Annotated in this window: 62 protein-coding genes (2 of these 62 cut by a window edge); 37 read left to right on the forward strand and 25 right to left on the reverse strand. The window is 63.4% G+C overall.

All coding sequences use genetic code 11. The features are described from left to right. The 4 genes from NKI69_RS20555 to NKI69_RS20570 form a co-directional block, all read left to right on the forward strand. Positions 1–79, forward strand: the 3' end of a protein-coding gene (locus NKI69_RS20555) for a hypothetical protein (protein WP_023810960.1). It extends 89 nt beyond the left edge of the window; the window shows 79 of its 168 coding nt (coding positions 90–168); the start codon falls outside the window, past its left edge; its stop codon occupies positions 77–79. A gap of 88 nt (positions 80–167) precedes the next feature. Further along, a complete protein-coding gene (locus NKI69_RS20560; RefSeq protein WP_023810959.1) occupies positions 168–758 on the forward strand; it encodes a DJ-1/PfpI family protein in 591 nt (196 codons plus the stop codon). 72 nt (positions 759–830) lie between these two features. After that, positions 831–1,238, forward strand: coding sequence for a hypothetical protein (locus tag NKI69_RS20565; RefSeq protein ID WP_352722445.1), 408 nt, complete (start codon positions 831–833; stop codon positions 1,236–1,238). A gap of 125 nt (positions 1,239–1,363) precedes the next feature. Next, entirely contained in the window at positions 1,364–2,083 is a 720-nt protein-coding gene (locus NKI69_RS20570) for a helix-turn-helix transcriptional regulator (RefSeq protein WP_013529238.1), read from the forward strand. Between the two features lie 59 nt (positions 2,084–2,142). On the opposite strand, the gene NKI69_RS20575 is transcribed toward NKI69_RS20570, so the two are convergent. The 4 genes from NKI69_RS20575 to NKI69_RS20590 form a co-directional block, all read right to left on the reverse strand. After that, a complete protein-coding gene (locus NKI69_RS20575) occupies positions 2,143–2,838 on the reverse strand; it encodes a DUF1013 domain-containing protein (protein ID WP_023810957.1) in 696 nt (231 codons plus the stop codon). Between the two features lie 307 nt (positions 2,839–3,145). Then, positions 3,146–3,793 (reverse strand): hypothetical protein, encoded by a 648-nt coding sequence (locus tag NKI69_RS20580; protein ID WP_023810956.1) that lies wholly within the window; start codon positions 3,791–3,793, stop codon positions 3,146–3,148. Between the two features lie 277 nt (positions 3,794–4,070). Beyond that, positions 4,071–4,211 (reverse strand): DUF1127 domain-containing protein, encoded by a 141-nt coding sequence (locus tag NKI69_RS20585; RefSeq protein ID WP_013529236.1) that lies wholly within the window; start codon positions 4,209–4,211, stop codon positions 4,071–4,073. Between the two features lie 193 nt (positions 4,212–4,404). Then, entirely contained in the window at positions 4,405–5,415 is a 1,011-nt protein-coding gene (locus tag NKI69_RS20590; RefSeq protein ID WP_032909131.1) for an NAD(P)H-quinone oxidoreductase, read from the reverse strand. A 123-nt stretch (positions 5,416–5,538) separates the two neighbouring features. Between NKI69_RS20590 and NKI69_RS20595 the strand changes: the two genes are divergently transcribed. From NKI69_RS20595 to NKI69_RS20605, 3 genes are read left to right on the forward strand one after another with little or no spacing between them, the layout of a single operon-like run. Continuing rightward, complete coding sequence (locus tag NKI69_RS20595) at positions 5,539–5,733, forward strand: DUF1192 domain-containing protein (protein ID WP_023810953.1); 195 nt, start codon at positions 5,539–5,541, stop codon at positions 5,731–5,733. Beyond that, complete coding sequence (locus NKI69_RS20600; protein ID WP_348629860.1) at positions 5,730–7,070, forward strand: MFS transporter; 1,341 nt, start codon at positions 5,730–5,732, stop codon at positions 7,068–7,070. Before NKI69_RS20595 ends, NKI69_RS20600 begins: the two co-directional genes overlap by 4 nt. Before the next feature lie 32 nt (positions 7,071–7,102). Then, positions 7,103–7,366, forward strand: a complete 264-nt coding sequence (locus tag NKI69_RS20605; protein WP_013529232.1) for an ArsR/SmtB family transcription factor — start codon at positions 7,103–7,105, stop codon at positions 7,364–7,366. Positions 7,367–7,450: 84 nt separating this feature from the next. On the opposite strand, the gene NKI69_RS20610 is transcribed toward NKI69_RS20605, so the two are convergent. Both NKI69_RS20610 and NKI69_RS20615 read right to left on the reverse strand, forming a co-directional pair. Beyond that, on the reverse strand, positions 7,451–8,107 hold the full coding sequence (locus NKI69_RS20610) for a glutathione S-transferase family protein (protein WP_023810951.1): 657 nt from the start codon (positions 8,105–8,107) through the stop codon (positions 7,451–7,453). 103 nt (positions 8,108–8,210) lie between these two features. Then, the gene (locus tag NKI69_RS20615) at positions 8,211–9,047 is read right to left on the reverse strand and encodes an alpha/beta fold hydrolase (protein ID WP_352722446.1); all 837 of its coding nucleotides are present in this window, start codon (positions 9,045–9,047) and stop codon (positions 8,211–8,213) included. Positions 9,048–9,146: 99 nt separating this feature from the next. Here NKI69_RS20615 and NKI69_RS20620 point away from each other — a divergent pair, with 99 nt between their 5' ends. The 3 genes from NKI69_RS20620 to NKI69_RS20630 all read left to right on the forward strand — a co-directional run bounded on the left by NKI69_RS20620 (position 9,147) and on the right by NKI69_RS20630 (position 10,572). Next, complete coding sequence (locus tag NKI69_RS20620) at positions 9,147–9,668, forward strand: winged helix-turn-helix transcriptional regulator (RefSeq protein WP_128305885.1); 522 nt, start codon at positions 9,147–9,149, stop codon at positions 9,666–9,668. A 77-nt stretch (positions 9,669–9,745) separates the two neighbouring features. Further along, positions 9,746–9,979 carry a hypothetical protein gene (locus tag NKI69_RS20625; RefSeq protein WP_127296851.1) on the forward strand — a complete coding sequence of 78 codons (234 nt, stop codon included), beginning with the start codon at positions 9,746–9,748 and terminating at the stop codon, positions 9,977–9,979. A 161-nt stretch (positions 9,980–10,140) separates the two neighbouring features. Next, complete coding sequence (locus tag NKI69_RS20630) at positions 10,141–10,572, forward strand: GlcG/HbpS family heme-binding protein (protein ID WP_023810947.1); 432 nt, start codon at positions 10,141–10,143, stop codon at positions 10,570–10,572. 108 nt (positions 10,573–10,680) lie between these two features. Here the strand turns inward: NKI69_RS20630 and NKI69_RS20635 are convergent, their stop codons facing one another. The 3 genes from NKI69_RS20635 to NKI69_RS20645 all read right to left on the reverse strand — a co-directional run bounded on the left by NKI69_RS20635 (position 10,681) and on the right by NKI69_RS20645 (position 12,406). Continuing rightward, entirely contained in the window at positions 10,681–11,082 is a 402-nt protein-coding gene (locus NKI69_RS20635; RefSeq protein ID WP_127296853.1) for a hypothetical protein, read from the reverse strand. Positions 11,083–11,321: 239 nt separating this feature from the next. After that, a complete protein-coding gene (gene rpmF / locus NKI69_RS20640) occupies positions 11,322–11,504 on the reverse strand; it encodes a 50S ribosomal protein L32 (protein ID WP_008834724.1) in 183 nt (60 codons plus the stop codon). Positions 11,505–11,644: 140 nt separating this feature from the next. Next, positions 11,645–12,406 carry a transglycosylase domain-containing protein gene (locus NKI69_RS20645; protein ID WP_031213164.1) on the reverse strand — a complete coding sequence of 254 codons (762 nt, stop codon included), beginning with the start codon at positions 12,404–12,406 and terminating at the stop codon, positions 11,645–11,647. A gap of 78 nt (positions 12,407–12,484) precedes the next feature. On the opposite strand from NKI69_RS20645, the gene NKI69_RS20650 reads away from it, so the two are divergent. The 3 genes from NKI69_RS20650 (at position 12,485) to NKI69_RS20660 (ending at position 16,821) form a co-directional block, all read left to right on the forward strand. After that, the gene (locus NKI69_RS20650) at positions 12,485–13,402 is read left to right on the forward strand and encodes a polyprenyl synthetase family protein (protein ID WP_352442020.1); all 918 of its coding nucleotides are present in this window, start codon (positions 12,485–12,487) and stop codon (positions 13,400–13,402) included. Positions 13,403–13,560: 158 nt separating this feature from the next. Beyond that, complete coding sequence (locus NKI69_RS20655) at positions 13,561–14,367, forward strand: class I SAM-dependent methyltransferase (RefSeq protein ID WP_352722447.1); 807 nt, start codon at positions 13,561–13,563, stop codon at positions 14,365–14,367. A 114-nt stretch (positions 14,368–14,481) separates the two neighbouring features. Continuing rightward, positions 14,482–16,821, forward strand: coding sequence for a response regulator (locus NKI69_RS20660; protein WP_352554511.1), 2,340 nt, complete (start codon positions 14,482–14,484; stop codon positions 16,819–16,821). Between the two features lie 20 nt (positions 16,822–16,841). On the opposite strand, the gene NKI69_RS20665 is transcribed toward NKI69_RS20660, so the two are convergent. The 4 genes from NKI69_RS20665 to NKI69_RS20680 form a co-directional block, all read right to left on the reverse strand. After that, positions 16,842–17,690 (reverse strand): Stf0 family sulfotransferase, encoded by an 849-nt coding sequence (locus NKI69_RS20665; protein ID WP_352722448.1) that lies wholly within the window; start codon positions 17,688–17,690, stop codon positions 16,842–16,844. Positions 17,691–17,745: 55 nt separating this feature from the next. Beyond that, positions 17,746–18,600, reverse strand: coding sequence for a lytic transglycosylase domain-containing protein (locus NKI69_RS20670; protein WP_128305963.1), 855 nt, complete (start codon positions 18,598–18,600; stop codon positions 17,746–17,748). A gap of 5 nt (positions 18,601–18,605) precedes the next feature. Further along, positions 18,606–19,856 carry a flavodoxin-dependent (E)-4-hydroxy-3-methylbut-2-enyl-diphosphate synthase gene (gene ispG, locus NKI69_RS20675; protein ID WP_352554517.1) on the reverse strand — a complete coding sequence of 417 codons (1,251 nt, stop codon included), beginning with the start codon at positions 19,854–19,856 and terminating at the stop codon, positions 18,606–18,608. A 334-nt stretch (positions 19,857–20,190) separates the two neighbouring features. Next, a complete protein-coding gene (locus NKI69_RS20680) occupies positions 20,191–20,370 on the reverse strand; it encodes a YdcH family protein (RefSeq protein WP_013529217.1) in 180 nt (59 codons plus the stop codon). A gap of 239 nt (positions 20,371–20,609) precedes the next feature. Between NKI69_RS20680 and NKI69_RS20685 the strand changes: the two genes are divergently transcribed. Further along, a complete protein-coding gene (locus tag NKI69_RS20685) occupies positions 20,610–20,813 on the forward strand; it encodes a YdcH family protein (RefSeq protein ID WP_013529216.1) in 204 nt (67 codons plus the stop codon). Between the two features lie 21 nt (positions 20,814–20,834). Here the strand turns inward: NKI69_RS20685 and NKI69_RS20690 are convergent, their stop codons facing one another. Further along, positions 20,835–21,623, reverse strand: coding sequence for an IclR family transcriptional regulator (locus NKI69_RS20690; protein WP_352722449.1), 789 nt, complete (start codon positions 21,621–21,623; stop codon positions 20,835–20,837). A gap of 127 nt (positions 21,624–21,750) precedes the next feature. On the opposite strand from NKI69_RS20690, the gene NKI69_RS20695 reads away from it, so the two are divergent. From NKI69_RS20695 to NKI69_RS20760, 14 genes are all read left to right on the forward strand, one after another. After that, positions 21,751–22,632 (forward strand): transporter substrate-binding protein, encoded by an 882-nt coding sequence (locus tag NKI69_RS20695; protein ID WP_127319388.1) that lies wholly within the window; start codon positions 21,751–21,753, stop codon positions 22,630–22,632. Between the two features lie 170 nt (positions 22,633–22,802). Beyond that, positions 22,803–23,468, forward strand: a complete 666-nt coding sequence (locus tag NKI69_RS20700) for an amino acid ABC transporter permease (protein ID WP_023810937.1) — start codon at positions 22,803–22,805, stop codon at positions 23,466–23,468. 1 nt (position 23,469) lies between these two features. Continuing rightward, positions 23,470–24,120: an amino acid ABC transporter permease gene (locus NKI69_RS20705; RefSeq protein ID WP_023810936.1), complete on the forward strand. Its 651-nt coding sequence runs from the start codon at positions 23,470–23,472 to the stop codon at positions 24,118–24,120. A gap of 2 nt (positions 24,121–24,122) precedes the next feature. Continuing rightward, the gene (locus NKI69_RS20710; RefSeq protein ID WP_023810935.1) at positions 24,123–24,917 is read left to right on the forward strand and encodes an amino acid ABC transporter ATP-binding protein; all 795 of its coding nucleotides are present in this window, start codon (positions 24,123–24,125) and stop codon (positions 24,915–24,917) included. A gap of 38 nt (positions 24,918–24,955) precedes the next feature. After that, on the forward strand, positions 24,956–25,417 hold the full coding sequence (locus NKI69_RS20715) for a RidA family protein (protein ID WP_128305969.1): 462 nt from the start codon (positions 24,956–24,958) through the stop codon (positions 25,415–25,417). Between the two features lie 25 nt (positions 25,418–25,442). After that, entirely contained in the window at positions 25,443–26,648 is a 1,206-nt protein-coding gene (locus NKI69_RS20720; RefSeq protein ID WP_128305970.1) for an aminotransferase class V-fold PLP-dependent enzyme, read from the forward strand. Between the two features lie 218 nt (positions 26,649–26,866). Then, a complete protein-coding gene (locus NKI69_RS20725; protein WP_352722450.1) occupies positions 26,867–27,856 on the forward strand; it encodes a TIM barrel protein in 990 nt (329 codons plus the stop codon). Positions 27,857–27,897: 41 nt separating this feature from the next. Further along, positions 27,898–28,950 (forward strand): sugar ABC transporter substrate-binding protein, encoded by a 1,053-nt coding sequence (locus tag NKI69_RS20730; protein ID WP_352677376.1) that lies wholly within the window; start codon positions 27,898–27,900, stop codon positions 28,948–28,950. 69 nt (positions 28,951–29,019) lie between these two features. Continuing rightward, on the forward strand, positions 29,020–30,519 hold the full coding sequence (locus tag NKI69_RS20735) for a sugar ABC transporter ATP-binding protein (protein ID WP_352722452.1): 1,500 nt from the start codon (positions 29,020–29,022) through the stop codon (positions 30,517–30,519). 23 nt (positions 30,520–30,542) lie between these two features. Then, on the forward strand, positions 30,543–31,511 hold the full coding sequence (locus NKI69_RS20740) for an ABC transporter permease (protein ID WP_128305974.1): 969 nt from the start codon (positions 30,543–30,545) through the stop codon (positions 31,509–31,511). Beyond that, complete coding sequence (locus NKI69_RS20745; protein WP_013529211.1) at positions 31,508–32,383, forward strand: MurR/RpiR family transcriptional regulator; 876 nt, start codon at positions 31,508–31,510, stop codon at positions 32,381–32,383. Before NKI69_RS20740 ends, NKI69_RS20745 begins: the two co-directional genes overlap by 4 nt. After that, a complete protein-coding gene (locus NKI69_RS20750; protein ID WP_352722454.1) occupies positions 32,380–33,273 on the forward strand; it encodes a ribokinase in 894 nt (297 codons plus the stop codon). The genes NKI69_RS20745 and NKI69_RS20750 overlap by 4 nt, the downstream gene beginning before the upstream one ends. 102 nt (positions 33,274–33,375) lie before the next feature. Next, positions 33,376–33,873: a 5-(carboxyamino)imidazole ribonucleotide mutase gene (purE, locus tag NKI69_RS20755; RefSeq protein ID WP_023810926.1), complete on the forward strand. Its 498-nt coding sequence runs from the start codon at positions 33,376–33,378 to the stop codon at positions 33,871–33,873. Then, a complete protein-coding gene (locus NKI69_RS20760) occupies positions 33,870–34,949 on the forward strand; it encodes a 5-(carboxyamino)imidazole ribonucleotide synthase (protein ID WP_352722455.1) in 1,080 nt (359 codons plus the stop codon). The genes purE and NKI69_RS20760 overlap by 4 nt, the downstream gene beginning before the upstream one ends. A 6-nt stretch (positions 34,950–34,955) precedes the next feature. Here the strand turns inward: NKI69_RS20760 and NKI69_RS20765 are convergent, their stop codons facing one another. Next, a complete protein-coding gene (locus NKI69_RS20765) occupies positions 34,956–35,378 on the reverse strand; it encodes a lysozyme inhibitor LprI family protein (protein ID WP_128306104.1) in 423 nt (140 codons plus the stop codon). Positions 35,379–35,618: 240 nt separating this feature from the next. On the opposite strand from NKI69_RS20765, the gene ykgO reads away from it, so the two are divergent. The 3 genes from ykgO to NKI69_RS20780 all read left to right on the forward strand — a co-directional run bounded on the left by ykgO (position 35,619) and on the right by NKI69_RS20780 (position 37,673). Continuing rightward, on the forward strand, positions 35,619–35,744 hold the full coding sequence (ykgO, locus tag NKI69_RS20770; protein ID WP_006327841.1) for a type B 50S ribosomal protein L36: 126 nt from the start codon (positions 35,619–35,621) through the stop codon (positions 35,742–35,744). Positions 35,745–35,855: 111 nt separating this feature from the next. After that, positions 35,856–36,461, forward strand: coding sequence for a tetratricopeptide repeat protein (locus NKI69_RS20775; protein ID WP_128306105.1), 606 nt, complete (start codon positions 35,856–35,858; stop codon positions 36,459–36,461). Between the two features lie 147 nt (positions 36,462–36,608). Beyond that, positions 36,609–37,673, forward strand: a complete 1,065-nt coding sequence (locus tag NKI69_RS20780; RefSeq protein WP_352722457.1) for an alpha/beta fold hydrolase — start codon at positions 36,609–36,611, stop codon at positions 37,671–37,673. Between the two features lie 44 nt (positions 37,674–37,717). Here NKI69_RS20780 and pyk read toward each other — a convergent pair whose 3' ends face one another. Beyond that, complete coding sequence (gene pyk / locus NKI69_RS20785; protein ID WP_023810921.1) at positions 37,718–39,154, reverse strand: pyruvate kinase; 1,437 nt, start codon at positions 39,152–39,154, stop codon at positions 37,718–37,720. Then, positions 39,151–39,639 (reverse strand): DUF1036 domain-containing protein, encoded by a 489-nt coding sequence (locus NKI69_RS20790; protein WP_127260459.1) that lies wholly within the window; start codon positions 39,637–39,639, stop codon positions 39,151–39,153. The genes pyk and NKI69_RS20790 overlap by 4 nt, the downstream gene beginning before the upstream one ends. Positions 39,640–39,884: 245 nt before the next feature. On the opposite strand from NKI69_RS20790, the gene NKI69_RS20795 reads away from it, so the two are divergent. From NKI69_RS20795 to NKI69_RS20805, 3 genes are all read left to right on the forward strand, one after another. Continuing rightward, positions 39,885–40,682, forward strand: coding sequence for an N-formylglutamate amidohydrolase (locus NKI69_RS20795; RefSeq protein ID WP_352440938.1), 798 nt, complete (start codon positions 39,885–39,887; stop codon positions 40,680–40,682). A gap of 11 nt (positions 40,683–40,693) precedes the next feature. Further along, positions 40,694–41,002, forward strand: a complete 309-nt coding sequence (locus tag NKI69_RS20800) for a DUF1244 domain-containing protein (protein ID WP_352722458.1) — start codon at positions 40,694–40,696, stop codon at positions 41,000–41,002. Between the two features lie 122 nt (positions 41,003–41,124). Then, the gene (locus NKI69_RS20805) at positions 41,125–42,300 is read left to right on the forward strand and encodes an MFS transporter (RefSeq protein ID WP_352678144.1); all 1,176 of its coding nucleotides are present in this window, start codon (positions 41,125–41,127) and stop codon (positions 42,298–42,300) included. On the opposite strand, the gene NKI69_RS20810 is transcribed toward NKI69_RS20805, so the two are convergent. Next, positions 42,264–43,172 carry a LysR family transcriptional regulator gene (locus tag NKI69_RS20810; protein WP_352722459.1) on the reverse strand — a complete coding sequence of 303 codons (909 nt, stop codon included), beginning with the start codon at positions 43,170–43,172 and terminating at the stop codon, positions 42,264–42,266. The two genes, NKI69_RS20805 and NKI69_RS20810, sit on opposite strands and share 37 nt — an antisense overlap. A gap of 114 nt (positions 43,173–43,286) precedes the next feature. Here NKI69_RS20810 and NKI69_RS20815 point away from each other — a divergent pair, with 114 nt between their 5' ends. Together NKI69_RS20815 and NKI69_RS20820 are read left to right on the forward strand one after the other, a co-directional pair. Then, complete coding sequence (locus NKI69_RS20815) at positions 43,287–43,496, forward strand: DUF680 domain-containing protein (protein ID WP_352722460.1); 210 nt, start codon at positions 43,287–43,289, stop codon at positions 43,494–43,496. 76 nt (positions 43,497–43,572) lie between these two features. Continuing rightward, on the forward strand, positions 43,573–44,532 hold the full coding sequence (locus NKI69_RS20820) for an SDR family oxidoreductase (RefSeq protein ID WP_352722461.1): 960 nt from the start codon (positions 43,573–43,575) through the stop codon (positions 44,530–44,532). Positions 44,533–44,595: 63 nt separating this feature from the next. On the opposite strand, the gene NKI69_RS20825 is transcribed toward NKI69_RS20820, so the two are convergent. The 6 genes from NKI69_RS20825 to NKI69_RS20850 form a co-directional block, all read right to left on the reverse strand. Continuing rightward, on the reverse strand, positions 44,596–44,754 hold the full coding sequence (locus tag NKI69_RS20825) for a DUF3309 family protein (RefSeq protein WP_023810914.1): 159 nt from the start codon (positions 44,752–44,754) through the stop codon (positions 44,596–44,598). 92 nt (positions 44,755–44,846) lie between these two features. Continuing rightward, positions 44,847–48,026: an efflux RND transporter permease subunit gene (locus NKI69_RS20830; RefSeq protein ID WP_128305531.1), complete on the reverse strand. Its 3,180-nt coding sequence runs from the start codon at positions 48,024–48,026 to the stop codon at positions 44,847–44,849. Between the two features lie 86 nt (positions 48,027–48,112). Continuing rightward, entirely contained in the window at positions 48,113–49,285 is a 1,173-nt protein-coding gene (locus NKI69_RS20835) for an efflux RND transporter periplasmic adaptor subunit (RefSeq protein ID WP_352722462.1), read from the reverse strand. 154 nt (positions 49,286–49,439) lie between these two features. Further along, complete coding sequence (locus tag NKI69_RS20840) at positions 49,440–50,048, reverse strand: hypothetical protein (RefSeq protein WP_352722463.1); 609 nt, start codon at positions 50,046–50,048, stop codon at positions 49,440–49,442. After that, the gene (locus NKI69_RS20845) at positions 50,045–52,318 is read right to left on the reverse strand and encodes a xanthine dehydrogenase family protein molybdopterin-binding subunit (RefSeq protein WP_352722464.1); all 2,274 of its coding nucleotides are present in this window, start codon (positions 52,316–52,318) and stop codon (positions 50,045–50,047) included. The genes NKI69_RS20840 and NKI69_RS20845 overlap by 4 nt, the downstream gene beginning before the upstream one ends. 2 nt (positions 52,319–52,320) lie before the next feature. Next, on the reverse strand, positions 52,321–52,782 hold the full coding sequence (locus NKI69_RS20850; protein WP_013529191.1) for a (2Fe-2S)-binding protein: 462 nt from the start codon (positions 52,780–52,782) through the stop codon (positions 52,321–52,323). A 122-nt stretch (positions 52,783–52,904) separates the two neighbouring features. Between NKI69_RS20850 and NKI69_RS20855 the strand changes: the two genes are divergently transcribed. Further along, positions 52,905–53,504, forward strand: coding sequence for a TetR/AcrR family transcriptional regulator (locus NKI69_RS20855; protein ID WP_352440943.1), 600 nt, complete (start codon positions 52,905–52,907; stop codon positions 53,502–53,504). A 23-nt stretch (positions 53,505–53,527) separates the two neighbouring features. On the opposite strand, the gene NKI69_RS20860 is transcribed toward NKI69_RS20855, so the two are convergent. Then, on the reverse strand, positions 53,528–54,572 hold the 3' portion of the coding sequence (locus NKI69_RS20860) for a patatin-like phospholipase family protein (RefSeq protein ID WP_031213140.1). 89 nt of this gene lie beyond the right edge of the window; the window shows 1,045 of its 1,134 coding nt (coding positions 90–1,134); its start codon lies off the right edge, out of view; it ends in the stop codon at positions 53,528–53,530.

The following is a 54,572-nucleotide window of genomic DNA, read 5'->3' on the forward strand; positions in this document are numbered from 1 at the left end:
GAACTCGCTGCCGGCGGACATTCGCAAGGATATCGGCTGGCCCGACATGTACGCCGACCGTGGCTCTCGCGGCAATTGAAGCCAATTTTTCGACCCGGCGATTGGATGTGGGCGCGTCAACGCCCAGATAACAAGCAGGGTAACAGGTCGACACGCGGAGCGCGCTTATGCCCGAACAAAAGACAATCGGTTTCCTTTTCATCGAAGGCTTCGCTGACTGGGAGTATGGGCTGCTGGCGGCCTCGGCGGTCGAATGGTTCGGCGCCCGTGCCGTGTCGCTGACGCCTGATGGCAAGCAGGTGACGGGCATTAGCGGCTTTCGGCTGATCCCCGATCGCGCAACAGGCGCCGGCGAGAATGCCGATCTCTATGCCATTGCCGTCATTGGTTCCGACCGGTGGACGGGCAAGGCACCGCCTGATGTAGGCGACCTGCTTGCCGCCATTGCATCGCGCGGCGGCGTGGTCGGTGGCATCTGCGCCGGCACGCTGGCGCTGGCCCGAGCCGGCCTTTTCGAGAAGGCCAGGCATACCAGCAATGGCCGCGAGTGGATCAAGGGTCATGAAGCCGGTTATGCCGGTGCCGAGAACTACGAGGATGTGCCGCATGCCGTAGCCGACGGCAACATCGTTTCCGCACCGGGCTCGGCACCAGGCACCTTCGCACTCGCCTTTCTGAAGGCGCTCTACCCCGAAAGAGGCAGCGATCTCGCACAGATGCGGACGCTGTTCGCCAAGGAGTACGCTGAAGCCTCCTGACAGTATGCTGTCAGGAGGGGCGTGCAATGGTGCCAGCTTCGGACACTGCGCATTGGCGTTAAAGGACGATCGATGAAGAGTTGGAACGACAGACTGAGCACACCAGGCATCAACGGCGTGAGGCCGACGCCGCGCACGATGGCCGATGTCGTCGAAGGCCAGCCTATGCTGGTGCCGACGGCGCGCCAGGTCGATGATTTCATCCGCTCGATTCCCGAAGGCGTCGAGATGGATATGTGTGCGCTGCGTACAGCACTTGCCATAGAGCATGGCGCCGAAGTGACATGCCCGGTCACCATAGGCTATCATCTGCGCACTGTTGCCGAAGCCGCCAACGAGGACCTCCAGCGCGGTATGACGCTGAGTGGCGTGGCACCATTCTGGCGCGTGCTCGATGCGAAAACACCGACGACGAAGAAACTGTCCTTCGGCGCGGAGTTCGTCGCCGCGCAGCGCAAGCGCGAAGGGCTGAAGCCATGATACATGCCGCCCAAAAGTGTTCTGCGGTTTTGGGATAGCGGCATGCGCGAAAACACGATGCATGCCACCCAGAGGTGGACCGGTTTCGGGCGACATGCATAGAGACAACGCCGAGGGACCATACGATGCGCCGCGCCGACAGGCTCTTCCAGATCGTGCAGCATCTGCGCGGTGGCCGACTGGTCACTGCCCAGAAGCTCGGCACGTGGCTCGAAGTTTCCGAGCGAACCATCTATCGCGACATTGCCGATTTGCAGTCGACCGGAGTGCCGATCGACGGCGAGGCCGGCGTTGGCTATATGATGAGGGAGGGTTTCGACCTTCCGCCGCTGATGTTCACGCGTGACGAGATCGTCGCGCTGGTCGCCGGCGCCCGCATGGTGCGCGCCTTTGGCGGTGCCGCCATGGCGAGGGCCGCCGACGAGGCGCTGGTCAAGATCGGCGCCGTATTGCCCGATGCCGAGAAAGACCGCATCGCCCGCACTGAGATCCACACACCGATGTGGGTGGTCAGCGACGCTGCTCGCGAGGCGATTGACCTGATCGAGCGCGCGGTCGAAAAACGGCAGGTGCTGACCATCGACTATTCCGACGAGGCCGGCCGCGGCACCGCCCGCGATATCCGCCCGCTCGGCCTGTGGTTTTGGGGCAAGGTGTGGACGCTGGTCGCCTGGTGCGAGATGCGCGACGATTTTCGCGCCTTCCGCATCGATCGCATCGCCTCCGTGGTCATCGCTGGCCGCATCTTCAAGCCCGAGCGCGGCAAGCAGCTTGCCGACTTCTACCGCGCGGTGGAGCGCAGCGAAGATTATGGCATGGCGCCGGATCGCGCGGCGCGCAGCTGAGTTGTTGACCCAATAAAAAGCCCGCTCGAAGCGGGCTTTTATTAGAATGTCAGACAACCTCACTCGTCGTCGTCATTGTCCGTGTTCTTCGACTTCAAGGCCGAAAGCTTGGCGAACACGGCGTTGGCGTCGAGTTCGGCATCCTCGTCCTTGGGCTTCTCGGGAGCCGGCACCAGCCGCTCGGTCAAGGCCGCCGGCAGCAGCGTGTCGCCGACCGGCTGCGCCTGTTCGCGGCCGCGCGAGGCGCGATTGACTTCCATGTCGAGGTCGATCTGCGAGGCGAGGCCCAACGTGACAGGATCCATCGGCTGCAGATTGGCCGAATTCCAGTGCTTGCGCTCACGGATCTGTTCGATCGTCGACTTGGTGGTGCCGACGAGGCGCGAGATCTGCGCGTCCTTGAGCTCGGGATGGTTGCGCACCAGCCACAGAATCGCGTTCGGCCGGTCCTGGCGCTTCGACAGCGGCGTGTAGCGCGGCCCCTTGCGCTTGGATTCGGGCACCCGGACCTTGGGGTCCGAAAGCTTCAGGCGCTGGTTCGGGTCCTTCTCGGCACGGGCGATCTCGTCGCGGGTCAGCTGTCCGGTCATGATCGGGTCCATGCCCTTGATGCCTTGCGCCGATTCACCGTCGGCGATTGCCTTGACCTCGAGCGGGTGCAGCCCGCAGAACTGCGCGATCTGCTCGAAGGAAAGTGCGGTATTGTCGACCAGCCAGACAGCGGTCGCCTTGGGCATCAGCAGCGTATTGGCCATTTTACAAATCCTTCTCGTTCGCCCGCGTTCCCGCGCGGGCGGTGGTTTAGAGCCACCAAAATGGGAAATTCGCGGTCTGTATAACCGCTCTCGGGTCGTTTCGCAACGTTTTTGGAGCCAAGACCGCACCGCGTGCGCTGCGCGCTCCCAAGACCGTCAGATCGCCCGGAGCGCGGCCGTCCCTTGTTCGACGGATGGCGCAAAAAATCGCGCGTCGGCTTTCCGGCCTGTCGGTATCGGCCCGACAGCTCCACCTTACCCGAGGTCGAATGCCTCGAAACGGTAGCGGCCCAGTTGTCATCCAGGTTCAGTAGAACGGCGAATATGGCTCCAGCCCCGCTCGCGTGAAGATGGAAATGGGGTGATCAATTCGCGCGACAACGCCGGCCCCCAAGTTGATGCCCGTTCCGTCGCAAACACTAAAGATTTTCGACCGCGTTCCGATCAGCACATGGACCGGTTTTCCTGCCTGGACGGGGTATGTACTGTTGTGAATGAAAAGGACCCCGCTCGCTTGTAGCGTGTCGTGCGCATTGCCGTTGCTGCTCGAAATTTCGACGTAGTCGCGACCTGCGAATGAATTGTTCGTCCAGATGCCGACAACCCCTTCCACCGAGAGCCAACCATTCGCCCAGCCGTCCGCATCGCGCGGATGGTATTGTCTGAACAGGCGATAGGTTACGCGGTCCGATAGCCAGAAAACCGTTACGTAGCCGTCCATGTCCGGCACATAGGTGAACCAGATGCCGGTCTCGCTCGTGGCGCGCAGGCCATCAGAATCGTATGGGTCCAGATTGTTGGCACTGACGAAATCCATTGAGAGCGGTACCGGATCGGTCACGGCATGATCGTAGAGTTGGGTGAGCGTCCACCGTCCATTGTAGTTGAACCACTTGTCGAAGTAGGTTTCTCGATCGACCCCGCAGAGGCGCGGCTGGCGGCCTCCCTTGCGCAAGGGCGGCCGTTGAAGGTCAACCTCAGATTGCTGTCGAGCGCATGCGGTTGATGGCCCCAAAAAGACAAAACCCGCCGGACGGGGTCCAGCGGGCTCGGAACCGGCGACGGCAAAACCGTCAGCTCCGGCTCTTGCTTCTACGGCAAGGTCCGCTCCTTAGAGCAATTCCGGGAAAAGCGTGAAACGGTTTTCCGTCCGGAGTCGCATCGGCAGGAGCTAGAGCGGTTCAGCGTTTCCGTGAAACGGTGAGCCACCCTACAGCGAACCATGCTCGAATTCAGATGGCCCTGCGGGCGATCTTTTCGATGTCGGCGCGGTTGATGCCGAGATCGCTGAGTTGACGTGCGTTGAGACGGTTCAGTTCGCGGACGGTCTCGGTGTACATACGCCAGTTACGGAAAGCGCGGATCGGGTTCATGGTAGTCCTCCAAAATGATGTTCGTTTCGATGGTGCTCAAATAGGCGTCATCGATGAGGACTTGAATGGCTGATTTTGCATAGCAATGATGCAAATGCTGCATTGCAGCATTAAGCTTCTGTTCATCTTGTAGGCAGCCACGGGCGCGGACCTCGCTCGGCCGGCCTGCAGGCCGGCCGAGTATCGATACGGCCTAGCCGACGTCGAGCACGATCTTGCCGATATGTTCGCCGTCTTCCATCCGCTCATGCGCCCGCCATGCTTCGCTGAGCGGGAAGATCATGTCCATGACAGGAGCAACCTTGCGCGTGCCGAGCAACGGCCACACCTGCGCTTCCAGCGCCGCCGCGATCGCCGCCTTGAACTCGACGGTGCGTGGCCTCAGCGTCGACCCGGTGTGGGTAAGCCGCTTGACCATGATCTTCGAAAAATCCGCGCTTGCGACAGCACCGGCCTGCACGGCGATCTGGACGATCCGGCCCTCAACCGCAGCAGCCTCGTAGTTGCGCCCCACATAGTCGCCGCCGACCATGTCGAGGATGACATTGGCGCCCTTGCCCCCCGTCGCCTCCTTGACTGCGGCGACGAAATCCTCCTCGCGATAGTTGATCGCCCGGTCTGCGCCGAGCTTCAGGCAGGCGTCGCATTTCTCCTTGCTGCCCGCGGTGGTGATGACATAGGCGCCAAAGGCCGAGGCAAGCTGGATTGCTGTCGTGCCGATGCCGGACGAGCCGCCATGGACGAGCAGCGTCTCGCCTTTCTTGAGGGCGCCACGCTCGAACACATTGTGCCAGACGGTGAAGTAATTCTCCGGCACTGCCGCGGCTTCGGTATGGGTGAAGCCGGCGGGCAACGGCAGCACGCTGCCGGCATGGACCTTGACATATTCGGCATAGCCGCCGCCGGGCGTCAGTGCACAGACGCGGTCGCCAATGCGCCAGCGTGATATGTCGTCGCCAAGGGCCGCCACTTCACCCGACGCCTCGAGGCCCGGCAGGTCGGATGCGCCGGGTGGTGGCGGATAGGCGCCTTTGCGCTGCTGGACGTCGGGCCGGTTGACGCCGGCGGCATGCACCTTGATCAGGATCTCGCCGGGCCCGGGCTGCGGCACGTCGCGTGTTTCCGGCTTCAGCACCCGAGGGCCACCCGGCTCCGAGATCGCGATGGCCGTCATCCTTGCCGGAATTTTCTGTCCGCTCGCCATGAGATTTCCCGTCTTTCCTCGCCGTTATCCGATCGGCTGTTTGCATCGACGCCCCTGCCCTATGTATGCTGATTGCCAAATCAGGCAAATGGCCAATCTGGTCTTGGCGGAGGAGGAGCGACGATGGCGATCTTCGACGACGAACCCAAGAAGAAGGCGCGCCCGCACGAGATCGGGCAGGACCTGTCACTGCTTTCCGTCAGCGACTTGACCGAGCGGATCGGCATCCTGCGCGACGAAATCGCCCGCCTGGAAGCCGAACTCAAGGCCAAGGACACCACCAAATCCGCGGCCGAAGCACTGTTCCGCCGCGGATAGCCGCGCGGGCGCAAAGCCCGCCGCCGAAAAGCCCGAATGCGACTGTCTTCAGACCCAGCGTCCCCGCCAAACCTGAGCCGGATCAAACAATGTTCGCAACCTACAGACCGATCCTCTCGCTGCTTCGCGGCACCGCTTTCCTGCTGGCGGCATCTGGATTGCATGGGCTGCTCTTGCCCCTGCGCGGTCAACTGGAAGGTTTCTCGACCGCATCGCTCGGCCTGATGGGCACGGCGTGGGCCGGCGGCTTCGTCACTGGCTGCTTCTTCGCACCGCGCATCGTGCGCCGCGCAGGCCACGTGCGCGCATTTGGCGCCTTTGCCGCATCCGGCGCCATCGTGGCGCTGCTCACCGGGTTGATCATCGACGAATATGTCTGGATCCTGCTGCGCGCCTTCACAGGCTTCACCATGGCCGGTGCCTTCATGGTCATCGAAAGCTGGCTGAACGAGAAGGCCACCAACGAGAACCGCGGGACCGTCTTCGGCCTCTACATGATGGTCACTTATGCCTCGATCATGGGCGGGCAGATGATCGTCGCCGGCGGCGACGTGAAATCGGCGTCGCTGTTCATGATCACCGGCATCCTGTTTTGCCTGTCGCTCATTCCGACCGCGGTCTCGAGCGCCTCCCACCCCAAGCCGCTGCAGGATGTCTCGCTCGACGTCAAAGGCCTTTATGCCAATTCGCCGGTTTCGGCGGTCGCCTGCGTGTTGATCGGCATCGCCAACGGGGCCTGGGGCACGCTTGGCGCGGTCTACGGCGCCCGTATCGGCATCTCCACGGCCGAGATCGCCCTGATGATGAGCCTTGTGGTCGTTGCCGGTGCCGCCATGCAGCTTCCCGCCGGGCGCATGTCCGACAAGACCGACCGGCGTTTCGTGCTGGCGGGCGCTGCTTTCGGCGCGGCCTTGTTCGCGCTCCTGATCTTCCTGTTCGAGCCACGCTCCGGCGTCTTCGTCATCGTCTTCACCGCAGCCTATGGCGCCTTCGCCTACACGCTCTATTCGATCGCCGTGGCGCATGCCAACGACCACGCGCGCTCGGAGGATTTCGTCAAGGTGTCGGGCGGCCTGCTGCTGCTCTACGGCTTCGGCACGATGATCGGACCCTTGCTGGCCGCCGCCCTGATGGGCTGGATGCGCCCGGAAGGCCTGTTCCTGGCGACCGCCTTCGCGCATCTTTGCCTGGCGGGCTATACGCTGCTGCGCATCAGCCGCCGCGCTCCGGTGCCGATCGGCGATCGTGACGCCTTCAAGACGCAGCCGGCCGACCGTTCGGTGACACCGGAAGCATTGCGGCTTGATCCCAGAAGAAAAGCAGAAGCAGACGGTTGAGATTCGAAAGGCTTTGCCGCACTAATACAGGCATGATGTTTTCCGACGCCTTCATGGCGATTGCCGATCCCAACCGGCGCCATCTTCTGGAAGAACTTCGCCGCGGCCCGAAAACCGTCACCGAACTGGCCGCCGGCTTGCCGGTGTCGCGCCCAGCCGTTTCGCAGCATCTGAAAGTGCTGCTCGATGCCGGCCTGGTCCACGCCAAGCCGGAAGGAACAAGGCGCGTCTATACGGTGAGCGGCACCGGCTTCCTCAAACTCAACATCTGGCTCGATCAGTTCTGGGAAGCCTGAGCTTCTCAGTGTCATTGCCAGCGGCTCGGTCAGTTGACCGACCGTATCGGCGAGCGTCTGGGGCGAGATCGTGCAGCATCCCGATCAGCCATTATTGTAGGGGAAGAACTTGAAGTAGGGCTGCGCCTCCTCGATCACCCGGGCGAAAGCCGGCCGGTGCACCAGCCGGTCGTGATAGCGCTTCACGGCCGGGTATTTGTCGCCGAACGGCTCGACCTTGTTGGCATAGAACAGCGCCGGGGACGCCGCGCAATCGGCCATGGTGAAGGTGTCGCCCATCGCCCAGATCTTCGACTGCATGTCTTGTTCGATGATGGCGTAGGAATTGCGCAACTGGTCGCGGGCCTGCTCGACGCCGAACGGGTCGGTCTTGTCCTGTGGCCGCAACCGGTCGCCGACGATCTTCTGCATCGGCTCCTGCACATAAAAATCATAGAAGCGATCGGCCTGGCGGACGGCCAGCGCCAAGTCGATGTCGGCGGGAACGAGGTCGATCGGCCCCGGATAATGCGCGGCCAGATATTCGACAACGATGGTCGATTCCAGCACCGTGCGGTCGCGCGCATCGTCGCGCAGCGCCGGCATCTTGCCGGCCGGCGAAATCTTCAGGAAGGCCCCGCGCGATTCAGCATCGCCAAGATCGACGATGACTGGCGTGAACGGCGTCACGTTCTCATACAGCGCGATCAACGGCTTCCAGCAGAAAGAGGCCAACGGATGGAAATGAAGCGTCAGGGACATTTTTTGCTTATCTGTTTCGTGGTTCATCGATGGCCGGTGCCGTGCTGCTCATCAAGGGTCAGACACTGCGGCAAGCATGGCCCGTCAAGGCCCGCTTGCCGCTTCAAGCGACATGGGCCTGGGCGACGATGCCTGCGACAATCACCTCCCAGTCGTCCGGGTGCAGCTCGTGGCCGCCGCCTCCGAACCGGAGAATTTTCGCGCCGGTGACCGCCTCGGCCAGCGCCTCGCCATGTTCGACCGGAAAGATCGGATCAGCCGTGCCATGGATGACCAGCAGCGGCGCCGCGATCTCGTGCAGGCGGCCCTTCCAGGCGTCGCCGCCCTTGAGCATGAAATGGTTGGTCGCGCTCAGGAAGCCGCCGGAGCGGTCGTGATCCTGCTCGACAAAGGCACGCATCCGGGCCTCGTCGAATGGATGTGCGATGCTGGCGATCGCCCGCGCATCCCTGACGATGAAATCGATCACCTGGCCACGGTCCGACCAATCGACTTTGGCGCCCTCGGCCGAATGCTCGATATAGGCATCGCTCGTCTGCGGAAGGTGCGAAATGTCGGTTCCCACGGGCGAGCTGCTGATGACGGTCAGCGATGCGACACGAGACGGGTGTTTCAACGCCACAAGCTGCGCGATCATGCCGCCCATCGACATGCCGACGACATTCGCCTTGCCGATGCCGTGGTCATCGAGAACGCGCATTGCATCGTCGGCCATATCATCGAACGTGTAGGGCGGCTCTCCCGACTTGTATTTGGTCGAACGGCCGGTGTCGCGATTGTCATAGCGGATCACGAACAGGTCGGCACCGGCCAGTTTCCGGCAGAACGCCTCCGGCCACCACAGCATCGAGGCCATCGCTCCCATGATCAGCAACAGCGGCGGGTTCGCCGGATCGCCAAAGGTTTCGGATATGATTTCGGGGCGTTCGGTCGTCGTCACGGTGCGACCTCCTCTCCTGCAATACCGATTGCATTTTGCAATCGGTTGCACGATAATAAAACCGATACGATAATGCAACCGGTTTTGGAGAAAAATCTCATGAGCATGGATCGCCGGTCCGGGTGTCCGATCAACCTGTCGCTGGAAGTCTTCGGCGATCGCTGGAGCTTGATCATCCTTCGCGACATGATCTTCGGCGGCAGGCGTCATTTTCGCGAGCTGCTCAACGGATCGATGGAAGGCATCGCCTCCAACATCCTCGCCGACCGGCTGAAGCGGCTGATGGAGCTGGGCATGCTGACCAAAGCCGACGACCCCTCGCACAAGCAGAAGGCGATCTACAGCCTGACCGAAATGGCGATCACGCTGGTGCCGATCCTGGCCCATCTCGGCGCCTGGGGCCGCATCTGGCTGCCGGTCAGCGAAGAACTGTCGATCCGCGCCGAACTTCTGGAAAAGGGCGGACAGCCGATGTGGGACAAATTCATGGACGAGTTGCGCCATGAACATCTCGGCATGCCGCTCGATACTGCAGCGGGTCCTTCTGTCCGCGCGACCTTGCAGGCCGCCTATGAGGCCGTGGTTGCCAGCAAGGCCCCCGCCGCCAGCACAGCCGCGTAATTAACTTATTTTCCCGTTTTGGGGCCGACTCTGCTAGAAGAGGCGGAAAATCACAATTTACGGGATTGGATAAGGTCTTGGTTGAAAACTCTCGGGATGCTGCCCGCGCGCGCGCCGACCTGCGTTTCAAGAAGCAGGAAGAGGCGGCAACCGTCCGCCAGAAGGCGATGGCCGAATACGTCGCCGAGAGCGACGCCCGCCAGGCCAAGACCAACAAGCTGCGGGCGCTGCGTCTCGCCAAGGAAGCCGAAGACCTAGCCAATGCGCCGGCGGCACCCGCCAAGAAGCCGACCCGCGCCAAGAAAAAATAGCAGCCACCCCTTGAGCCATAAGCGCTAATGCCTGTCCTGATGGTATCGGTGAAAGCTGCTTCCATCCCGCCCCTTCACGCGAAGCAATTTCAACCGAAACGGGGATGTTATCTCGCCCGTCGACGGTCGATGATCGACGCGTTTTCAAACAGGAGATTGCCATGACCGCACTGCCGCTCGAAAAAGCCAGGCAAATCATCGATGCCGCCTTTGCCAAGGGCGCCGATCTCAAGCTCAAGCCGCTCGGCGTTTCGGTGCTTGATGCCGGCGGGCATCTGGTCGCCTTCCAGCGCCAGGACGGCGCCTCGTTCCTGCGCCCGCAAATGTCGGCCGGCAAGGCCTACGGTGCGCTCGCCATCGGCATGGGCTCACGCAAAGTCGAGGCCTTCGCCAAGGAGCGCCCGCACCTGGTGGCCGGCATCTCGGACGTCTCGGGCGGACGCGTGCTGCCGGTGGTCGGCGGCGTGCTGATCCGCGACAAGGCCGGAGCCATCATCGGCGCCGTCGGCATCTCAGGCGACACGTCGGACAATGACGAAGCCGCGGCCATCGCCGGCATCGAGGCCGCCGGCTTCACCGCCGATCCGGGCTGAATCCTCTCCACTTTGGTCATCGCTGGGCGAAGCAGGAGCGAAGCTCCGTCGCGGAGGCCCTGGGATGACGAAGCGATGCGCGTTTCCGCCAATCGCTTCGCTGAGGAACTAATTCAGATTGATGTCCCGGCTGGCCGATCGCATCGACACCGCGAATCCGGCCAGCACATCGAACAGCGCGATGACCATCAGCGTGAAGAAGACGGAATGGGCCGCGCCCTTCACCAACAGGAACTCGACCAGGAAGGCCACGAACACCAGCGTCGACAGAAGATGGTCCATGATCGAGGCGTTGGTCGTGCGCACCGACTTCGCCATTTCGAGGAACAGGAAGATCAGCCCGATCAGTATCATCAGGTCGCCCAGCGTCATCGAGAACACGCCGCCCGACATCATGCTGAAGGAGAAGACCTCGCTCGCCCACGGATCGTCACCGCTGCCGAATATTCCCAGCAGTCCGAGATTGTAAAGCACGAAAGGCACGATCAGCAGCGGAATGGCACCGAACATCTGGCGTCTCCATGTGGGGGCGATCCTTTGTAGAATGCGCCATAGCCACGTCGTCAAGATGTTTCGCCATCAGCGCTGAACACGGTCGAAGACCGCACGCAACAACCATGTCAGCCGGTTGCCGGCCGAAGGATTTGCAACGCCGGCGGTGCACGCCTGCGCTGCCGGCCCGCCCAAACGCAAAAGGACCAGCCACCGGCCGGTCCTTTTGGAAATTCAAACCTTTGAAAAAGCTGGTCTCAGCTTTCCTTGGGGGTCAACACCTGGCGACCGCGATACATGCCGGTCTTCAGGTCGATATGGTGCGGACGGCGCATTTCGCCGGAATTCTTGTCCTCGACATAGGTCGGGGCCTTGAGGGCGTCGGCCGAGCGGCGCATGCCGCGCTTGGACGGAGAGGTTTTTCGTTTCGGAACGGCCATGGATATGCTCCACTACATGGTCAAAAGCCCCGCCCGCCCTCGTGAAAGGGCCATGTCGGGGCCTAAATCTGAGAAAGTCGGGTGCCTATACACGCCCTGTGCCGTTTTGGCCAGCACTGGCGCGAATTTTTTTGGATCGGCTAGCGGAGACAACCGACATAGGCGCCGGAGCGGCCGGCGCGCCGCTCGATCAGATTGGCGAGCCGCCTCAAGCCAGGCCCGGGTTTGGCCGGATTGCGGGCAATCGGATTTGGCAAGGAGACCGCAAGCAAGGCGGCCTGCCGTCGCGACAGCTGTTTTGCCGAAACGCCGAAATGGTGCTGTGCCGCAGCCTCGATGCCGTAGATGCCCGGCCCCCACTCGGCGATGTTGAGGTAGATTTCCATAATGCGCCGTTTCGACATCACCGCATCGAAATAGACGGCCAGCGGCAATTCGACCACCTTGCGCACCGAGCCCAGCGGCCGCGACCAGAGAAACAGGTTCTTGACCGTCTGCATGGTGATGGTCGAGGCGCCGCGCGTCGCTTCGCCGGCCAGCGCGTCGTCGACGACGCCCCTCAGCTCGCCGAGATCGACGCCACGATGAAAGCAGAACTGCCCGTCCTCCGACATGATGACGGAATTGGCCAGCACCGGCGACACGTCGTCGATCGACACCCAGCGGCGATCGTAACCGGAGAACGTCGCCAGGTCCTTCAGCATCAGCGTCGAGACAGGATGCACGAAGAATGGCAGATACAGAAACGTCAGCACGACCGGAATCAAAGCCAGCACCGCGGCCACGACGATGCCGCGCCGGACCCAGCGCTTGAGACCACGGCGGTTTACGCCCCGCGATCTCGTCGCCATGTCCAGTCTTTCGGTTTCATGATCGACGATCGGTTCCGCCAAGCCGCCCAACCCGTGCTTCTCCCTGCCCCGGCATAATGGCGCTTGGCTTCTTGCGCAACGTCTGAGTGTCGGCTACCGGTCCGGGCCATGACGAATGACGACCAAATGGCGTTCGAAATGGCGCTGATCAGACGGGCAGCTGCCGTCGAGGTGCTGCTACGGCGGCTGCTCGACGACCGTGCGCTTTCGGGCGAGATCGCGCGGCCTGAGCGTTTGATGGCGGCGATGCGGCACGGCGTGCTGAACGGCGGCAAGCGCCTGCGCCCTTTCCTGGTCATGGAAAGTGCCGCCCTTTTTTCCGCCGATGGCGAGGCAGCACTGCGCGTCGCCGCAGCCCTTGAATGCGTGCATTGCTATTCGCTGATACACGACGATCTGCCAGCCATGGACGACGACGATCTGCGCCGTGGCCAGCCGACCGTGCACAGAGCCTTCGACGAGGCGACCGCTATCCTGGCCGGCGACGCCTTGCTGACGCTGGCCTTCGACATCATTGCTGGCGAGGCGACCGCTCTGCCGGCGGAACGGCGGGTAGCCCTGGTGCTGGCGCTTGCCCGTGCGGCCGGAGCCGGTGGCATGGTCGGCGGCCAGAAGCTCGACCTCGAAGCCGAACAGGCGCCGCCGGACGAGACCGGCATCATCCGGCTGCAGGCGATGAAGACCGGCGCGCTGATCCGTTTCGCTTGCGAGGCAGGCGCACTCATTGCCGGTGCACCAGCCGATGACCGCGAGCGGCTGGCCGAATTCGGCTCGGCGATCGGTCTTGCCTTCCAGCTTGCCGACGACCTGCTCGATTTGACCGCCGATGCCAGCCAGATGGGCAAGGCGACCGGCAAGGACGCCGCCGCCGGCAAGGCGACGCTGGTGGCCTTGCATGGTGCGAATTGGGCACGCGGCCAGCTTCACGGCCTCGTCGAACAGGCCCATGCACTGCTTGAGCCCTATGGCGACGATGCCCAATTGCTGAAGGAAGCGGCGACGTTCGTGGCGGCGCGTAACAGCTGAGCTTGTGCCAGCCGGAACATCGAGCTGATCGACGCACGCACGTCCCCGCCGGCCGGTTCTGAAATAGAGCTTGAGCGGAAGCCTGCCGAGGCAGAGGATCGACATCGCTTTGCCACCGCACGGCAAGCACGCGGTGCGGATAGAGTTGGAGGGATGCCATGTCGACCACCGACAAGCTGTTCACCGGTTCCATTCCCGAAGTCTACGACCGGGCGATGGTGCCGCTGATCTTCGAGCCCTATGCGCAGGATCTGGCGGAGAGAGTGTCGAAGCTCGGGCCGCAATCGGTGCTCGAAGTGGCGGCGGGCACCGGTGTGGTGACGCGTGCGCTGGCAGCAAGATTGCCGGCGCAAACACGCATCGTGGCCACCGACCTTAACCAGCCGATGCTCGACCACGCGCGCACGCGGATGTCGGACGATCCTCGTATCATCTGGCAGCAGGCCGACGCCCAGGCACTGCCCTTCGAGGACGCCCGGTTCGACGCCGTGGTCTGCCAATTTGGCGCGATGTTCTTCCCCGATCGGGTGGGCGCCTACGGGCAAGCGCGGCGGATGATGCGGCCGGGCGGGCATTTCCTGTTCAACGTCTGGGGCGCCATCGAAGACAACGAGTTCGCCGAGGAAGTGACGCGGGCACTCGGCCATTTCTTTCCGACCGATCCGCCTCGCTTCATGGCGAGGACGCCGCATGGCTATCACGATGCGGACGCCATCCGCGCCGACCTGCATGCCGCCGGCTTCCGTGACATCACCATAGAGCCGCTGGATGCCGTCAGCGCCGCTTCCTCGCCATATGAGGCGGCCGCGGCCTATTGCCAGGGCACGCCCCTGCGGGCTGAGATCGAGGCGCGCGGCGGCTCGCTGGAGGAGACGACGCGATACGTGGCAAATGCCCTTGGGAAACGGTTCGGGGAAGGCTCGGTGAGTGGCCGCATCCGCGCCCTCGTCGTGGAAGCGGCCTAGGCGTGGTGTCCATCCGGCGGCTCGCATGGCCTGCCAACCCGCACGAACGAAATTTTAATGTAAATGAAGCGTAATCCCGGCCATTAAAATGGTGCGTATGTGTTGGGGTTGCGCATGCCTGAATATTCGTCCTTCATCCGGTCGGTCCGGATCCGCTATATTTCAGGTTTGCTGATCTTCGCGCTGGCTTCCGCCGGCATCGTGATTGCGCTTGACCGCGTCAATTCCTTTCGCCGCGACATCGATGCGCTGAGCAGCAATCTCGTCATCTTCACCCGCGACCTGCGCAACGCGACCAGCTTTGCCGAGACGACCGGGACAGCCTGGCGGGCGGAGACACGCGATGCCCTGACCACATCGGCGCGCGGCCATTCGGAGCGTCTGACCGGCGAGATCGAGACGCTGACCGCCCAGCTTGCGGCGATCAAGCCGCGGCTGTCGATCAAGACCGTCAACGAACTCCAGTCCGCTTCCGTCAACGGCGATCTGTTCTGGTCGCCGCGCGACATGGTGCGCAATTTTAACCTGATGTCGGTGGCGCAGAAGGTCGACGAGTGGAGCTATCGCGAAATCCGCAACCAGAACGACCTGTTTGCCCAGCCTATGCTGGTTCGCGTCCGCACCGCCATGGATGATGAGCGCCACCTGGCCGATGCCTCAAGCGACAGACTGCTGCTGTGGGCGAGCGGCATCCTGTTCGCGGCACTTGCCATCGTCGCCTTCTGGATCTTCCGCCCGATGGAAGTGGCAATCCGCCGCGCCTTTGCCGAATCCGCCGAATCCCTGTTCAAGGCCGAGGCCGCCGACCGCGCCAAATCGGAATTCCTGGCCAATATGAGCCACGAAATCCGCACGCCGATGAACGGCGTGCTCGGCATGGCCGAACTGCTGGCCAAGACCGATCTGACCCCGCGCCAGAAGACCTTCACGGACGTCATCGTCAAATCCGGCAACGCGTTGCTCACCATCATCAACGACATCCTCGATTTCTCCAAGATCAATGCCGGCCAGCTCACCCTCGACCCTGCTCCCTTTCGCCTTTCCGAGGCGGTCGAGGATGTGGCGACGCTGGTCTCGGCGCGCGTCGCCGAAAAGAACCTCGAACTGATCGTGCGTGTCGACCCGCGCCTGCCGGCCCATGTCGTCGGTGACGCCGGCCGGTTCCGGCAGATCATCACCAACCTGCTCGGCAATGCCGTGAAATTCACCGAGAAGGGTCATGTGCTGATCGATGTCGGCGGCGAAATCGTCAACGACGTGGTCCAGCTCAAGGTCCGCGTCGAAGACACCGGCATCGGCATACCGGCCGAGAAACTGCAGAATGTATTCGAGAAATTCGCGCAGGTGGACGGCTCGTCCACCCGCCGTCATGAGGGCACGGGGCTGGGCCTCGCCATCGCCGCCCGCCTCGTCGACCTGATGGCAGGCAAGATCGGTGTCGAGAGCGAGATCGGCCGCGGCTCGGTGTTCTGGTTCGCGGTGCCGCTGCCCGCGCACCAGGCGGCGGCGCGCGACGAGATCGTGCCGGTCGACGTCACCGGCGCGCGCGTGCTGGTCATCGACGACAATCCGGTCAACCGCGAAATCCTGCTCGAGCAGCTCAGAAGCTGGAGCTTCGATTGTGCCGCCGCCGAAAGCGGCGCGGTGGGGCTTGCCTTCCTCGACCGCGCCTTTCAATTGGGCGCCGCCGTCGACTGCATCATCCTCGACTACCAAATGCCGGGCATGAACGGCGCCGATGTCGCCAGAGCCATTGCGTCCGACAGCCGGCTGTCCTCCATCCCGGTGGTGTTGCTGACCTCGGTCGACCAGGTCGATTTCGGCAAGATGATCATCGACTTCGGCATATCAGCACACCTGACCAAGCCGGCGCGCTCCGCGGTGCTGCTCGGCACCGTCATCTCGGTGATCCAGAAGGCCCGCTCGCAGGTCGGCAAGGCGCGATTCGTCCGCGAACCGATCGTGCAGGCTCCCCCGGCGGCGCCGCCCGCCTTCACCGTCATCCGCGGCCCGGCAATGCCGGTCGCGGCAGCGCCGGAATCGACAACCGCGCCGAACGGACCGATCGACATCCTCATTGCCGAGGACAATGACGTGAACCAACTGGTGTTCGGCCAGATCCTCAACGGGTTGGGCTTGAGCTACCGCATCGCCGGCAATGGCCGCACGGCGGTCGAGATGTACCGGGCGCTGCGCCCCAAGCTGATCCTGATGGATGTCTCGATGCCCGAAATGAACGGCTATGAGGCGACCCGCGCCATCCGGGCGATGGAGGTCTCGACGGGCGCCCACATCCCGATCATCGGCGTCACCGCGCACGCGCTGAAGGGTGATCGCGACAAGTGCATCGAATCAGGCATGGACGACTATCTGCCGAAGCCCGTTTCGCCCGACCGCCTCGGCACCAAGATCGGCACCTGGCTCAGCGAAACGGTCGTGGCCAAGACCGCCTAGACTGCATCCATGAGGATGCGTCAGACGGCTGCTGCCTCCAGACGATAGCGGCGCATCCAGTCGAGGCTTGTCGCGTCAGCAAGCTTTGCAACGCCGGGGCTTATATCCTCCTCGTCCGGCGCTCGGACCCTCAGGGCTTCGCAGATGCCTAGCAATGTCGCGGCCGGATTGCCTGAAAGGCGCTCATAGCCGACGCGCAGCGGGGATATGCCTTGCTCTGCGAACCAAATGTTCCAGGCCGCGTCATAGGTCTCGAGTTCCGCGACCTCTCGTTTGATCCGCTCGAAATCATATTGAGGCTCTTTCGGCGGCGCGACCCTTTCGATCTCGGTGCCGTCGGGAGCGATATGCCAAAGACCGGTCTGCTCTGCCTTGATCAGGGAGACAGCCTGCGCGAGCTTGTCCTCCCGCAAGAGGTGTATGTAGAGAACATTGCCGAATGCTCTTCCGAACCGCGCTCTGTCCGACTGCAGTTTCGGGAAAATCCGGTCGAGGATCGTCGAAAGCTCATCCAGATTTTCGCGCATCAAGCGAAGGCCGAAGAGGCCGGTCCCACCCTTGCCCGCAGCGATCGCCGCGTTGAGATAGGCGACATTGAAGTCGAGCTCACTCATCGTGCCGCGATCCGGCAGCTTCCACTCTTCAGCCCACTCCAGCACATCCTGCCGCCGATAGAATGAGTGCGGATCGCCAGTCGTCTTCGTGGATGCCAGAAGCTTGCACAGCAGCGTGCTTCCGGTCCTCGGCGTGCCGCAGATTATGTACCCATCGAACATGTTGTGTCCATGCTGCTCGTCAAAGGCAGGGGCTGTCGCCTTGGAGAAGATGGCCGCCGCTATAGCTGAAATCTTTGCTGGATGCGACGTCACGGCTGTCGCTCTTAAATGCCTCTCTCAGACAAACACCATGCCGGCAGCGGCCAAATTACCGGTTGCGCACCACCACGCACGCCCCACCGACGCTTTGCAATTTCTGGCAAATAACGTTGGCATCGGCGCGGCGGTCGACACCGATCCTGACCGCGTAGATGCCGCGCCGGCCGATCGGCGTGCGCACCCGGCTGACCACCGGATCATGCCCGTTGAGCAGGGCCGGGAACCGGCTCCTTATCCTGAGCCACTGGTTGATCGCGGCGCTGCGGCGAAAATTGCCGGCCACCTGGATGCCCCATGGCTTTATGTTGATCGAAGCCATGGCCACCGTCCGCGACATGATCACCGGCAGTTTTCGGCAAGCGACGGCAAAATCCGTCTTTGCGTCGAGCGGCTCGACTTTTCCGGCATAGGCCCGGTCCGTGAACTTGTCGGCTGGTTCGCCCATGATGTCTAAGACATAGCTTTCGGTCTCCATCGGCAGGAACCCCCCGGAGCTGAGCCAGCGCGACACCCGGCTCTCGCCGGCATTGTAGGCGGCGGCGGCCAGGCCGAGATTGCCGTAGCCGGTTTTCATTTCGGCGAGATATCTAGCCGAAGCCGGAATCGCCTGGTTGATGTCGAAGGAATTGGCAAGCCCGCGCATCTTGGCGGTGCCCGGCATGAACTGGGCAATGCCTTCGGCACCGACCGGACTGACGGCGTTGGGATCGAAACGGCTTTCCTTCCAGATCAGCCGGGCGAAGAAATCCCTGGACAGGCCGTTCTGGTCGGCATGCGCCTGGATCAGATTGCAGACTTTGTCGATCAGCCGCTGCTTGGCGGATTGCGGCGGATCGGCCAGCACAAGGGTCGACCAGGTCAGCCCGTACAGCAGGATCAGCGCTGCCCAAAGGAAACGCTGCATCGGTTCTACTCGGCCGCGGCCTTGCCGCGACCGAACCGTTGCTCGATATAGTCGGCGACCATTTTCTCGAAATCCGCGGCGATCGACGGCCCGCGCAGCGTCGCCGCCTTTTTGCCGTCGACGAAGACAGGCGCCGTCGGCATTTCGCCCGTGCCGGGCAGCGAAATGCCGATATCGGCATGCTTGGACTCGCCAGGGCCGTTGACGATGCAACCCATCACCGCGACCTTGAGGTTCTCGACGCCGGGGTATTTGTCGCGCCACACGGGCATGTTCTTCCTGAGATCGGCCTGGATGTTCTGGGCGAGTTCCTGGAACACGGTGGAGGTGGTGCGGCCGCAACCGGGGCAAGCGGCAACAATCGGCACGAACTGCCTGAACCCCATGGTCTGCAGCAATTCCTGCGACACCTGCACCTCGCGCGTGCGGTCGCCGTTCGGCTCCGGTGTCAGCGAGATGCGGATGGTGTCGCCGATGCCTTGCTGGAGCAGGATGCCCATGGCGGCCGACGAAGCGACGATGCCCTTCGAGCCCATGCCGGCTTCGGTCAGGCCGAGATGCAGCGCATGATTGGAGCGGGTGGCGAGTTCGGTATAGACGGCGATCAGGTCCTGCACGCCGCTGACCTTGGCCGACAGGATGATTTTTTCGCGGCCAAGGCCGATCTCTTCCGCCATCTCGGCCGACAGGATCGCCGACTGCACGATCGCCTCGCGCATCACCTCCTGCGCCGTCAGCGGAAAACCCTTGTCCTGGTTGTCGTCCATCAGCCGGGTCAAAAGCTCCTGGTCGAGCGAGCCCCAGTTGACACCGATGCGCACCGGCTTGTCGTGCCTGATCGCCATCTCGACGATATCGGCGAACTGCCGGTCCTTCTTGTCCTTGAAGCCGACATTGCCGGGGTTGATGCGATATTTGGCCAGCGCGTCGGCGCAGGCCGGGTGATCGGCCAAAAGCTTGTGGCCGATATAGTGGAAATCGCCGACCAGCGGCACGTTGATGCCGAGCCGCTGAAGCCGCTCATGAATGCGCGGCACGGCGGCGGCGCTCTCGTCGCGATCGACGGTGATGCGCACGATCTCGGAGCCGGCCCGGTGGAGGGCTGCGACCTGCGCAACCGTCTGGTCGATATCGGCCGTGTCGGTGTTGGTCATCGATTGGACGACGACAGGCGCGCCGCCGCCGACGACCACGCCGCCGACATCGACGCCGACCGACGTGCGGCGGGGGAAAGGAGAGGAAAAATATCCGGTCATGCCGGCAGCCTTTTGTCTCTGGGGCATCTTGTGTCCTGCATGGACGCACAACGACGCCCCGGGCCGATGCGCTGAGGTCCGGGCATGAGGTGGAGGAGCAAAGATGGCTTGTCAATGGCGACAGGTCGCCACTGGCCGGAATCGCCCGCCGCCGGCGACCAGAAACAATCGATGATCTGGCGAAACGGGCGACGGCCGAAGCGGAGATTGAGCCGGGTGCAAGTCCAGCTTCGGCTGACAGACCGGTGCTGGAAAATCAAAACCCTCCACGCCGGCGGCGGGGTGCCGCCGGGAAAAGAGGCCGCGGATATGGGGCGGCTATGTCAGGAGGGCATCAATGCGTGGTCGGTTTGCCTCTTAGTTTTTCAATCTCGTCCTTGAGTGCCAGCTTGCGTCGCTTGAGATTCACGATTTCGAGGTCGTCTACCGATGGATGATTCATCGCGTCATCGATTTCACGTTCGATGTCGCCGTGTTTCCGCTGCAACTCATCAAGATGGGATGCAAGAGACATGATTGGTTCTCCCTTTCATGGTTTTCCTCGATTGCAACCGTCACGGCGCGTCCACCGCAGGTTCGCTTCTGTGACGGCACAATGACACTGTGCCACCATCCGGCCGCGATGTCGAATGATCCGTGGTAGCATTCCACGACACCTTGAAATGTGATATGGGCTGCACGCCGGTGACAAAACACCCGGTCCCGCCCAATCAGGCCCAGTTTTGGGCGCCGCAGACGTGCAGACGGTAGAGAATGTCCGATCAGGAACAGGCCGATATTCGCCTAGAATTTTCCCGCCTGAAGCAGGAACACGCCGATTTCGATGCGGCCATCAACGCGATGATCGCCATGGCCTGCGATCCGCTGCAGATTCAGCGCATGAAGAAGAAGAAGCTGTTCCTGAAGGACCGGCTGATGGCGCTGGAAGACAAGATCATTCCCGACATCATTGCGTGAGTTGGCGTTCGCTCGCTCGCGCTACACGGCGATCGAAAGCTTCGCGGCACGATCACGCAGCAGGCCGATAAGTTCGCCGGTCCGCCCCTCGGATGTATCGATGGGGACCACCAGGCACATCGTCGCCTCGACCTTGCCCGGCGCTGAAAACACCGGCGCGGCAAGGCACTTGGTATAGGCATCGACAAGGCCTGAAGTGACGCAATGGCCGGTGATCCGCGCTTTTGCGATGTCGGCGACGAAATCGTCGAGCCGCAGTTTGCGCCCGTCGGGCAGCACGAGATCGTCGTTTGACACCATGTCTTCGATCTCAGCCTTCTCCAGCCCCGCCAGAAGCAGCCGCCCCGAGGCTGTCCAGGGCAGCGGTATCTGCAAGCCGGTGGCGGAACTGATGCGGAACGGCCTGGTGCCGGGACTCGCATGGACGATCGTATAGCGGCCGCTCTGCAGCATGCACAGTTCGGAAGTCTCGCCGGTCTCGCGCGACAGATTGTCGACCTCCTGGCGCCCCCGCCTCAACAGGTCGTTGCCCCGCACATAGTCCATTCCGTAGAGATAAAGCTTCTTGCCGAAATAGACGCGATTGTCGTCGCCTTGCATTTCCAGCAGTCCCGCATCGACCAGCGACCGCACAAGCGTATAGGTCGTCGAGCGGGGCGCGTTCACGCCCTTGGCAAGGTCGCCAATGCCGATCGCGCGCTGGGTCGTGTGAAGAAACTCCAGAATCTCGAGCACCCGGTTGAGCCCCTTTTCTCGGGAGCCCGAAATCTTCTCGCCGGCTGAAAGTGCCGAGGCATTGCCATCTTGCATTGTTGATTCCCGGTGTTAGTATCTGTCCTGTACAGGATACACGCGTCTCTTGTAAGAGACAATCGCTTCGACGTCACTGACGCGTGTATTGCCTGTGCAAGGGGAACACAAACGAAAGGAGGTCGCCGTGAACGACACATCCGGAAGACGTGATTTTCTGAAATTGGGAATGGCGGGACTGGCCACGGCCGGCGTCGTGGGTGCGGCGGTAACCGTCGATGCCCAAAAGGCCGCTGCCCAGGCAGCACCCGACAGCCTGCTGCGCACCGTGCTCGATCGCGGCAAGCTGATCGTCGGCACCGGCAGCACCAATGCGCCGTGGCACTTCGAGAACGATGCCGGCGAACTCGTCGGCATGGACATCACCATGGGGCGCATCCTTGCCAAGGGCCTTTTCGACGATCCGACCAAGGTCGAGTTCGTGATGCAGGATCCGGCACAGCGCATCCCCAACGTCACCACCAACAAGGTCGACATCACCATCCAGTTCATGACGATGAGCGCCCAGCGCTCGCAGCTGGTCAATTTTTCCCGGCCTTACTACGTCGAGGGCGTCGCCCTGCTGAGCCTTCCGACCGCCGAGAACAAGACCTTCGACAAGCTGCTTGCCGGCGGCTCGGCGACACGCGTCTCCATCCTGCAGAATGTCGATGCCGAGGCGCAGGTGCATTCGGTGCTGCCCGAGTGCCAGGTCATGCAGATCGATACCCAGGCCAACGTGCTGCAGGCACTGGAATCGAAACGCGTCGACGCCGCTGCCGTCGATCTGTCCACGGTGCGCTGGCTCGCCTCGCGCAATCCGGACAGATATTTCGACGCCGGCAAGAGCTGGCTGAGCATGCTTTATGGCGCGGCACTCCGGCAAGGCGACCTTGACTGGCTGACCTTCGTCAACGCGACCTTCACCATCGCCATGTTCGGCCACGAAAACGCACTCTACGATGCCGCCTTCAAGGACTATTTCGGACAGGAGCCGCCGGCGCGCCATCCCGGCTTCCCAGCCATCTGACCTGCCGGGCGGAAGGGCGTATCCAGCGCCCTTCCACCTCCCTAGAGCAATTCCAGGAAAAGTGTGAAACGGTTTTCCGTCCGGAATTGCGTCAAAACAAGGAGTTAGAGCGGGTCGCCGTTTCCGTGAAACGGTGAACTGCTCTAAGCCTGCGGCACTGAGGCGGACGCATGGGCTATGCCCTTAATTTCAACCTGATCTGGCGGCACTTCGACAAGCTGTGGGGCGGACTGCTGCTCAGTCTCGAGCTCGCCGTCATATCGATCGCCATCGGCACCGTCATCGGCCTGGTTTTGGCGGTCTGGTACGTGTCTGCCGGACGCATCGTACGCACCATCATCGCCGCCTACGTCGAATTCATCCGCAACGTGCCACTGATCCTGCTCGTCTACCTCGTCTTCTACGGCTTGCCGACAGTGGTCGACATCGCCTACAGCGCGCCGACCTCGTTCGTCGTCACGCTGTCGCTCTATAGCGGCGCCTATCTGGTCGAGGTGTTTCGCTCCGGGCTCGAAGCCGTTCCGCGCGGACAGCTGGACGCCGGCAAGGCAATCGGCCTGACGCCCTGGCAAAGGCTGCTCAACGTGCGCCTGCCGACCATGCTGCGCATCACCTTGCCGGCATTGTCCAACACCTTCATATCGCTGTTCAAGGACACCTCCGTCGCCTCGGTCATTTCGGTGCCGGAACTGACCTATGGCGCCCAGTGGATCAACTTCAACACCTTCCGCATCGTCGAGGTCTATCTCGTGGTCACGGCGATGTATCTGGTGACCGGCTACATCTTGCTTTTTGCGCTTCGGCTTGTCGAGCGCCGGTTCAGGGCGGCGCGCTGACATGCTCACCCAGATCGCCTATGCCTTGCCTTTCCTCGCCCAGGGCTTTGCGCTGACACTGTGGGTATCCCTGCTGGTCGTGGTGTTTTCGCTGATTGCCGGCGTGATCATGGGCGTCGGTCTGGTCTATGGCCCGGTGCCGTTGCAATGGGCCGTGCGCATCTTCAGCGACACCATCCGCGGCATCCCGATCCTGGTGCTCATCTTCTTTGTCTATTACGGACTGCCGGCCGTCGGGCTTCATCTGCCGTCGTTCTGGGCCGCCGTGCTGGCGCTGACCCTGTTCAAGACAGCCCAGGTCGTCGAATATTTCAGAGGTGCTGTCGGCTCCATTCCGAAAGGGCAGTCCGAGGCGGCGATGGCGATCGGACTCACCTTTCGCCAGCGGCTCGCCTACGTCATTTTCCCACAGGCGTTCAGGCGCTTCCTGCCGCCCTGGATCAACGGCGTCACCGATGCGGTCAAGGGCAGCGCGCTGGTATCGCTGCTCGGCATCACCGACCTGATGCAGGCCATCAACCAGGTCATCGGCCGCACCTACGAGGCCATGCCGCTCTATATTCTCGGCGCGCTCATCTACTTCGCGGTCAACTATGCCCTTTCGCTCGCCAGCCGGCGGCTCGAGCGGCGTTTCTCCTTCATCCGGGAATAGCAATGTCCACAAGTCCGAAAAACACCCCGGCCCTTCTCGACGTCCTGGACGTTTCCAAAGCCTTTGGGACCGTCCAGGTCCTGCGTTCGGTCAGCCTGCAGGTGGCGAAGGGGGAGGTGGTGACGGTCATCGGCCCCTCCGGCAGCGGCAAAACCACGCTGCTGCGTTGCGTCAACTTTCTCGAAAGCTATGACAGTGGTTCGATTCGCATCGACGGCAAGGAGGTCGGCTTTCGCGAAGCCGGAACCCGCCAGCGTCGCAGCGAACGCGATCTCGCCGCGATGCGCGCCGAGACCGGCATGGTGTTCCAGAGCTTCAACCTCTTTCCGCACCTGACAGCCGCCGGCAACATCATGCTTGGCCTCACCAAGGTGCGCGGCAAGAGCAACGCCGAAGCGCGCACCATCGCCGAACACTGGCTCGGCCGGGTCGGTCTAGCCCACAAGGCCGACAGCCTGCCCGCCGAACTGTCCGGCGGCCAGCAGCAGCGCGTCGGCATTGCCCGCGCAGTGGCCATGGGGCCGAAGATCCTGCTTCTCGACGAGATAACCTCAGCGCTCGACCCGGAACTGGTCGGCGAGGTGCTTGAGGTCGTGCGCAGCCTGGCCGAGGACGGCATGACGATGGTGATGGTCACGCACGAAATGGCCTTTGCCCGAGATGCCTCGAGCCGCATCATCTTCATGGCCGATGGCGGCGTCAGCGCGGCGGGTCCACCCGCCGAAATCCTGGCAGCCGACACCGACAATGAGCGCCTGCGCACCTTCCTGGCACGCTTCCGCGCCTCGCATTTCTAGAACGGGACAGCGAACGCTGTCCTAAGGAGCCTTCTTTCATGACGCCTTATATCCGGCTCGCCGCGTTGGGCCTGACGCTGCCCGAGCCGCCGACCCCGATCGCCAACTTCGTCACCCATGCCGAAAGCGGCCGGCTGATCTTCCTGTCCGGCCAGGGACCGCTGCGCACCGATGGCAAACTGTTCACCGGCAAGGTAGGAGACGATGTCACCGTCGAGCAGGCTTATGGCCATGCCCGCCTCACCGGCCTCAATCTGCTTGCCGTCATGCACGCAGCCACCGGCGACCTTGGCCGGATCGTGCGCGTCGTCAAGCTGCTCGGCTTCGTCAACGCCATACCGACCTTCAGCGACCACCCGAAAGTGGTCAATGGCTGTTCCGACCTGTTTGCCGATGTGTTCGACAATATCGGCGGCCATGCCCGCTCGGCGATCGGCGTCGGCTCCTTGCCTGGAAACATCACCGTTGAAATCGAGGCGGTTGTCGAGATCGCCGCCTGACCTTTAGAAGAATGGAATCCGAGAGATGAAAACCACTTCCACAGACGGCTCCAACACCACCATCCGCGAACGGCTCGGCCTTCGCCCGATCATCAATGTCTCCGGCACGATGACCGCGCTCGGCGCGTCGATCATTGTCCCCGAAGCGATCAGCGCCATGGCGGAAATGGCCTCGCAATGGGTGGAAATGGATGACCTGCAACGCGCCGCAAGCACGATCGTCGCGCGCCTGACCGGCGGCGAAACCGGTTTCATCACTGCCTGCTGCGCCAGCGGCATCACCATGGCGATCGCCGGTGCGATGACGGGGACCAATCTGCTCGCCATCGAGCGGCTGCCTGATAACACGGAAGGTCTCAAGTCGGAGGTCATCGTCCAGCTCGGCCACATCGTCAACTATGGTGCGCCGATCGACCAGTCGGTCCGGCTGGCGGGCGCCAGGGTCGTGCCGGCCGGCACGGTCAGCGTGACGCAGGACTATCATGTGCGCGACGCGATCAACGACCGCACGGCGGCGGGCCTCTATGTCGTTGCGCACCACACCGTGCAGTATGGCATGCTGTCGCTGGAGGAATTCTGCGAGATCTGCCACGCCAGGGGTGTCCCGGTGATCGTGGATGCGGCTTCAGAGTATGATCTGCGCGACTTCCTCGCGCGCGGCGCCGACATTGTCATCTACAGCGGCCACAAATTCCTGAGCGGGCCGACCAGCGGCATCGTCACCGGCCGCAAGGATCTGGTTCGCGCCGCTTATCTGCAGAACCGCGGCGTCGCCCGCGCCATGAAGGTCGGCAAGGAAAGCATCGCCGGCACCATGGCCGCACTGGAAGCCTGGGAAAAGCGCGACCATGCCGGCATCCGCCGCCGCGAAGACGCCGCGCTCAACCTGTGGAAGGACACGTTGCACGGGCTGCCGGGCGTCATCGCGCAGATCATCCCGGATCCGACCGCCAACCCTCTGGATCGGCTTCAGATTTTTGTACTGCCCGAAAGCCGGTTCACGGCGGCCGGTCTCACCTCGGCATTGGCGACGGGCTCGCCGCCGATTATCGTGCGCAACCACGAGGTGGAGCGCGGCCATTTCTTCCTCGACCCCTGCAATCTTCATCCCGGCGAGGCCGAGATCGTCGCCGAACGGCTGCGCGCCATATTGACCGCCAAGGACCGCCCGGCCGATGCGATGAAAGTCGCCCGCAAGGATTCGTCCGGCGTCTTACGCTGGCCAGATTGAACACCCGGCGAATCGCTACCTGAAATGCGTCGGCCGTAACCGGCACGCGCCATCATGCGCCTCCTGCCCTGACGGGCTCTCCAGGGCACCGGCCAGGAAACTGCCGGCTCCCTCTGCGCGCCTTGGCGGTTCCAGCTTGGCGGCTGCTTCACAACTTTTCAACAATAACTTTACAAATATCTATATTTATGTGAAGTTATGACGATGAAGGATCGCTCATGACAGCCAACCGTTTCGCCACGCGCCTGAATTCCTTTGCCTCGCGACCGCAGGCCGAGTGGCCCGATCTTACCGGCAAGCCGTCGCTGCTGCAGATGGCGGCGCGCGCCGCCAAGGTCGAGGGGCTTACCGATCTCGACCTCAACTTTCCTGACCACGTCGGTGAAAAGCCCACGGAAATCACCCTGAAACTGGGCGATCTCGGGCTTTCCATCAATGGCTTTGCCATGCGCTACTACTCCAACCCCGCCTTCAAGCTCGGCGCCTTCACCAATCCGGATCCGGCGGTGCGCCGCGAGGCCATCGACCTGACCAAGGCCGGCATCGATGCCGTGCGTGAGGCCGGCGCCAGCCTGATGACGCTGTGGCTCGGCCAAGATGGCTTCGACTACGCCTTCCAGGCCGACTATTCAACGCTTTGGCAACACGAAATTGATGGGATTCTTGAAGTTGCGACACATGATCCCGACTGTCAGATCAGCCTTGAATACAAACCGAACGAACCACGCTCTTACAGCCTGATGCCGGATGCGGCGACGACCTTGCTGGCGATCCGCGATGTGGGCCTGCCCAATCTCGGCGTCACGCTCGATTTCGCTCATGTGCTCTACGCCGACGAACAGCCGGCCTTTGCCGCGGCCCTGGTGGCGCGTCACAGCAAGCTGCTCGGCGTGCACCTGAACGACGGCTACGCCAAGCGCGACGACGGCCTGATGGTCGGCGCGGTGCACACGCTGCAGACCATCGAGCTGCTCAGGCAGATTCGCCGCGACGGTTACGCCGGCGCCATCTATTTCGACACGTTCCCCGATATGACCGGGCTCGATCCGGTGCGCGAGTGCGAAGTCAACATCGCCACCGTCAAGCGCATGCTGCGCGTCGTCGACCGGCTGGAGCAGGACAATCGCCTGTCCGCCGCCATGGACAGCCAGGACGCAGTGACGTCGCAGGCCATCATCCAGGAAATCATGCTCGGGCCGGATAGCTGAGGCATCCGCGCCATCACCGTTTTCAACCAGGGAGGAATACAATGAAACTTCTGCTTGCCACCGCTACCGCCGCACTGATGGCGCTCTCGATCGGCTCTGCCTTTGCCGCCGACCTCGCGCCGCTCAATTCCGACACGGAAAAGGACCGCATCGACTGGTCGCAGGTCGAGGCTAAATTCGGCGCGTTCCCCAAGCTGCCCGAAGGCACCAAGGCAGGCGCGGTCTCCAAGACGCTGACCAATGAATACTGGCGCTCGCTGGGCGAGGGCTACACGGCATTCGGCGCCAAGGTCGGCGTTCCCGTCGTCTATCAGGCAGCGCAGAGCGAGGGCGACCAGCTCGGCCAGCTCACCATCGCCGAAGGCCTGGTGACGCAGGGCTACAACGTGCTGCTCGTCTCGCCGCAGACGGATGCCAATCTGCAGCCGATCATGGAGCAGGCCAAGGCCGCCAACGTGCCGGTGGTCAACGTCAATGACGCCGTCATCCCGCAGGCCGAGCATTATGTCGGCAATGTCCAACGCGACAATGGCGTGCGCGTCGCCAAATGGTTCATCAAGAATCGTCCGAATGGCGGCAAGGTCGCCATCGTCGAAGGTCAGGCTGGCGTCTATGCCGCCGTGCAGCGCACCGACGGCTTCAAGTCGACCATCACCGAGGGGGGCAATTTCGAGGTTGTCGCCAGCGTTCCCGGCAACTGGGACCGCCAAGCCTCCTATGACGCGGCCACCAACATCCTACAGCAGCACCCCGACCTGATCGGCTTCTATGCCAACAATGACGGCATGGCGCTGGGCATCGTCGAGGCTGTCAAGGCCGCCGGCCTGCAGGACAAGGTTGCGGTCTTCGGCACCGACGGCATTTCCGACGCCTATGCCTCGATCCGCGCCGGCGAACTGACCGGCACGGTCGACAGTTTCCCGGTGCTGACTGGCGAAGTGGCGTTGGAAACAGCTCTGCGTCTCGTCGCGGGACAGAAGCTGCCGCGCGTTGTCGCCACGCCGCAGGCGCTGATCACCAAGGACAATGCCGACCGCTATTCCGGCACCGGCGCGCGCAAGGCCCTGCTCGAGGACGCGGCAGCGGGCCAATAAGGCTAATCGGCGGGTGCCGGCCAGAGCAATTCGCTGCCGGCCGGCACTCTTGCCCGGAGATAGAACCCGATGTCACCCCGGCTGCAATTCAAGGGCATTTCCAAGCTGTTTCCGGCCGTACGGGCGCTCCACGAGGTGTCACTCTCGGTCGGGGCCGGTGAAATCCACGGCCTGCTCGGCGAAAACGGCGCCGGCAAGTCGACGCTGCTGCGCGTCCTGTCTGGCGTCTACAGGCCGACAGCGGGAAGCATCCTCATCGACGGCAAGCCGGTTACACTCGCCAACCCGGTCGCCGCACGCGCTGCGGGCGTCGCCATGATCCATCAGGAATTGCAGCAGGTACCGCGCCTCAGCGTCGCCCAGAACATGTTCCTCGGCCATCCGCTGACGCGCGGCGGTATCTTCGTCGCCCGGCGCGAGCAAGAGCGCCGTGCTGCGGATGCTCTTGCGGCCATTGATCCCTCCATCGATCCGGCGGCACCCCTTGGTACCCTGAAGGTGGCGCAGCGGCAGATCGTCGAGATCGCTCGCGCGCTGCTCGATCGCGCCCGCATCGTCGCCATGGACGAGCCGACATCGAGCCTGACGCCGAGCGAATTCGAACGGCTCGCCGAAGTCATTACAGGTTTGGCGCGCGATGGCGTCGCCGTCGTCTATGTCTCGCACAAGCTGGATGAGGTGTTCGGCATCTGCCGGCGCGCCACCATCATGCGCGATGGCGTCGTCGTCGATTCCGTCGATCTGAAAGACCTGTCGGAGAAAGCGGTCGTGGCGATGATGGTCGGCCGCGAACTGGCGCGGGAACACCATAATTCCCATGCCACGAACAAGGTCATGCTGAGCGCGCGTGGCCTCTCTTCGGCGACGAAGGTGCGCAACGTGTCGTTCAATCTGCATTGCGGCGAGGTGCTGGGCATTGCCGGCCTGGTCGGTTCCGGCCGCACTGAACTTTTGCGGCTCTTGGCCGGCGCCGATCGCGCCACGGCCGGGACGATTGCAATCGACGGCAAGGCGGCGCGCTTCGCCAGCCCGCGCGATGCGATTGCCGCCGGCGTCGGACTGGTGCCGGAGGAGCGCAAACGCGAAGGCATCGTGCCGCTGCGCTCGATCACCTGCAATATGGCGCTCGCCTCGATGGCCGTGTTCGCGCCGCGCGGTCTCATCGATCACGCCAGGTTGAAACACGTGGCCGTCGAGAAGATGAGCCGTGTCAACCTGCGGCCGTTTCTGCTCGACCGGCCGATTCGCCTGTTCAGCGGCGGCAACCAGCAGAAGGCGATCATCAGCCGCTGGCTGGCGGCGGGAACCCGCATCCTCTTGTTCGACGAACCGACGCGCGGCATCGATGTCGGCGCCAAGGCGGAGATCTATCATCTGATCGAGGAACTCGCCGCCGAGGGCCATGCCGTGATCGTCGTCTCCTCCGAGCTCCCCGAAGTGATCCGGCTTGCCGACCGCGTGCTGGTCATGCGCGACGGCACGATCGCGGCCGAACTCCACAGAGACGATATCAGCGAACAGGCGATCGCGGCGCACGCCATCCCGCAAACGCAAACGCCGGCCGCGTAACAGGCAAGGCAGAGGTGACGGATATGTCGGATACCACTCTGGTGCGGCCACGCGCCGAATTCCTGCGCGGCGTTTCCATGCGCGACGCCGGCACGCTGATCGGCCTTGTCGTGATCCTGGCAGTATTCGGCGCGCTGGTGCCTGGCTTCTTCGCCGAGCGCAACCTGATCAACATCCTGCAGCAGTCGAGCATCAATGCCTGTCTGGCGCTGGGCATGACGCTGGTCATCATCTCCGGTGGCATCGACCTGTCGGTCGGGCCGACGGCGGCACTCTCGGCCGTCATCTCGGCCTCTATGATGGTCGCCGGCGTGCCGTTTCCGCTGGCCATCGCCGCCGGCTTCGCCATTGGCCTTGCCTGCGGCCTCGTCAACGGCGTGCTCGTCGCGTATGTCGGGCTGCAGCCCTTCATCGTCACATTGGGGACGCTCAGCACCTACCGGGCGCTGGCACTGATCTACACCGGCGGCAATCCGGTTCTGGGCCTGCCCGCGGGGTTCCGCGCCATCTTCAACGGATCGCTGTTTGGACTGCCTCTGGCGGTCGTCATCGTCGCCTGCGTGGCTGTCGTCGCCTGGGTCGTTTTGAAGAAGACGCCCTTCGGCGAATATCTGCTTGCCGTCGGCGGCAACGAGGAGGCGGCCTACATCGCCGGCGTGCCGATTGCCCGCACCAAGATCGCCGCCTACATGATCTCGGGCCTGCTGGCGGCGCTTGCCGCGCAGATCCTGATCGGCCGGCTCGGCGCCGCCGAGCCCATCCTCGGCAATCTCTGGGAACTCGACGCCATCGCGGCTGCCGCCATCGGCGGCGCCTCGCTGATGGGCGGCAAGGGCAGCATCGTCGGAACCATCCTGGGCGCTATCATCCTCGGCGCCATGCGCAACGGTTTGACGCTGATGAACGTCCAGTCCTTCTATCAGCTTCTGGCAACTGGTCTTATAATCCTCGCCGCGATGCTTATCGATCGCGTGACGAGGGGGCGTGGATGACCTTGAGCGGGCTGGACCTGAAAGCGGTAGGACCGCGCATCCGCATGATGATGCCGCATCTCACCCCGTTGGAGGCGAAGGTGGTGGAAACCGTCTTCGGCCGGCGCGGCTTCGATGAGAGCATTCCGCTGAAGCAGATCGCCGAAGAGTCCGGCGTGTCCGAGGCGATGGTGGTCAAGATCGCCAAGAAGCTCGGCTTTTCCGGCTATCGCGACTTCCGCACCGCCGTCTATGAATACAGTCGCCTGCCGACCGCCGAGATGCACCAGGAACTGTCGTCCGACGACAGTTCGGCCGAGATCGTGCAGAAGGTGTTCCGCACCTCCATCCAGGCGCTGGAGGAAACGCTGGCAATCCTCGACATCGAGGATTTCGACCGCGCCGCCGAGCTGCTCTTCCGTGCCAAGAACCGGGATTTCTATGGCGTCGGCGGCTCGGCGCAGATCGCCCGCGATGTCTCGCACAAGTTTCTGCGCATCGGCATCCGCGCATCGGTCTATGACGATTCGCATATGATGCTGATGTCGGCCTCGCTGCTCGGCGGCGACGACATCGCCGTCGGCTTCTCGCATTCGGGCAACACGTCGGCCGTCATCGACGCCATCCAGCTGGCCCGCAAGAACGGTGCCCGCACGCTGGCCATCACCAATTACGACAACTCGCCGCTGGCTGCGGTCGCCGACATCGTGCTTTGCTCGACCGCGCAGGGTTCGCCGCTGATGGGCGAAAATGCGGCGGCCCGCATTGCCCAGCTCAACATCCTCGACGCGCTGTTCGTGGCGGTGGCGCAGCGCGATTATCAGGCGGCGGAGCGCAACCTCGGCCGCACCATGTCGGCGGTGACATCGAAACGAAAAGACCGGGGCTCATGACGACAACGCCGCTGGTCACCGTGTTCGGCAGCTTGCACTACGACATCATGGTCGACGCGCCCGACCGCCCACGCAAGGGCGAGACGGTGACCGGCCATGCCTGGCACCCGAAATGCGGCGGCAAGGGCGGCAACCAGGCTGTTTCGGCGGCGCGGGCCGGCGTGCGCGCGGCGATGATCGGCGCCGTCGGCGACGATGATTTCGGGTGGGCGTTGCTGGCCAATCTCGATCGCGCGGTGGTCGACCACCGCTTCGTGCGGGTGGCCGCTGGCGCCAGCTCCGGCATGAGCGTGGCGATCTTCGACGCGGGCGGCGACTATGGCGCGGTGATCGTCTCAGGCAGCAATCTGACACTGGGCCATGCCGACATTGCCTCTGCTTCCGATGTGATGGCCCAAACGGCAGTGCTTTTGTTACAGAACGAAGTGCCGGAAGCCGGCAACATTGCCGCCGCACGCGCCGTCAAAGCACGGGGCGGCCGCGTCGTGCTCAACGCGGCCCCCGCGCGCAAACTCTCCGACGAGTTGATCGCCCTGGTCGACATATTGGTGGTCAACGCAATCGAGGCGGAATTCCTGGCTGGCACAGCAGTGGTCGAGACGCTGGACGGGGCCGCGCAAGCCGCACGGCTGCTGGCCGATCTTTATCCGGTGGCAATTGTCACGGCGGGCGGCGAGGGCGTCGCCTGTTGCGATCGGAGCGGCGAGGCCTTTGCTCTGTCCGCCATCCCGGTCAAGGTCGCCAGCACGCATGGCGCCGGCGATGAATTCGTTGGCGCGCTGGCCGCGGGGCTTGCCCGAGGAGAGACCATGCACGCGGCGGTCACCGCTGCCAACGCGGCTTCGGCGTTGCTGGTCTCGACACCAGAGGCCGAGCGCGACGGCATCTGACCGGCTGGTTTCCGTCTTGCCGGACCGAAGCGGCGGCCGCCTATCCTTGCGGCTTGGCTCGAATTCCGCTAAGGCGCGCCTTTGTCTCCGGGGAACACGGACTTGGACGATCAACGCGCCGACGTCGCCATCATCATGGGCAGCCAGTCCGACTGGGCGACGATGCGCCACGCCGCAGAAACGCTGGAGGCACTGGGCATCCCGCACAAGCGGCTGATCATCTCCGCGCATCGCACACCGGACCGGCTCTATGATTTCGCCAAAGGCGCCAAGGCGGCCGGTTACAAGGTGATCATCGCCGGCGCCGGCGGTGCGGCGCACCTGCCCGGCATGACGGCGGCGATGACGCCGCTGCCGGTGTTCGGCGTGCCGGTGGAATCGAAGGCGCTGTCCGGGCAGGATTCGCTGCTGTCCATTGTCCAGATGCCGGCCGGCATTCCGGTGGGAACGCTAGCCATCGGCAAGGCCGGCGCCGCCAACGCAGCCCTTCTGGCCGCTGCCGTGCTGGCGCTGAACGATGACAGCCTTGCCGTCCGTCTCGATGCCTGGCGCGCCGCGCAGACCGCCAAGGTCGCTGCCGAACCGACGGATACGCCGTGAGCCTGCCCGCCGGATCGACGATCGGCATCATTGGCGGCGGCCAGCTCGGCCGCATGCTGGCGATATCAGCCGCCCGCCTCGGCTACCGCACCGTGGTGCTGGAGCCGCAAGCGGACTGCCCCGCCGCGCAGGTCGCCAACCGTCAGATAACAGCCGCCTATGACGACAAGGCTGCCCTTGCCGAACTGGCAGCGTCGAGTTCCGTCGTCACCTACGAGTTCGAGAACGTTCCGGTCGGGGCGGCCAGCGCGCTGGCCGCCAAGGTTCCGGTCTATCCGCCGGCGCGCGCGCTGGAAGTGGCGCAGGACCGGGTGAGCGAAAAGACATTCCTCAACGGCATCGGCATCGCCACCGCGAATTTCCACGCCGTCGACAATGATGACCAACTGACGACGGCGCTGAAGGCGTTCGACGGCAGCGGCATCCTGAAGACGCGCCGCATGGGCTATGACGGCAAGGGCCAGCGCGTCTTCCGCAACATGGAAACCGGCGGGTTTGCCGGCACCTGCGAGGCGATGGGCAATGTGCCGCTGATTCTGGAGTCCTTCGTGCCGTTCGAGCGCGAGATCTCGGTGATCGCGGCGCGCGGGCTGGACGGCGCGGTCGTCGCCTACGATCCGGCCGAGAATATCCACCGCAACGGCATTCTCCATACGTCAACCTTACCGGCCCGCGTAAGGCTCGAAACGGCGCAAGCCGCACGAACGGCGGCATCGAAGGTCCTGTCGGCGCTGGACTATGTCGGCGTCATCGGTGTCGAGTTCTTCGTACTGGCGGACGGCTCGCTGCTGGCCAACGAGATCGCGCCGCGCGTGCACAATTCCGGCCATTGGACGGAAGCCGCCTGTATCGTTTCGCAGTTCGAGCAGCATATCCGCGCCATCGCCGGCCTGCCGCTCGGCAGCCCGGACCGCCACTCCGACTGCGTGATGGAGAACCTGATCGGCGACGATGTGCTGCGCATCCCTGAGCTTCTCGCCGAGCCCGATCTGATGCTGCATCTCTACGGCAAGGCCGAAGCGCGGCCCGGCCGCAAGATGGGCCATTTCACTCGGATCAGCCGTCGCGCCTCATAAGGTTGCCTACTGCACGTCGTCGCTCTCGTCCTCGCCTGGATTGGCGCAACTCACATCGGCTTCCTCGCAATTGGCCGCGGCAGCGAGCTGCTTGACGCGATCATTGGTCAATCTGGTCAGGCATTGCGAGACTTCCATCGCATGGATCGATCCGCCGTCGCTGGCGGCAGTGGAATGCGCGCACTCGGCATCGCGAAAAGCGATCCAGGCGCGTTGCGCCACCTGCAGCAATCTCTTGCCGCCGGCATCATCCGAGCTGGTGAGGTTTTGATAGGCCTTGTTGAGCCTAGCGTCGGCGGCCTGATAGTCTTCGCCGGCACAGATCTTCATCATCTGCTGGCTATCGTCGCTGCGGTCGCATTCCTGCGCGCGCGCAACCGAAGCTGCCGCCAGCAGGACAAGGCAGGCGGACAGGAACATTCGGCGCATGGTTCTCTCCAAATCACTTCACGGCGACCGCATCATCCCAGCCGGCCCGGGGCCGCGCAATGCGCCAGGCCGATATGGCGGATAATTGATGACAGGGATGATTCACAGCCGCAATGGAGCACGCTTGCGGTTGACAGGGACAAGGCTCCTCGTTTATGAGCCACCCACAGTTCAAAGGCGCGTCTTCTGGCGCGCCTTAAAATTTCGACCCGGACCGGGTCCACACCGACAGGCAAGACCATGAAGATCAAGAATTCGCTCAAGGCGCTGAAGGCGCGTCACCGCGACAACCAGCTGGTTCGCCGCAAGGGCCGCGTCTACATCATCAATAAGACCGCCCCGCGCTACAAGGCACGCCAGGGCTGAGCTTTCGGGCAGGAGGCTGTTGCCTCCGCCCATTTGATGCTTGTTGCCGCCTGCCGGCCTTTCACACCAAATTCAGTTTGACGTTCCGCCGCCCGGGACTAGAGTCCGGTGATGCGGATTCTTTTTGCATTTTTGACATCTCTGCTTGTTTCCGGCGCCATTTATGGCCCGGCATGGGCGGATGATGCTATCGCGCCGCCGGCCACTCAGGACGCCCCGCCCGCCGCAACGACGAAACAAGCCCGCCTCGACCAGCTGTTCAGCGATCTGAAACGCGAGCGCAACGAAAAGGCGGCCGAGCGCATCGCCGGCAACATCTGGAGCGAGTGGTCGCAATCCGGCAGCGCCTCGATCGACCTGATGATGCAATGGTCGCAAAAAGCCGTCGAAAGCCAGAAATTCGACGTCGCGCTCGATTTCCTCGACCAAGTGGTGACTTTGCAGCCGACCTATGCCGAAGGCTGGAACCGGCGTGCCACCGTGCATTTCATGATGAAGAACTACGGCAAGTCGATGTCCGACATCGACCATACGCTGCAGCTCGAGCCGCGCCATTTCGGTGCGCTGTCCGGCCTGGCGCAGATCATGGCGTTGACCGGCCACAAGCAATCGGCGCTCGAGGCCTGGCAAAAGGTGCTGGCCATCTATCCGATGATGCGCAGCGCCCAGGACCAGGTCGGCACGATTTCGGAGGAACTTGCCGGTGAAGGCATTTGATTGCTCTAGGGGAGTGGGGAGAATAAGGCAGTAGGGGCAGATTGTACCTGCGGAACACACACCCTACTCCCCTACTCCCCTACTCCCCTACTCCCCTACTCCCCTACTCCCCTACAACTCATCCCCCTCCACCTCCGTATCTCCCCCATGAGCCTGATCTACGCCGCCCTTGCCTTCCTGATGGCGCTTGTGTTCGGCTTCGTCGGCGTCACCCGCGTCGGCTCATGGCTGATCGAGCGCCGCAATCCGCCGATCGGCGAGTTCGCCGACATTGACGGCGCCCGCATCCACTATGTCCATGTTCCGGCACCCGCCAATGCCGAGCTGCCGCCGATCGTCTTCATCCACGGCGCCAGCGCCAATCTCAGGGACCAGATGCTGCCGCTGCGTCCCTTGCTCGAAGGCCGCGCCGAAATGCTGTTCTTCGACCGGCCAGGCCACGGCTGGTCGGGTCGCGGCACCAACAACGAGAACCCGTCGGCGCAGGCCGACACCATTGCCGGACTGATGGACCATCTCGGCATCAAGAAGGCTGTCATCGTCGGCCATTCCTTCGGCGGCGTGGTGACATCGGCCTTTGGCCGGGAGCATCCCGACAAGACGCTCGGGCTGGTCTTCCTCGCACCGGCGACCCACCCATGGCCGGGCGGCGCAACCGCCTGGTACTACGATCTGACTACCATGCCGGTGCTCGGCTGGCTGTTTTCCGAGACGCTGACCTATCCGGCCGGTACACTGCAGATGGCCGACGCTACCACCTGCGTTTTCTCGCCCAACAAGGTGCCCGACAATTATCTCAGAATGGCCTCTATCCCGCTGGTGCTGCGACCAACAGCCTTTCGTGCCAACGCCACCGATGTCGCCGGGCTCTATCGCTATGCCCTCGGCGCCGCACCGCGCTACAACGAGATCAAGGCGCCAACCGTGGTCATTTCAGGCGATCGCGACAAGGTGGTCTATGCACATATCCATTCGGTCGGCCTGGCGCGCGACATTGCCGGTGCCGAACTCGTCTGGGTGCACAATCTCGGCCACAAGCCAGACTGGATCGCGCCCGACCTGACCGTCGGCGCCATCGAGAAGGTCGCCGGGAAGAGTATAGACCTGCAGGCGATGGCAACGGCAGTGGAGGCGCGCATCGCCGGCGACGCCTACGGCGCCGGCAGATGCGCCGATATCAAGGTACCGCAGGCCGAACTCGCGCCGACCTAAAGCGGATCACCTGAATCCGTTCAGAGGCGACACGCTTTAGGAATCTAGCGGCTGACTTGTGTGTCCGATCCGATATAGGCGATGCGCAGCATGTTGGTCGAACCCGGTGTCCGCAACGGTACGCCCGCGGTGATGATGACGCGGTCGCCCGGCTTGCCGAAGCCTTCGTCGAAGGCGATGCGGCAGGCGCGATTGACCATGTCGTCGAGGTCGACGGCGTCGGGTGAGACGACGCAATGCGTGCCCCACAAAAGCGACAGCCGCCGCGCCGTGTTGAGGATCGGCGACAGCGCGATAACAGGCACTTGCGGCCGCTCGCGGGCGGCGCGCAGGCCTGTGGTGCCTGATGCGGTGTAGGTGATGATCGCCGCCAGCTTCAGCGTTTCGGCGATCTCGCGCGCGGCCAGCGAAATGGCATCGGCGCCAGTCGCCTCCGGCTCGGAGCGCTGGGCGTTGATGATGCCGGCATAGGTCGGATCGGTTTCGACCTTGGTGGCGATACGGTTCATCATTGCCACGGCCTCGACGGGATAGGCACCCGCCGCCGATTCCGCCGACAGCATGATGGCATCGGCGCCTTCGAAGACGGCGATCGAAACATCGGACACCTCGGCGCGGGTCGGCACCGGTGCCGTGATCATCGATTCCAGCATCTGCGTTGCAACCACCACCGGCTTGCCGGCTCGGCGTGCGGCGCGCGTGATCTGCTTCTGGATGCCGGGCACCGCCTCGAGCGGCATCTCGACGCCGAGATCGCCGCGGGCGACCATCAGCGCGTCGGACAATTCGATGATCTCGGCCAGCCGGGCGACGGCCTGCGGCTTTTCGATCTTGGCCATGATCAGCGCCCGGCCGCGTGCGATCTTGCGCGCTTCGGCCAGATCCTCCGGCCGCTGCACGAAGGACAGCGCCACCCAGTCGACGCCCGTGGCCAGCACGGCATCGAGGTCCTTGCGATCCTTCTCGGTCAGCGCGCCGACCGGGAGGTCGGTGTCGGGCAGGCTGACGCCCTTCTTGTCGGAAATGGTGGTGCCGGCGACGACGGTGCAGACGATCGACTTGCCGTCGCTCTTCACCGCCTTCAGCTCGAGCTTGCCATCGTCGATCAGCAGGCGATGGCCGGCTTCGACCGAGCTCAGGATTTCCGGATGCGGCAGATAGACCCTGGTCGAGGTGCCAGGCTCTGGATTGTCGTCGAGGGTGAAGGTCTGGCCTTGCGTCAGCACTTCCTTGCCGTTGGCGAACTTGCCGACGCGCAACTTTGGCCCTTGCAGATCGGCCAGGATGCCGATCGGCCGGCCAACCGCTTCCTCGACAGCGCGGATGCGTCCGACCAGCGTGCGCATCAGTTCATGGTCGGTATGGCTCATATTGATGCGGAACACATCGGCGCCCGCTTCGAACAGTTTCTTCAGCATCTCCTCCGACGAGGAGGCCGGACCGATGGTGGCTAGGATCTTGACCTTGCGGCTACGTCTCATTGACTGTTTGTTCCCGGGGCGGCTGGAGCGCCTCCCGTTGTGGACTCATCGGTCAGCTGGACCATCCAGCTTGCCTGTTCGCCCGTGTCATATTCCTGGAATCCGGCGCGCTGGAAGCCCCGGGCGACGCAGTCGGTTACGCCGGCGATCTTGAACTCTTTTTCAGCCACGCACATGTTGATCGGGCCGTCCCAGCGTCCACCGCGCTCGGCGTCTTCTGCATAAAGATAGTAAAACCTTGATGACAGCGGCCCTTCGATCAGCGTCTTGCAACTCGATCCCTCGATGTGCCACCAGCCTTCGGTGATCCAGCCGGCCTTGGCGCGATAGCCGATGCCGACACCGACCAGGTTCTGCGTGGCGTTGCAGACGCGGAAATCGGCACGCGCCGGCGAAGCCACGACCATCGCCGACAGGCCTATGGCAAGAGTGAGGAGCGGCATGGCAAAGGCAGAGCGCATGCGCTGCCCGCCGGCGGAACTCATCCGAAAACCCCTCAAAAACCACATCAGCATCTCTCTGCGCCCCTTTTCGGAAAAGTCCGGGCGCATGTCAACGCACCGTTTTGTCCAATTCCAATCGATTTAGAAAGGCTCCGGCGCACAATTCGCCGACTTGTGCCAGATTTCCGGGGAAACCTTGGCCAAACAACGGCATTGCGCAAGCGTCGTCTTCGTGGAATGACGATAGCACCCTCCCCGGAAGCCAGCGAACAGACCATTTCCCGCCAATGACCCGATCCACAGTTTTCGCGCCTTTCGACATCATCGAGGGCGATCGCAGGCGAGGCATCGTGCTGTTGGGCGATCATGCCCGTCGCGACCTGCCCGACGACTACGGCAGCCTCGGCCTGCCCTCAGCCGAGTTCGACCGCCACATCGCCTATGACATCGGCGTCGAGGCGGTGACGCGCGAACTGGCTGCCCTGCTCGGCGTGCCGGCGGTGCTTGCCAATTTTTCGCGGCTGCTGATCGATCCCAACCGCGGCGAAGACGACCCAACGCTCATTCGCCAGCTTTATGACGGCACTGTCGTACCTGGGAACTACCCCATCGCTGCCGAGGAGCGCGAGAGGCGGCTCGACGGGTTCTACCGACCCTATCACGACGCCGTCGGCGCCATGATCGCCTCGGTCGCACAGGCTTCCGCCCAGGCGCCCTTCATCTTTTCGGTGCATTCCTTCACCCCTGCCATGCAAGGAATCCAGCGTCCTTGGCACGTCGGCATCCTGTGGGACCTCGACGACCGCGTGGCGCGGCCGTTGATAGACATGCTGGCGCAGGACAAGAACCTCGTCGTCGGCGACAACGAACCCTATGACGGCGCGCTGCGCGGCGACACCATGTACAAGCACGCCATCGTCAACGGCTTCGCCCATGCGCTGATCGAGATCCGACAGGATCTGATATCGGACCAGAAGGGCGCGCTCGCCTGGGCCGAACGGTTGGCGCCGATCGTTGACGCGATCGATCGCCGTCCCGATATACATGTGGTGAAGATGTTTGGCTCGCGCACCGGGCCGCTATGACGGAGGTTTCGATGACCGAACTCAGCGACGAGCAGCAACGCAATTTCGAAGCGGCCGCCTTCCGCCGGCTGGTCGAGCATCTGCGCGAGCGCAACGATGTGCAGAACATCGACCTGATGAATCTCGCCGGCTTCTGCCGCAACTGCCTGTCGAACTGGTATCGGGAGGCAGCCAATGCCGAGGGCGTCAATCTCACCAAGGATCAGTCGCGCGAGATCGTCTACGGCATGCCTTATGGGGAATGGCAGACGCTGAACCAGACCGAGGCCTCCGACGCCAAGAAGGCCGAATTCGAGGCAAGGCGCCCCCAGGACCATTGACGCCGTCGTCCCCGCGATCGCTTAAGGCTATGTTGGCCCAAAATGCTTCCCGAAAGAGCCTTGACTGAAAATTGAATCGATCTAATTTGCCGCGCGAAGCCATTTTCAGCGGGATTCGCCTCATGAACGCGTCAACTGCCAAGCTGACTGCCATTCGCGGACGATGGGCGCTCGCGGCCATTTTCCTGGCCAACGGCTTCCTGACGGGCAGCTGGGCGCCGCAGATTCCGGTGTTCCTGACCCGGCTGGAGATCTCGAAGTTCACGCTCGGTCTGCTGATACTCTTATTCGGCGTCGGTGCCGTCGTCGCGATGACCTGGTGCGGCCATTTGATTTCCAGACATGGCTCGCGCACCGTACTGCGCTGGTTCGCCCTGTGCGGCAGCCTCGGTCTGATGGTCGTGGCGCTGGCGCCCAACGTACCGCTGGCGGCCGCGGCCATGATCGTCTTCGGCGGCTCGATCGGTGGCATGGACGTTGCCATGAATGCCAATGCCGTGGTGGTCGAACGGCGGCTCTCCCGCGCCGTCATGTCGTCCTCGCACGGCTTCTGGAGTCTCGGCGGCTTCGCCGGCGGCGGCCTCGGCGGCTTTGCCATCCAGCACTACGGCCACCTCGCCCACGCGGCGGCGGTAACGGTGTTTGCCTTCGCGGTGATCGCGGTGGCCGTTCGCCATCTCCTCACCGAAGACGGCCCGCAGGCAGCCGAGCACCACAAATTCGCACTGCCGGCAAACCCGCTGGTTTATCTGATCGGACTGATGGCGCTGCTGGCGATGATCTCCGAAGGCGCGGTGCTCGACTGGGCAGCCCTGTATCTGCGCCAGGAGCTCGGCGCCGATCTCGCCGTTGCCGGCCTCGCCTACGCCGGATTTTCGGGCGTCATGGCGGTTACGCGGTTCTTCGGCGACGGCATACGCAATCGCTTCGGCGCGGTGACGACGCTGCGCGTGTCGGCCCTCGTAGCCGCGGTCGGCATGCTGGTGGCTGGCCTGGCGCCCTCGCCCTGGCTCGCTATTGCAGCCTTTGCCTTTTGCGGCTTCGGCATCGCCAATATGGTGCCAATCATCTTTTCGGCCGGCGGCAACCAGGAAGGCATGTCTTCCGGCACCGGCATGAGCGTGGTCACCACTATCGGATACTGCGGCATACTGGTGGCGCCGTCGGCGATCGGCTTCGTTGCCGAGCATTCCAGCTTCGGCCCGATCTTCATCACCATGTCGGGACTGCTGATCATCGTGTTGCTGATGGCCGGGCTCGCTCACCGCGCCGAATTCGCGCCAGCACCGGCCGAATAGCGTTTCAGCTCCTCGTGGAGGAAATCCACCACACGGCGGATGCGCACGCTGGTACGCACATCGCGATGCATCGCCAGCCACACCGGCAGAACTGGCAGCGGCAGGTCTGGCAGAACCTTCTCTATCAAAGGATCCCTGTCGGCCAGCGGCTCCTGACCGAGGCCGATGCCGTTTCCCGCCCGCACCGCTTCCCACAAAACGATCTGGTTGTCGGCCCTGAAGCGGAAGCTGCTCCGGGTGACGGGGATGCCATACTGGGTAAAGCCCCTGATGATCTCGTCGCCGCGGTCGAAGCCGACCAGATCGTGGTCGACAAGATCGGCGGGCTTCAGCGGAGGGCCGCGCCTGTCGAGATAGGATTTGGCGGCGCAGGCGCAGAGCTCGATATCGCAGACCCTGCGTGCCATCAGCTCGTTCTGCGCCGGCTTGACCATGCGGATGGCGATGTCGGCATCTCGACGCAGCAGGTTTTCGACCTGGTTGGAGGCGACGATCTCGACCTCGATGCCGGGCTCCTCGATCCCCAGCCGCATCGTCATTTCAGGCAGGACATAGGCCGCCACCACCTCGCTGGCGGCGATGCGCACCGTGCCTTCGATGGCCTCTACCGAACCCAGCGCCAGCAATGAGAAGGCGCTTGCCTGCTCACTGACCGCCTTGCCGCGTTCGAACAGCGTGCTGCCGGCCTCCGTCAGTTCGTAGCCGTGCCGTCCTCGACGGAACAGTGTGACGCCCAGCGCCTGTTCCAACTCGCCGATGTGACGGCCAAGCGTCGGCTGGCTGGCCGAAAGCTTTCGCGCGGCGGCCGACAGGCTGCCGGATTCCGCCACGGCGACAAAGCTCTTGATCAGGTTCCAGTCGATTTCAGCCATTCATTTATGAATATCAGATCGCCATCTGTAGTCAATTTCCATTCGCGTTCGGAGCGACCATATTCCGGCTGCAGACACCAACACGGACTGCAAACACCAACCAGGAGAACTCAGATGACCAAGATCGCTCTCACCCCCGCCGCCATCCTCATTTCCGTCAGCGCCGCTTTTGCCGGCAGCGACAAGTTTGGGTCGAACGACGCCAGCCAGCCGGCTGTCACCAGCACCGACAACACGACCACCGCTTCGATCCACAACCCGGATGCGGCCGTCCGGCAGCCGGTCACGCAAGGCAGCAACCGCGACCTCTTCGGCAGCCGCTGATCTCGATCGCGCTTGTCGCTGATCCCGATCGCGCGTCCAGACCGGCCGCGCAAATCCCAACCCAGGAGTGCTTCCAATGACCAGTATCGCAATTCTCGGTGCCAATGGCCGGCTCGGCCGCGTGGTCGCCAAGGCCTTCATCGACGCGGGCTACGAGGTCCGCGCCGTCACCCGCAACGGCAAACTGCCAACTGAACTTGAAGGCGCTACGGCCGTTGCCGGTGACGCGCTCGACCGGGAAGCGCTGATCCGCGCCACGGAAGGTGTCGACATCATCTTCAACGGCCTCAACCCGATCTACACCGAATGGGTCAAGTGCCTGCCGATCGCCGAGAATGTCATGACCGCTTGCCATGCCAACAACGCACTGCATCTCTTTCCCGGGACCGCATACAATTACGGATCGCCGATGCCGGAGGTGATCACGGAAGACACGCCGTTCCGCCCGACGACCGACAAGGGGCGCATCCGCGTCGCCATGGAGGACCTGTTTCACCGCGAGGCCGAAGCACGCCGCGTCCGCACCATCATTTTGCGGGCCGGCGACTTCTTCGGCGGCACCGGCAGCGGCTCGTGGTTCGACTTGGTCGTCGCTGCCAAGATCAACAAGGGTATCTATACGGCGCCCGGCCCGGTCGACCTCGTACATGAATGGGCCTACCTACCGGATCTGGCCAGGGCTTTCGTCGGACTGGCGCAGAACCTGGACAAGCTCGGCGCTTATGAAGCCTTCAACTTCCCCGGCCATCCCGTCACCGACCTGGAGATCAAGGCAGCCGCAGAGAAGGCGCTTGGGCGTCCGCTCAAGATGACCTCGATGGCCTGGTGGGTGCTGCGCGCCGGTAGCCCGTTCGTGGCGATGTGGCGTGAGATCGTGTCGATGTCCTATCTGCGCTTCGAACCGCACCAACTGGCGTCGGCAAGGCTGGAAGGCATCATCGGCGCGATCCCGCACACGCCGCTGGATCAGGCCGTCACTGAAGCTCTCGGGGATATCGGCATTGCCACCGTGACCGGCGTTGCGAAAGCTGCCTGACGTCCGCGATGGCGGGCGATGCTCCTCCGCATATTGACAATCTCCGTGGACTGAGAGGGCGCCTCAGAGCCGTCCCATCAACAGCAACACCATGAGCACCACCAGCACCACGCCGACAATACCCGACGGCCCATAGCCCCAGGAGCGTGAATGCGGCCAGGCCGGCACCGCGCCGATGAGGATAAGGACCAGGACGATGATGACGATGGTGGTGATCGGCATGAGAACCCCGCAGTTCGACGTTTCGCCCAAGAACAATGCAAAAGGCCGCCCGGTTGTTCCGGGCGGCCTTTTGCGGTCAAATCGGCATTGGTCTATTCGGCGGCTTTCGGAAAGGCGATATCCGGCTCGGCTCCGGTATCCTGCCCCTGCGCATCGGTCGAGGAAATCTCGCCCTTGCCACGCCGGAACAGCCGGCTGAACCAACCGCGCCGTGCGCCCGGCTTGACCTTGGCGCGGGTGAACACGATCAGCATCGACGGCGTCACCACCAGCGTCAGCACGGTGGCGAAGGACAGGCCGAAGACGATCGCCGAGGACAGCGAAATCCACCATTGCGTCGACGGCGCGTTGATCGTCGTCTCGTGATGGAAGATTTCCAACCCGAGGCCGAAGGCGATCGGCAGCACGCCGAGAATGGCCGAAACAGCCGTCAGCACCACCGGACGGGCGCGCTCGCGGCAAGTCTGCAGCACCGCCTCGACCTTGTCCCAGCCTTCTTCACGCAGCCGGTCATAGGTGTCGATCAGCACGATGTTGTTGTTCACCACCACGCCGGCCAGAGCGATGACGCCGATGCCCGACATGACGATGCCGAACGTCTCGCCTGTTATCAGCAGGCCGAGGAACACGCCGATCGTCGCCATGACCACGCAGGACAGCACCAGCCAGACGCTGGTGAACTTGTTGAACTGCGCCAAGAGCACCAGGAAGATCAGGAAGATCGCCGCCCCGAAGGCCTTGCTAAGAAAGGCGCTGGCTTCGGCGCTGTCCTCGTTCGAGCCGGCCAGCTTCCAGCGGATGCCGCTGCCGAGATCCATGTCGGAGACGGCTTTGGTGACCTGCTCCTGCACAGCCGCGACCTGAGCGCCGGCGGCGACGTTGGCCTGGACGACCACCGTACGCGCGCCGTCGATGCGGTTGAGGATGCCGACCGTCGGCTCGGGCTTGCGCACGACGAAGTTCGAGATCGGCACCGAGCCTTGTGAGGTCTGCACCCGCAGTTCGTCGAGCGTCGACAGCGTGCGCCGGTCTTCGGGCAGCCGCAGCCTTATGTCGACCGCGTCGTCGGCTCCGGCAGGCCGGTATTCCGAGAGCTTCAGCCCGTTGGTCACCAGTTGCACCACCGTCCCGACCGAGGTTGGGCTGATGCCGTACTGCGCCGCCTTGGCACGGTCGACCTCGAGCGCCCAGTCGACACCGGGCGGCGGCAGGCCGTCGGAAATATCAATGACGCCGGGCACCTTGCCGATGCGCGCCGCAACCTCACGGGCCTTGTCGTCGAGCCCCTTGGGGTCGACGGCCGAAAGCCTGATCTGGATCGGCTTGCCGGTCGGCGGACCGGCTTCCGGCACGCGCACCTCGACATCGACGCCGGGAATGCCGGCCATGACGCCGCGCAGATCGTCCAGGATGTGGTTCGCCGCCTTGCGCTCGCGCCAGTCGATGAATTCGTACTGGATGACGCCGACGACGTCTTCGGGGATATCCTGGCCGCCGCCTTGCGTCTTGCCGACGCGGGTGTAGACCGACTTCACGCCCGGCCAGCCGAGCAGCCTGTCTTCCGCGATCTTGGTCGCGGTATCCATTTCGGCCAGCGAAAGATTGCCGCGCGCATGCACGTAGAGCAGGCCGTAATCCGGTTCGACATTCGGGAAGAACTCGACGCCGGCGCCGTATTTCGAATAGGCAAAGCCGACGCCGAACAAGAGCGCGACGGTCAGCACCAGCACGGTGATGGGGAAGCGCACCGCCTGCTTGACGATCGCCATGTACCAGCCGTCGCGATTGTCATCCTCATGATGCGGCGGCGCCTTGGCGAAGATCGCACCCAGCGTCGGCGCGAAGACAAGCGCATAGAGCATCGAGGCCGACAGCGTGACGATCAGCGTGATCGGCATGTACTTCATGAAGTCGCCGATGATGCCCGGCCAGAACAGCAGCGGTGAGAAGGCGGCGATGCGCGTCATCGTCGCGGCGATGACCGGACCGGCCATGCGCTTGGCTGCGAGCGCGAAGGCTTCCTCCTTCGGCATGCCTTCGCTCATCCGCCGTTCGGCGAACTCGGTGACGATGATGGCGTCGTCGACCAGCATGCCGACGGCCAGGATCAGGCTGAACAGCACGATCATGTTGATCGTGTAGCCCATCATCGCCAGCAGCAGGATGCCGATCAGGAACGACGACGGAATCGCAAGCCCGATGAGCAGCGAGGCGCGGCCGGACAGCGCGTAGAGGATGACGATGAACACCAGGATGACGGCGATCATCACATGGTTCTGCAGGTCGCCGAGCAGCTGGTTGACGAAGACCGACTTGTCCTGCGTGTAGGTGACGTTCATGCCCTCGGGCATCGACTTGACGAACTCGTCGGACACCGTTCGCACCTTGGCGATGGTGTCGATCAGGTTGGAGCCGATGCGCTTCTTGACTTCGATGGCGATGGCCGGCTTGCCGTTGAGACGGGTCACCGTCTCGGCATCCTTGAAGGTCGAACGGATCGTCGCGATGTCCTTGGCCTGCACCACGGCATTGGGGCCGGCGACCACAGGCAGTGCGGCGACATCCTCCGGCGTTTCGATCAGCGACGGCACCTTGACGGCGTATTTGCCCTCCGAGCCTTCGATGTTGCCGGCGGCGACCAGGCTGTTGGAGTTGCCGACCGCACCGATCAACTGATCGAGCTGCAATCCATAGGAAGACAGCTTCATCGGATCGATGACGACCTCGACGAGATCATCGCGCGCACCCTGCAGCGAGCCCTCGAGAACACCGGGAACCTCCTCGATGCGGTCGCGCAGTTCACGCGCGGCGGCGGTCAGCACGCGTTCGGGCAGATTTCCCGAGAGCGTGACGACGAGCACGGGAAATTCGGAAATGTTGACTTCGGTGACGACGGGTTCTTCCGCCGCCTGCGGCAGGTCGGCCTTGGCGTCCTGCACTTTGCTGCGCGTGTCCTGCAGCGCGGTGGCCAGATTGGTCTGCGGCTGGAACTCGACCAGCACGTAGCCGCCGCCCTGGAAGGCGGCCGAACGCATCTCCTTGAGGCCCTTCAGGCTTTTCAGCTTGCTTTCCATCGGCCGCAGCAGAAGCCGCTCCGAATCCTCGGGCGAAATGCCCTGATAGATCAGGCTGACATACATCATCGGAATCGGAACGTCGGGCTCCGCTTCCTTTGGCGTCGCCTGATAGGCGACCCAGCCCGCCAGCAGAAGGAAGACGAGGACCGAAATGGTCAGGCGGGCATTGTTGATTGCGAGTCTGACGATATCCATGGCTAACGCCTGTTCTTGAATTTCCACGAGCTGCGTCGCAGCCGATTGTCCCCGCCCAGGGCTAGTCCGTCGCGACTTGTGCTACGCTACTGGGTGCCGGTCGTCGCCTCGCCGAGCAGCTTCTTGATGATCGCCTGGTCGGCCTCGACCGGATTGACCAGATCGCCTTCCTTCACCAGTTCCTGGCCGGCGACGATGATGCGGGCGTCGGCCGGTATGCCGCCGAGGACGAGGCCGGTCGGCGTGTCGTCAACGAGGTCGATCGGGAAGAACGCCACCTTGTTGTCCTTGCCGACGGCACGGATGCCGAGGTCGCCCTTGTCGCCGAGCGTCACAACCGAGCGCGGCAGCAGCACCGCGTCGGTCGGCTGTGCGTTGAGCGCGATTTCCGCCGTCATGCCGGCCGGCACGGAGCCGTCGGCATTGGGGACGGCAACCTCGACGCGGAAGGTGCGGGTCGCCGACGAGGCGTCGCGGCTGATGTAGCGCACGGTGCCTTCGACCGTCTGGCCGCTGACCAGCCGTATGGTGGCCTTGTCGCCGAGCTTGAGATAGCCGAGATCGCGCTCGCTGACTTCGCCACGGGCAATCACCGGATCGAGCTTGAGGATGGTTGCCACCTCGCCGCCTTGCATGACGGAACTGCCAAGTTCCACCGGCACCCGGTCGATAACGCCGTCGAAAGGCGCCTTCACCTCGTTGCGGTCGAGTTCGGCCTGTGCCGTTTCCAGCAGCGACTGCGCCGAGGTCAGGTTCGAGCGCGCGGTGTCGAGCTGCAGCTTCGGCAGATTGCCGGTCTTCATCAGCCGCAAGGCTGCGTCCAGCTCGGCCTGGCGCTGCACCACCAACTGCTTGGCGTTGTCGACCATCGAGATCTTTTCTTCCGCCGCAAGCATCAGCACCAGATCCCCCGTCTTGACGTGATCGCCTTGCTTGACAGGTAGCTTGTCGATGACACCGGCGACGCGCGTCGCCAGCACCGCCCGCTTGTCGGCTTCGGTCAGCCCGGAAATGCGGATGGCGCGCGCATAGGTCTTGCGTGGCGGCGTCACCACCGCGACGGTGCGCAGCGGTGCCTTCGGCTCGGCTTCCGTCGTCTTCGGCTTGCTCGCGTCCGGCGCCTTGGCCTGTTCGGCTTCGGCTGCTTTGGCTTTGTTGGCGGCTACGCTGCCGACCGACGAAAACTCGCCTGTCGCCATCCACGCCGCGAAACCAATGAGCACAACAACGGCTGCAAGCTTGTGAAACCTGATTCTCATCGTCGTTTTTTCCACTGCGGGTTCGGCCAGCGTCCTCATAACGCGGGCGCGTCGCCGATATGGGTGCGCGCCGGGCCGTGTTCAATTTGCCGTGATCGGCGAAGCGCGCTTCTACATCAAAGCCGCACCGCAATATAGTCCGAAAGTTGCAAGATCATTGCGCCACCGGGCAAGATGCGCCCGCCGCAGCCCAGTTTTCGATCGCTTGATAGGTCGCTTCGGCAGAGCCCGGTGCCGGCTCACGACCGGACCCCGGCGCCCAGCCCCAGGCGACCAATCTGTCGTCGCGAACATGCAGCGCGATATCCTTCAAGCTACGGTTGCCGTTGCGCAGGGGATCCTTGATCTGGGCGCAGATTTCGGCCGAGGATTTGCCGAACCAGGCCATCTCGGCTGGCGCCAGATGCCAGTTCTCGGCCCCGGGCGGACCGTGCAATGCCTTGGAATTGCTGGCGAAATGGCAAGTCGTGCAGCGCACGCCCGGATTGCCGAAGCCCGACCCGTCAGCACCCCGCTGGACATTGAAGGCGTGAACGCGCGTACCGCCGTAATGCGCACCCGACCAGCGCGGCCGCTCGTCCGCGACATGACAGTCGGCGCAGCGCGGATGCGAGAACACCGCATAGACCTTGTCCCATTCGGACAGGCCTTTCGCCGCGTCGACGGTCGCCGGCGCCGGCATCTGGCTCTCTTGCGCGATCGCAAACGGCGCTGCGAGCACGAGCATGGCAGCAGGCGTCAGCATGATGAGGAGCTTCTTCATGCGAAGGCCACCGTTTTCGACAGCGGCAGCGTGCGGACGCGCTTTCCGGTGAGCGCGAAGATGGCGTTGGCGAGCGCCGGAGCCGCCGGCGGTGTGCCGACCTCGCCGACGCCGCCCATCTTGTGGAAGTTTTCCAGGATGGCGACTTCGAAGACCGGGCACTGGAAGATCCGCATGGCGTCGAAATCGTGGAAGTTCGACTGTTCGACCATGCCGTCGGCGAAGGTGATTTCCTGACCCATAGCTGCGGAGAGTCCGTAGATGGCGGCCGAAATCAGCTGCGCCTCGATGATGCCGGGATCGAGCGCGGTGCCGACATCGGCGGCGATCCACACCTTCTCGATGCGGATGCCGGCCGGCGTGTCCGCCACCTGGACGATCTCGCCGACCCAACTGCCGAAGGACAGCGTGAAGGCGATACCCCTGGCCTTGCCGGCGGGCAGCGCCTCGCCCCATTTCGCCATCGCGGCGACTTTCTCCACCACCTTCACCGCCGAGGGATAAGCGGCCATCAGTCTCTTGCGCATCTCGACCGGATCGATTTTTCCGGCAATGGCGATCTCGTCCATGAAACCCTCATGGAAGAAGCCGTTGACCGAACTGCCGACCGAGCGCCAGGAGCCGACAGGGATGGAGACCGGCGCCGCGATACCGCTGACCCGGTAGTTCGGAATGGTGTAGGGCTGGTCATAGGCACCGTCGACGATGCTCTTGTCGGGACCGAGCGGCGATATCGAAGGAAACAGCCGGCGCAGCATGCCGGCAATCACCGATGGCGAGGCCATCCTCATGTCGACGGCGACCGGCATGCCATCGTCGCCAAGCCGCGCCTGGAACTTGCCGATAGCGGCCGGCCGGTAGGCGTCGTGGCGCATGTCTTCTTCACGCGTCCAGGTCACCTTGATCGGGCGCCCGCCCGTCTCCTTCGCCATCAGCGCGGCGCACAAAGCGTAGTCAACCTCGACGCGCCGGCCGAAACCGCCGCCCATGAAGGTGGTGTGCACAGTGATCTTGTCCTGCTCGATGCCGACCGCGTTGGCGCAAAGCTGCCGCACCAGGGTCGGCGCCTGGTTGCCGCACCAGATGTCGAGCGCGCCGTCCCTGAGCTGTGCCGTGGCGTTCATCGGCTCCATTGTCGCATGCGCCAGATAGGGCACGGCATAGTCGGCCTCGACGATCCTTTCACGCGGCGCGTCGGCAAAGGCGGTGTCGACGTCGCCATTGTCGCGCATCACCGATCCCTTGGTGCCGAGCGCCTGCTTCAGGACATCTGAAATGGCGGCGCTGCTGAGTGGATATTCGGGATCGGCCCACTGGGCGTCGATCGCCTCGGCCGCCTTGAACGCCGCCCATGTGTTGTCGGCGATGATACCGAAGCCATGGCCGTAATTCGTCTCCAGCGGCACGATCTTGATCACGCCGGGCATTTTTTCGGCCCTGGAAAGGTCCGCCTTGACCGGCTTGGCCCAGAAGCGCGGGCTCATCTTGACCGTGCCGTAGACCATGTCCGGCAGCCTGACATCGATGCCGAAGATCGGCGCCCCGGTCACCTTGGCCAGCATGTCGATGCGCTTCTGCGGCTTTCCCAGCAGTTTCCAGTCAGCCCGGTCCTTGAGCCTGACTTCGGCCGGCGGTGCCATCGCGGCGGCAGCCGCGGCGACAGCGCCGTAGGTCAGCGATTTGCCCGACGCCTTGTGCAGGATCGAACCGTCGGCAGTTTCCAGATCGGCCGCCGCGATACCCAGTTTTTGCGCCGCAGCCGCGATCAGCATCTGCCGGGCGACTGCACCCGCTTGCCGCATCTTGTCAAAACCGTCGCGTGTCGAAGCCGAACCGCCGGTGCCCTGCAGGGCAAGGAATTTGCCGACCACACCGAGACCGGAGCGCACCGCCTGCGCGGTCATGCTCTCGTCGAAGAAGGCGAACGGACCGCCCTCTTCGAGGATCGCGGCGTTGTAATAGGCATGGGAGGCCGGTCCATGTTCCACCTTGACCCGGTCGAGCCCAACATCGAGTTCCTCTGCGACCATGGCCGCCAGCGTCGTCGAGATGCCTTGCCCCATCTCGGCCCGCGGCGCGACGATGGTGATGGTGTTGTCGGCGCCGATCTTCACATAGGGGTTGAAGGTCGCCTCGCCCTTGCCGAGCTCGGCCTCGAGCGGGTTCGGAAAAGGCTTGCGATAATAGTAGTAGCCGACGGCAACGCCGCCCGCGACGGCGGCAGCGCCGATCAGAAACGTGCGGCGGGCGATCTTTCCGACACTGGCCATGGTCAGAGCCCCGCCGTCTTGAGCGCCGCGGCCTTCTTGATGGCCGAGCGTATCTTCGGATAGGTGCCGCAGCGGCAGAGATTGCCACCCATGGCGTTGTCGATGTCGGCATCGCTCGGGTCGGCGACCTCGTCGAGCAGCGCCACCGCGCTCATGATCTGGCCGGCCTGGCAGTAGCCGCATTGCGCGACCTGTTCCTCCAGCCATGCCTGCTGCACCGGATGCAGTCCGCCTGCTGTGCCGATGCCTTCGATGGTCGTGACAGCTCCACTGACCTGCCCAACCGGGAGTGAGCAGGAACGCACCGGCTGACCGTCCACATGCACCGTGCAGGCGCCGCAGGCGGCGATGCCGCAGCCGAATTTCGGCCCGGTCTTGCCAATGAGATCGCGCAGCGCCCACAGCAGCGGCATGTCAGGATCGGCATCGATATCGAAAGACTGACCGTCGACGGTAAGGCGCATGGGGATACCCTTTGTTGTCGTCCACTGCCAAGGGCGAAGCGTCCCCTCGGCCGTTTGGCCCAATACAGATTGACAAATTTCGTCATTTTGTCAAATAGGATTTTGCAGGATAGAATTGCTCCATGAACCAGATCGAAGACATCGCCGCCACAGATCCCAAACGCGTCCGTATCCTGGATGGCGCGATGAAGGTGTTTTTGGCCTATGGCTTCACCCGCACCACCATGGACGACATCGCCCGCGCCGCAGACATGTCGCGCCCGGCGCTCTATCTCTTGTTCAAGAACAAGACCGACATTTTCCGCGCCATCGCCATGATGATCCTGTCGCGCTCGGTCGAGGCGGCAAAGATTGCCCTATCCGGCGATGGCCCTTTCACCGAGCGCATGATGCGGGCCATCGATGAGGCATTCATCTCGATGATGGGCGCCGTTGTTGCCTCGCCGCACGGCGCCGAACTGCTGGACATGAAATCGAGCCTTGGCGATCTGGTCGGCTGCTGGCGCGGCGGGCTTGGCGAACATATTGCCGCCGCGATCCAGGGCGAGGCAGCCAGGAACGGCGTCGACTTGGCGGCCAGGGGCCTGTCGACACAACTGCTCGCCGACATGCTGCTCGACGGGTTGGAAGGCATGAAGGCGCGGATCAGAGATCCGGAGGGACAGCGGCAGGCGGCCGCTGCCCTGATCAGGGTGATCGACCTAACCTTGAAAGCTCGATGAAACCAGCTGTATCGGGTTTCAGTTCAGGCCCGACGGCGAACCACCTCCGGATTTTTGCGCACAGCGAGGAATTCCTTGACCCGCCGGCCGGGTGCCGGACCGCGCACCGGCTTGAAGCCGTCATCGAGTTCGCCGGAGAGATCGAGCGTCGGTCGCTTGCCGACGGCGTCGTAATTCTCTTCCAGCCAGTCGCTGGCGGCTGTGCGGCCGAGGTCTCTGAGATACGTCAGGAACGCCCATTCGGCATTGACCTTTGATGACGCCGACAGGTCCTTGAACGCCTCGTCGGCATCGATGCGGTGCATGCGGATGTCGCGATATTCGCCATGCGGCAGACGGCCGGCGGCGATCAGTTCCTTGACGAAGGCGATCGAGCGGAATTCTCGCAGCAGCCCGGCGTTGAAGGTGATCTCGTCGATGCGGTTCTGGATCTCGTTGGCGCTCCTTGGCGTTCCCTCCCGCACCACCGGATTGATCTGCACCAGGAGCACATCCTCGGTCGCCGCGGTCTTGAAGAACGGATAGAGCGCCGGGTTGCCGCCATAGCCGCCGTCCCAGTAGGGCACGCCCTTGATCTCGACGGCGCGGAACAATTGCGGCAGACAGGCCGAAGCCATCACCACGTCGAGGTCGATCTCGCCGTCGGAAAAAACGCGCAACTGTCCGGTCTCGACATTGGTCGCCGAGATGAACAGTTCCATCGACTTGCAGGCGCGGACATTGTCGAAATCGATCTCCTGCTCCACCACGTCGCGCAGCGGGTTAAGGCCGAGCGGATTGGCGACGTAGGGCGAGAACACCCGCGACATGGTGTCGAAGAAGACATAGCCAGGCGTATTCTCGATCGACCAGTTGCCCCAGGCGACATCCCACGGCATGCGCTGCACTGGGCTGAACCGGCCCTTGGCCGCCACCGCGCGCCAGAAATCCTCAAGTTTTTGCCGCGCTCCCTCGACACCGCCGCGCACATATCCGTCGGCCAGCGCCACCGCGTTCATGGCGCCGGCGCTGGTGCCGGACACTGCTGATATCTCCAGCCGTCCGTCCTCCAGCAGGCGGTCGAGCACA

It is taken from the genome of Mesorhizobium sp. M0491 (assembly GCF_040321265.1).
Classification (GTDB): Bacteria; Pseudomonadota; Alphaproteobacteria; order Rhizobiales; family Rhizobiaceae; genus Mesorhizobium.

Bases quoted from the DNA above. Each gene is read 5' to 3' on its own strand.
- NKI69_RS20560 (WP_023810959.1), top strand. From the start codon at position 168: ATGCCCGAACAAAAGACAATCGGTTTCCTTTTCATCGAAGGCTTCGCT.
- NKI69_RS20565 (WP_352722445.1), top strand. From the start codon at position 831: ATGAAGAGTTGGAACGACAGACTGAGCACACCAGGCATCAACGGCGTG.
- NKI69_RS20570 (WP_013529238.1), top strand. From the start codon at position 1,364: ATGCGCCGCGCCGACAGGCTCTTCCAGATCGTGCAGCATCTGCGCGGT.
- NKI69_RS20575 (WP_023810957.1), bottom strand. From the start codon at position 2,838: ATGGCCAATACGCTGCTGATGCCCAAGGCGACCGCTGTCTGGCTGGTC.
- NKI69_RS20585 (WP_013529236.1), bottom strand. From the start codon at position 4,211: ATGAACCCGATCCGCGCTTTCCGTAACTGGCGTATGTACACCGAGACC.
- NKI69_RS20590 (WP_032909131.1), bottom strand. From the start codon at position 5,415: ATGGCGAGCGGACAGAAAATTCCGGCAAGGATGACGGCCATCGCGATC.
- NKI69_RS20595 (WP_023810953.1), top strand. From the start codon at position 5,539: ATGGCGATCTTCGACGACGAACCCAAGAAGAAGGCGCGCCCGCACGAG.
- NKI69_RS20605 (WP_013529232.1), top strand. From the start codon at position 7,103: ATGATGTTTTCCGACGCCTTCATGGCGATTGCCGATCCCAACCGGCGC.
- NKI69_RS20610 (WP_023810951.1), bottom strand. From the start codon at position 8,107: ATGTCCCTGACGCTTCATTTCCATCCGTTGGCCTCTTTCTGCTGGAAG.
- NKI69_RS20620 (WP_128305885.1), top strand. From the start codon at position 9,147: ATGAGCATGGATCGCCGGTCCGGGTGTCCGATCAACCTGTCGCTGGAA.
- NKI69_RS20630 (WP_023810947.1), top strand. From the start codon at position 10,141: ATGACCGCACTGCCGCTCGAAAAAGCCAGGCAAATCATCGATGCCGCC.
- NKI69_RS20635 (WP_127296853.1), bottom strand. From the start codon at position 11,082: ATGTTCGGTGCCATTCCGCTGCTGATCGTGCCTTTCGTGCTTTACAAT.
- rpmF (WP_008834724.1), bottom strand. From the start codon at position 11,504: ATGGCCGTTCCGAAACGAAAAACCTCTCCGTCCAAGCGCGGCATGCGC.
- NKI69_RS20650 (WP_352442020.1), top strand. From the start codon at position 12,485: ATGACGAATGACGACCAAATGGCGTTCGAAATGGCGCTGATCAGACGG.
- NKI69_RS20655 (WP_352722447.1), top strand. From the start codon at position 13,561: ATGTCGACCACCGACAAGCTGTTCACCGGTTCCATTCCCGAAGTCTAC.
- NKI69_RS20660 (WP_352554511.1), top strand. From the start codon at position 14,482: ATGCCTGAATATTCGTCCTTCATCCGGTCGGTCCGGATCCGCTATATT.
- NKI69_RS20670 (WP_128305963.1), bottom strand. From the start codon at position 18,600: ATGCAGCGTTTCCTTTGGGCAGCGCTGATCCTGCTGTACGGGCTGACC.
- ispG (WP_352554517.1), bottom strand. From the start codon at position 19,856: ATGACCGGATATTTTTCCTCTCCTTTCCCCCGCCGCACGTCGGTCGGC.
- NKI69_RS20680 (WP_013529217.1), bottom strand. From the start codon at position 20,370: ATGTCTCTTGCATCCCATCTTGATGAGTTGCAGCGGAAACACGGCGAC.
- NKI69_RS20685 (WP_013529216.1), top strand. From the start codon at position 20,610: ATGTCCGATCAGGAACAGGCCGATATTCGCCTAGAATTTTCCCGCCTG.
- NKI69_RS20690 (WP_352722449.1), bottom strand. From the start codon at position 21,623: ATGCAAGATGGCAATGCCTCGGCACTTTCAGCCGGCGAGAAGATTTCG.
- NKI69_RS20700 (WP_023810937.1), top strand. From the start codon at position 22,803: ATGGGCTATGCCCTTAATTTCAACCTGATCTGGCGGCACTTCGACAAG.
- NKI69_RS20705 (WP_023810936.1), top strand. From the start codon at position 23,470: ATGCTCACCCAGATCGCCTATGCCTTGCCTTTCCTCGCCCAGGGCTTT.
- NKI69_RS20710 (WP_023810935.1), top strand. From the start codon at position 24,123: ATGTCCACAAGTCCGAAAAACACCCCGGCCCTTCTCGACGTCCTGGAC.
- NKI69_RS20715 (WP_128305969.1), top strand. From the start codon at position 24,956: ATGACGCCTTATATCCGGCTCGCCGCGTTGGGCCTGACGCTGCCCGAG.
- NKI69_RS20720 (WP_128305970.1), top strand. From the start codon at position 25,443: ATGAAAACCACTTCCACAGACGGCTCCAACACCACCATCCGCGAACGG.
- NKI69_RS20725 (WP_352722450.1), top strand. From the start codon at position 26,867: ATGACAGCCAACCGTTTCGCCACGCGCCTGAATTCCTTTGCCTCGCGA.
- NKI69_RS20730 (WP_352677376.1), top strand. From the start codon at position 27,898: ATGAAACTTCTGCTTGCCACCGCTACCGCCGCACTGATGGCGCTCTCG.
- NKI69_RS20735 (WP_352722452.1), top strand. From the start codon at position 29,020: ATGTCACCCCGGCTGCAATTCAAGGGCATTTCCAAGCTGTTTCCGGCC.
- NKI69_RS20740 (WP_128305974.1), top strand. From the start codon at position 30,543: ATGTCGGATACCACTCTGGTGCGGCCACGCGCCGAATTCCTGCGCGGC.
- NKI69_RS20745 (WP_013529211.1), top strand. From the start codon at position 31,508: ATGACCTTGAGCGGGCTGGACCTGAAAGCGGTAGGACCGCGCATCCGC.
- NKI69_RS20750 (WP_352722454.1), top strand. From the start codon at position 32,380: ATGACGACAACGCCGCTGGTCACCGTGTTCGGCAGCTTGCACTACGAC.
- NKI69_RS20765 (WP_128306104.1), bottom strand. From the start codon at position 35,378: ATGCGCCGAATGTTCCTGTCCGCCTGCCTTGTCCTGCTGGCGGCAGCT.
- ykgO (WP_006327841.1), top strand. From the start codon at position 35,619: ATGAAGATCAAGAATTCGCTCAAGGCGCTGAAGGCGCGTCACCGCGAC.
- NKI69_RS20775 (WP_128306105.1), top strand. From the start codon at position 35,856: ATGCGGATTCTTTTTGCATTTTTGACATCTCTGCTTGTTTCCGGCGCC.
- NKI69_RS20780 (WP_352722457.1), top strand. From the start codon at position 36,609: ATGAGCCTGATCTACGCCGCCCTTGCCTTCCTGATGGCGCTTGTGTTC.
- pyk (WP_023810921.1), bottom strand. From the start codon at position 39,154: ATGAGACGTAGCCGCAAGGTCAAGATCCTAGCCACCATCGGTCCGGCC.
- NKI69_RS20790 (WP_127260459.1), bottom strand. From the start codon at position 39,639: ATGAGTTCCGCCGGCGGGCAGCGCATGCGCTCTGCCTTTGCCATGCCG.
- NKI69_RS20795 (WP_352440938.1), top strand. From the start codon at position 39,885: ATGACCCGATCCACAGTTTTCGCGCCTTTCGACATCATCGAGGGCGAT.
- NKI69_RS20800 (WP_352722458.1), top strand. From the start codon at position 40,694: ATGACCGAACTCAGCGACGAGCAGCAACGCAATTTCGAAGCGGCCGCC.
- NKI69_RS20805 (WP_352678144.1), top strand. From the start codon at position 41,125: ATGAACGCGTCAACTGCCAAGCTGACTGCCATTCGCGGACGATGGGCG.
- NKI69_RS20810 (WP_352722459.1), bottom strand. From the start codon at position 43,172: ATGGCTGAAATCGACTGGAACCTGATCAAGAGCTTTGTCGCCGTGGCG.
- NKI69_RS20815 (WP_352722460.1), top strand. From the start codon at position 43,287: ATGACCAAGATCGCTCTCACCCCCGCCGCCATCCTCATTTCCGTCAGC.
- NKI69_RS20820 (WP_352722461.1), top strand. From the start codon at position 43,573: ATGACCAGTATCGCAATTCTCGGTGCCAATGGCCGGCTCGGCCGCGTG.
- NKI69_RS20825 (WP_023810914.1), bottom strand. From the start codon at position 44,754: ATGCCGATCACCACCATCGTCATCATCGTCCTGGTCCTTATCCTCATC.
- NKI69_RS20830 (WP_128305531.1), bottom strand. From the start codon at position 48,026: ATGGATATCGTCAGACTCGCAATCAACAATGCCCGCCTGACCATTTCG.
- NKI69_RS20835 (WP_352722462.1), bottom strand. From the start codon at position 49,285: ATGAGAATCAGGTTTCACAAGCTTGCAGCCGTTGTTGTGCTCATTGGT.
- NKI69_RS20840 (WP_352722463.1), bottom strand. From the start codon at position 50,048: ATGAAGAAGCTCCTCATCATGCTGACGCCTGCTGCCATGCTCGTGCTC.
- NKI69_RS20845 (WP_352722464.1), bottom strand. From the start codon at position 52,318: ATGGCCAGTGTCGGAAAGATCGCCCGCCGCACGTTTCTGATCGGCGCT.
- NKI69_RS20850 (WP_013529191.1), bottom strand. From the start codon at position 52,782: ATGCGCCTTACCGTCGACGGTCAGTCTTTCGATATCGATGCCGATCCT.
- NKI69_RS20855 (WP_352440943.1), top strand. From the start codon at position 52,905: ATGAACCAGATCGAAGACATCGCCGCCACAGATCCCAAACGCGTCCGT.